The following is a 55,860-nucleotide window of genomic DNA, read 5'->3' on the forward strand; positions in this document are numbered from 1 at the left end:
TGGCATTCGTCTTTTCCTTCCGTGTCCAAAATAACATAGATTTTGGACCACCCAGAAGGGGGCAGATCAACCCGTCGCGTATGTATGCCCTATAAATACTAGCAAGGTGCTCTTTAATCTTCCCTATTGTCTTTCCGTGAGGAAATTTTCTGATTTTTTCGAGCCGAACTTCGGTATAATGGCTATTCTCCGCAGCCTCGATTGATACTACATCAAGTTCTTCGATGCTATCCGTTACAATCTTGTCAATGTCAAAGAAGACCGTCCGCTCTACGCGCTCTCCCAACGCGGTAGATCTTACGCTCCAAGTGGGGGCGAACCAGCAAGCAGCACTTTTCATGCCCATGCCAAATTCGGACAAGCCAGACGCATCTGGTGGTATTTCTGCTGGACGGAAGGCTCGTTGGTAATCAGAAGATGCTATTCCAGCAGCATTGTCGCGGATAGTGATGCGAGAGTCGGCAAGATCGAAATCAATGTCAACTCGTAGACTATATCCCTGGCCATCGGCAGCAATCAGTTGTTTCTTCCGAGCAACACTGCTTTGGATAGCATTATCTACGAACTCTGCGAGCGCAAACCAGGCTTTATAGTTTAAATGGGGCAGAACAGACAGAACGTTTACGCCAGGCCGGATATTTACCGAGTCAATTCTAGCCATCGTTATGCTGCACTCTTCAGTAATTGAACTTCATCTTTATCTCGGGATACTAGAGCGTCGAATATCGCACGGACGACGTCTACATTAACCGCGTTACCAAAAGCTTTGTATGCGCTACCTTTTGTACTTGGTAAGTGACGCAATTGTCCCATGCTCTGCAACCTGCTACATTCTCGGGGAGTCATAAATCGCTTTTCCCACGCGATAACTGGGACTTGGCTTTGAGTCATAGCTACTAGAGAAGGAGCGGTGTCAGGCTTTTTGACCCTGACCCCACTTGCACGAAATTGTATTACATGGTTCCAAATATTCCGTTCACTACCTTTACAATTCCACTCTAATTTCTGAAAACTTGGGGCGAATTTTTTAACTTTGTGAAGCCAAGGATCGATGATTGATTTATGTTTTTTGTAAAATTCCCTATTTTTTTCTATAAAATCTATTTTCCAACCTGGGAACTCTTTTAACTGCGTTCTCGCATAATTAGGAAGGCTCTCCTTGACTTCCTCAGGAGTTAGGCCCTGCAATTTTACGCCAAAAGCTCCCTTATATTGGCTAAAGCCTTTGTATCCTCGAGCATTAGGAGATTGACCGCGTATCGGATAGTTCGCGCCAAACTCCATCGCCCAAATAGGGAACGACGGCAGTTCCAGTTCCAAAGGGAAGACGTCAATAAGTTCCTGCCAGGTTGACAAATAAAGTAGATGCCTTTCGCTTAGAGGTATCGCGTCAATAGGTGAATTGTCTAATATGTTTTTGATAGAAAGTGCTTGAGTGGCGGTTGGCTTCGGCCATTCGAACCCCTTGAGACCGTTGAGATCGCCAACGATGAAGGCTCTTTCGCGCTTCTGTGGGATACCAAACATATGTGGGGACAATCGTTCAAAGGAAATTTCATATCCCAGTCCCATGAGTTGGCTACAAATGATGGACCAAGTCATCCCGCCATTATGCCGAATAAGATTGGGCACATTCTCGATTATAAAAAAACGAGGTCTTTTGATGCGGAGGATTTCAACTACATAGTCAAACAAGTTCCCCCATTGCGGACATTCTAACCCTCTTTGCTCGCCCGCCTTAGAGAAGGGTTGGCAGGGAAATCCTGCGCAGAGTACGTCGTGTGCGGCAATTGACCCAAGGTTTACCTTCGTGATGTCGCCAACTGGACGCAAACCAAAGTTTTTTTCATAAAGGTCAATTAGATTGAGGTCTAATTCTGAAGCGAAGACGCACTCAGCTCCTCTCGAAGCTAAGGCTTGATGAAATCCCCCTAAGCCAGCAAAAAGGTCAATAAAGCGAAGTCGCTGCATCTGATACCTCTCACTTTTTGTAGCCTTTACCGAGGCCAACGCTAGCTACTGCTGAGTTGCAAGGCTCCACCTAGAATGAAGAACGAGCCAGAAAGGATAGTTCCTTGATGCACCTAGCAACTACAAGATAAAAACAGTAGATGTTAGTAAAAGTAAATCATTATTCGTGGCTCGCGGCCCAAATTTCTATTATCTGCTGTCAAATACGGATTTAAGACTAAGGGTTCGCGCGCCCGCCCTTTTAAGGGCATCCGCAATTCCGTCGTAGTGTTGGCAACTTCGAGTTGGATCAGTTTTGGAACCTTGTGGAACCCAAATGATGCTGCCTAGCCTCGCCCTAGTAAGCAGCACTCGATATTTGTTTAAGGCCCAAGTTCGGCCGGCATGTTGGTTTATCGACTGCCACTTTGCGCCATTTAAACGGCGTGGCGCCCAGCATTCGAGCTTTGCATCCCATAGCAAATCGCCGTCCCAGCACACACCGACATAATCGAGTTCTAAACCTTGGCAGCCATATTCATTCGCAGTTACTTCCAACGCATATGACGATCGAATATCTTCCCGTCCCCTTAAAAACCAATGCGCAAGATCATCTAACTGAGCAGCTCCTAAGCTGACGCCGAGACCATCAGCGCGAATTCGTCGAGCGCCTGAACTTGCGACCAAACCACATCTACGATTTCCTCGAGCTGATCGGGTCAGCCATTCTTTGGCTTCGTTCAGGCTACGAGTTAGGTAAACTGGAAAGTCGGGCTCGACCTGCGAAATGCGAGCAGCTTCTCTGAGGTTACCTGCCAGAAGAGAATTTACCCAAGGGGGAACGGAGGGACTTCCATAAGATCGGATTGACGAATTGAGGTGAAGGCTTGGTTCGCGTTCAGCCCACGCTGCGGGTGGGCCATCGAAGAGCGTTTGCCACGCTGTTGCCTCTCCACCATCAAGCACTTCAGGTGATGCCACAGCGAACCAATGAGGCGTGTTTGGATTATCATTTTCAACTGCCAACGCTCGGCCCCACTCTGAGAGCCCAAGTTCCCCTTTGTTTATCTCCTGGCCACCCCCCACAAGCGCGATAATCACCGCCCAGTCATCATGCCTACCCATGATTTCAAGGAACAAAGAGGCTTCGGATTTCGGCCGATCAAACTTTTGCTTCCCGTAGGCGGCATCCCATGCTCGCTGTGCCTCATCAAAAACCACCACATGATCTGCTGGAGCGTTATCCGGACGTGCGTTTAGATATTCTCTCAAGAAGTTCATTAGAGTTTGTACAGAAGCGTTAATCCGCCGTTTGGCCTCTTTGGCATCTATGCCTTCCCGCTTTCTGGCATCCAGGGCTAATGCTTCCTGAAGCACTTTCACAAGAGGTGTATTGCCTGAGAGATATGCGCCGGGATTTTGACCGGCGTTACTAAATCGCTTATCGTGCACGGCATTTAAGCCAACTAGGGTTTTTCCTGATCCGGGAACGCCAGTTACAAATATGACCAGGTGCTGTTTTCGATTTCTCGCACGTTCAATCAAATAAATCAGAGCGTCTGTAGTTTCCCCTAAGTTTCGGCGATCGGCTGCCGCTGCCGCGATTTCAGTCACGTCATGCCCAGCGAATAAATCCTCAGCAGCTTGCACGATAGTAGGTACCGGACGATAGGCACCAGCGTTCCAAATCTTAACGTCGATTTGCTTTCTGCCGTCTTGGTAAGCTGCATTGGACAGAGTTGAAAGCACCTCGTTCAAGCCCTCAGCGTTAGATGTCGCCACCTCACCCACACCTTGATCAATAGCGGAAAGCTTGCCTGGCGGACCTTCGGTCACGCAGAGTAATGGCCATATCCGCAAACCGTGGCTACTTTCATGAAAATCACGCAGCCCCAACGCATAGTCCTCTACCTGCCGTTTATCGATTGAATTGTAACCACCATCACCGACCTTGAACTCAATAACTGTGACGATGTCCCCAGCGAGTACAATTACGTCGAGCCGACGCTGTAAACGAAGCAGAGGATACTCGATAATTATACCCCAATCGGCGGCATTCGGGTCCGTTTTAATGTGCTTCTGTAGTTTGGCCTGAAGAATGCGAACTTGTTCACGCCACGCATAAAGTTGACGTTCGTGATCGCCTTGAAAATGCTCGATCAGGCGCGTCGCGAGTTGATTAACGATGGTTTCCGGTAATGCTGAGGTAAATTCATCAGCTTTTGAAACGTAATATCCAGCCAAACTCTCTCCAATCGATGCCATTGAACGGGGCGAACTACCTTCAAGCGTCTATGCGGGTTCCAGAGGCGCTATCGATGTTAATGCATGATGTGCAGCGACGCGCAAACATCAATATTTCGGTTAAGTTTGTTTCAATGTAATTTGGAAGAGGCAACTGTTTTGCTCATGTGACGCTCAGTATTGCAGTTCGAACGCGTGAAATCATATGCAAACTAAAAGGAACTGTGTCCTAAATATAGAAATCAGGGGTGATTAAACGTGGTGGCATTAGGCTTTCAAAGGCTGACTCGGGATAGAAATCCCCAACACGGCAGAAACGCAAAGGAGGGATGAGATGATTTTCAACTTATTTGCCGCATACTTGGTATTGGGAGGTCAGGAACCACAGCATTCTGAAGCCGACTTTGCGCGCATTGCTGCGGAAGTTGCGGCGAAAACTGTGAGCGCGCAGCCCGAAATTTCTTCAACCCAACCTGCTTGGGCTGACAATTTGGAGAAACGGCGAGAGATCCAGCAGGGATACAGATTGGAGCTAACAAAAAAATTTGAAGGTTCTGATGCGTCGATTGGCAAGTCTGTGGAATTTATAGCGCTAGTGGACAAAGAGTACGAAACAGCTTTCACGAACTGGATCGCTTGTGGACAAAAAGTATCGAGATCATTTGCAAAATCTAATGGAGCGGCGGGTGATGTGGCGATGGCAGCGGCAGTGCACTGCCGCAACTGGCGACAAGAAGTAGGAGCGTGGCAAAATTTTCGCTTAAAGCTTCAAGGAGCGCAGAATAACTCGAATAAGATTGATAACCAAATGCAGGAAGCGGAGACAGAGTTGATCAAATCGAACACATATCTTATCGTAAAAGAGAGGTTGGATCGTTTGCACCAATAGCCAACGAAGACGCCGAAATCTCGCAAACTGTTAAAGGTTTACAATCAGATAAGTTTCGCCTGTACGCGGCAAGCGGAAGAGAATTTCGGTCACACGATCGAGAAACTCAAGCCTATCAAACGACAACTTGTTAAAGAAAACAAGCTGCATGTTCACTTGCATTCGAACAAAAACTTTCAAACCGTTCGTTTGAACAAAATTGTAAGATAAACGACGATATGGGTCCCATCTCCCGAATTGGGGGGGGCAGGGGTGGTAGGGTTGAAAATTCAGCGAAATACAAAGGGGGGGGCTGGGTGTCACGAACTTAACTGCTTTGCTATGCATTCGTGATATGCCAAGTTGTCCGTCAAATGTCCGACCAGTGCTGGATGTAGCCAATAATTCGCTTTTGTAATATATTGAAAAAACGGTGAGAAATGGTAGACGCTGAGGGGTTCGAACCCACGACCCGCTGATTAAGAGTCAGCTGCTCTACCAACTGAGCTAAGCGTCCCCATTTCTGGCGCGTGGCAAATTCCAACGCACCGTTCGGAGGCGCGCCAATGGCGGGATTCGGGGTAAATGTCAAGCCTTGCTGCGACCAAATGTTGGCCTCAGCTGAAGGCCCTTCTGCCCGGATGGCGTTCGATCGACATGATGATGCCGACGCAGATCATCATGGTCAGCATTGATGAGCCGCCATGGCTGATAAAGGGCAGGGGAAGGCCGGCCACGGGGGCGAAACCGACCACCATCAGCAGGTTGACCATGATGTAGAAAAAAATCGTGCAGGTCAGCCCGCCTGCAACCAACTGGCCATAGCGATTGGTGCTTTCCATCGCGACCTTCAGGCCCCAGCGCATCAACAAAACATAAAAGCCAATGATGATGAGGCCGCCGAGCAGGCCCCATTCCTCTGCCATGGTCGCAAAGATGAAGTCGGTATGGCCTTCGGGCAGATAATCGAGGTGGCTCTGCGTGCCATTGCCAAAGCCTTTGCCGAACACGCCGCCTGATCCGATCGCGATTTTGGACTGGGTGATGTGATAGCCAGCACCCAGTGGGTCTTTTTCCGGGTTGAGGAAGATTAGGACGCGGTCCTGCTGGTAAGGCCTCAAACCGAAGAAGAAGACCAATGGTGCAAGCACGGCCACCGCGACGCCGCCACCGATGAAATAGATCAACGGCCAGCCAGCGAGGAAGCCAACCACGGCTGCGCAGAAGATATAGGCCAGCGCCGCGTCGAAATCTGGCTGGATGATCACAAGGATGCTTGGCACCACCAGCATGATCGCAACCGGCCAGATTGCATCCCAGCCCGTGATCTTTGATGGTGGCAGGCGATCAAAGAACCAGGCGGTGACGAGCACCACAGTGGGCTTCATCAATTCCGAAGGCTGGAAGGTGATGATGCCGAGATTGATCCATCGCTGGCTGCCGCCGCCGGCGAAACCGATCAGTTCCACAGCGACCAGCATCACCAGCAGGATGAGATAGAGCGGGAAGGTGATCTTCTTCCAGAAATCGAGCGGCAGGCGCGACATCGCGACCGCCATCGTCATCAGCACGCAAAAACGCAGGAAATGATTGCCTGCCCATGGGCTGAGGCTGCCCCCGGCCGCCGAATAGAGTACCAGCGTTCCGAACGTGGCAAGGCCAAAGAGCACGAAAATGACACGCCAGGGAAGCGCGGCGATCGGGGCCGGAACGATGCCGTTCACATCTCGCTCCGTTCATCCGCTGGGACGCCCTGGCCAGCCTGGAAGGCAGCATATTGGCGCGCCATGCGTTCGTCGATACCACCGCCCCAACCAGCCTCTAGCGCTTCGAGCGAAGCCATCGCCTTTTCGCGATCATACAGGAAAGTCAGCACGTCCTTCGCGACTGGCGCTGCCGCACGGGCGCCACCCATGCCATGTTCGATAACAACTGCCGCTGCATAGCGCGGCTGCGCGACCGGTGCGAAGCAGACGAACAGGCCATGGTCGCGGTAACGCCGCGCGCCGCCTTGCCCGCGCTGGCCGCCTTTGATCGCGCGTACCTGCGCGGTGCCAGTCTTGCCGCCCATAGTGATGCCCGGGATTTCCAGCCGGCTGCGCACGGCGGTACCCGCGCCGTTGACGACAAGATCCATCCCGTCGCGCACCACCTGCAGATGCTCGTCAGGGAAAGGCAGGTGCGCACCTGGCTTGCGGTTCTTCAAAAGGATTTCGGGTTCGAGCATGCGACCCGAAGCGATGCGCGACGCCATGACGGCGAGCTGGAAGGGGCTGGCAATCACATAGCCTTGGCCGATGACCGCGTTGAGCGAATCCGACCGGCTCCATTCCTGATTGTATTTTTTCATCTTCCAGGCGCTGTCGGGAACGGTGCCGTAACGCTGCGACTGGAAAGGCAGTGGGAATTCCTGCCCAAGGCCCAATTGGCGCGCAATCGGGGCGATGGCATCATAACCCACCCGGTTCGCCATCGCATAGAAATAGGTGTTGCAGCTCTTCATGATCGCAGAGCGCATATCCATCGGACCATGGCGGCCTAGGCATTTGAACACGCGATTGCCGAGCCGGTAACCGCCGCCACAGACGACCTTTTCCTCGGGATCAATGCCATGCTTCAGGAAGGCAAGGCCCGCCATCGGCTTCAGCGTCGATCCAGGCGGGTAAAGCCCCTGAAGCGACTTGTTGAGCATCGGGATGCGGTCGTCCGAATTGAGCATCTTCCATTCGAGGCGGCCAATGCCTTCGGAAAAGCTGTTGGGATCGAAGCAGGGCATCGAGACCAGCGCGAGGATATCTCCTGTCAGGCAATCGATGACCACGACCGAACCCGATTCGATGCCAAGACGACGCGCGGCATAATTATGCAGGTCGATATCGATGGTGAGTTGTACAGGTTTGCCCGGCGTATCCGGCCTGCTCGAAAGTTCGCGCACAATCTTGCCGCGCGCGGTGACCTCGGTGCGTTTGGCACCCGGCTTTCCGCGCAGCCGCATTTCCATGGTCTTTTCAAGACCCTGCTTGCCGACCTTGAAGCCAGGCGTGATGAGCAGCGGGTTCTTGTCGAGGCGATATTCCTCTGCCGAGACTGTACCGACATAGCCGAGCAAGTGGCCAACGGCTGCGCCGCTGGGATAGAAACGCGAAAATCCCTGCCGTGGGCTTACGCCGGGCAGGTCGGGCAAGCGCACGCTGACGCGGGCGAAGCTTTCATAGTCGAGTCCCGCTGCAACCTGCACCGGCTGGAAGCCTTGTGCTTCCTTCAACTCCTTTTCGATGCGCTCGACATCTTCCTGCTTCAGGTCGAGCAGCTTGGTCAGCGTGCCCAGCGTTTCTTCGCGGTTCTGCAGCCGATCGGGAATGATATCGACGCGAAAGTCGGCGCGGTTGGTGGCGATGGGCTTGCCGATACGATCGATAAACCAGCCGCGCCGGGGCGGGATAAGCGTCAGGTTGATACGGTTGCTTTCGGAAGCGAGCTTGTATTTCTCATTCTCGGCCACCGCGATATAGGCCATGCGCGTGGCCACAACGCCCCCCACCAATGCCTGCACGCCGCCGATGAATAGCGCGCGCCGAGAGAAGGTGAATTCCAGTTGCCCCGAAGTCGGCCCGCGCTTCTCGTTCATGTGGCCAGTCGCCAGCCATCAAGCCGAGCGCAGAGCCTTACCGCGAGCGGATAGAAAAGGATCGAGACGACAATCTGCGGCAAGATGATGCGAACCTCCGGCGCTGGCTGGGCCAGCCCCGATATGCCAAGCCCTGCAAGCAGCGCGAGCATAATCAGCACCGATGCGATTAGCCAGTCCCGCATATAATCACGCCAGACCCCGCGCAGGTCGAGCAACTCGATCGCGATCATGCACAGCGACCACACCAATGCCGAGCTGCCAAAGGGTTGGCCGTTGTAGAGATCGTCAAACAGGCCGAGCGGCAAGCCGATCCAGGCGGGCCACATTCCAGGGCGCATCAACCGCCATGCGAGCAAGATAAGGAGGCCAAAGGGCGGAAGCAGCGGCGATCCGGCAACCAAGGGCAGGGTCGATGTCGCCATTGATCCCGCCATCACCGACAAGATCGGAACGAGCAGCATGCGCGCTGGAGACTGCTCCCGATCGATCCGGCTTTCATATTCGCGGCTCGGGCCAAGCAGCTTGCGCCCAGTCGCAAGCAACTGGTTCATTCGTCTGCCCCGCTTTCCGGGAGCGCTTTCAGCGTTTCATCAAGAACCTTCTTCGCCGCTTCCTGATAGGGTCGCAGGACCATGACATGCTCGCTCGAGGCGGGGCTGGCGATCGGGCGGGCAAGCGCGCCGTCGCTGGTTTTGCGAACGATGGTCGCAAACGGAATGTTGGGCGGATAAAGGCCGCCGCTGCCTGAGGTTGCGACCAGTTGGCCGCGCTTGAAATTGTTGATGCCAAGGTCAACCGGGCGGATTAGGATCGTGCCATCGCCAAGCCCGCTGGCAAGCGCGGGCAGGCCATCGGGCACGCGGATCACCGGGATCACATTTTCAGCATCTGAAAGCAGCAACACCTTGGCGGTATTCGGGCTCGTCTCGATCACCCGGCCAATCAAGCCGCGTGCTGCGCGCACAGGGTAGCCGACGGCAACGCCGGCATTGCTGCCAGCCGAAAGGATTGCGATGCGGCGGCTGCTCGACGCGGTGCTGCTGACAAGGTTCCCCGTGGTTACCACCTGGTCGCCCAATTCCTTTTGCAGGTTGAGCAGCGTCTTGAGCTGCGCATTTTCGGCGCGCAGTGCATCTGCCTCGATCAGCTTGGTGCGATTGGCGGCAACCTGCCTTTTCAGTTCGGCATTTTGCGAAGCCGCATCGAAATAGGCCGAGGTGTTCTCACCAATGTCGGCGATGCTACGGCGGAGCGCGTGGAAACCACGCGCCACCGGCGCAGTCACCTCTGCCGCACCGGCGCGCAGTGCCGCAAAGCCGGTCGGGTCTGCAATCGAGATGAGCAGCAACACCCCGCCAACTATCGCGCCGGCAATCGCCAGCAGATAGGTAACGAACAGGCTATACTGCGCTCTTCGGGAGAAACCCGGGCGCCGATGCCGTGGCGGCGCCATCCCCTAATCCCTGCGTTATGCGGTCAGGAGGACGCCGCGGAAGACGGGGTCTTCCATCGCACGCCCGGTGCCGATGGCAACGCAGGTCAGCGGATCTTCGGCAACGGTAACCGGCAGGCCGGTTTCGTCGCGCAGATGCTCATCGAGACCCTGCATCAACGCACCACCACCGGTGAGCACGATGCCCTGGTCGACAATATCCGCCGCGAGTTCGGGTGCAGTGTTTTCCAGCGCAATGCGCACACCTTCGACGATCGTGCCGATGGGTTCGGAGAGCGCTTCGGCAATCTGGCCCTGGTTGATCGAGATTTCCTTGGGAACGCCGTTCACAAGGTCACGACCCTTGATGTGGATTGTGTGGCCGATGCCATCGGCAGGTGCGCGGGCAGTGCCGAAATCCTTCTTGATGCGTTCAGCCGTGGCTTCACCGATCAGCAGGTTGTGGTGTCGGCGGACATAGGAAACGATCGCTTCGTCCATCTTGTCGCCGCCGGTGCGCACCGACGTGGTATAAGCAAGGCCGCGCAACGAGAGGACGGCAACTTCGGTGGTACCACCACCAATGTCGACGACCATCGAACCGATGGGTTCGGTTACCGGCATGTCGGCGCCGATTGCGGCAGCCATCGGCTCTTCAATCAGATATACCGCGCTTGCACCGGCGTTCGATGCTGCGTCGCGGATCGCGCGGCGCTCGACCGAGGTCGAACCCGAAGGCACGCAGATCACGATTTCAGGATAGCTGAACATGCGGGGTTTGCCGTGCACTTTATGGATGAAGTGCTTGATCATCTGCTCTGCGACATCGATGTCAGCGATCACGCCGTCGCGCAGCGGGCGGATCGCCTCGATGCTGTCAGGCGTCTTACCCATCATCAGCTTCGCATCGTCGCCTACGGCCTTGACGCGTTTGATGCCATTGATTGTTTCGATGGCAACCACCGAAGGTTCGTTGAGGACAATACCCTGGCCGCGCACATAAACGACAGTGTTGGCGGTGCCGAGGTCGATTGCCATGTCCTGCGAGGCAAATCGGAAAAATCGGTTCAACATTCTCTAGTCTTCCACCCAGAAAGAGGTCTTGAAGGATTGCGGGCTGAAATGCCTTTGATGATGGCGCGGCGCAATCGCGTCGCACTACAGGAATTTGCTGCCTTTCAAAACAGCAAAATACCAGTTTTCCACTATGAAAGGATTCGCTTGGAGGCGGCGCTTGGGCTAGGTGCGCCCAGATGTCAATAAGAAGGCTCCCCGAAACACTGATCAACCGGATCGCAGCCGGTGAAGTGGTCGAAAGACCGGCCAGTGCGTTGAAGGAACTGGTCGAAAACGCCATCGATGCCGGCGCGCAGAATATCTCCATCCGGCTGGGTGCGGGCGGGCTCGACCTCGTTGAAGTAACCGATGATGGTTGCGGCATGACCGCGGATGAAATCGCGTTGGCGCTGGAGCGGCATGCGACCTCCAAACTGCCTGATGACAATATCGACCAGGTGATGACGATGGGCTTTCGCGGAGAGGCTTTGCCGTCGATCGCAAGCGTATCGAAATTCTCGGTCGAAAGCCGGGTGCGGGGTGGAGAAGGCTGGAGCAGGGTGGTCGACCATGGACGATTGCTGTCCGAGGGCCCGGCGGCAATCCCCCCCGGTACCAGGGTTCGAGTCGAAAACCTGTTCGCCAATATTCCGGCGCGGCGCAAATTCCTGCGCAGCCCGCGCGCCGAATATGCGGCTGCGCTCGACGCGGTCCGGCGGCTGGCGATGGCTCGCCCCGATATCGGCTTCACGCTCGAACATGACGGGCGGCGCACCTTGGCGGTGCAACCGGGGATGGACCGGCCCGGGCGCGTCGCCGCGCTGACCGCGCCTGAGCTTGCCGAAAACAGCGTTGCCCTCGATTTCCAGCGCGAAGGGATCAGCCTTGGCGGCATCGCCTCGCTGCCCACTTACAATCGTGGGGTTGCCGATCACCAATATCTGTTTGTGAACGGACGCCCGGTGAAGGACCGGTTGCTGGTCGGCGCGGTGCGCGGGGCCTATGCCGAAATGCTGGCGCGTGACCGCCATGCCGTGGTTGCGCTGTTCCTCGATCTTCCGCCGAGCGAGGTGGACGTCAACGTCCATCCGGCGAAGACCGAGGTGCGCTTCCGCGATCCGGCGCTGGTGCGCGGGATGATCGTATCGGGCCTTCGCCACGCCATCGATCAAGCCGGATTTCGTAGCGTGCAACGCCCGGCAGAGGCGGCACTCGCCAACTGGCAGCAAGAGCCGGTGCGGACGGTGCAAGGCGATATCTTCGCTGCCCCATCGGCAGCCTATCAGGGCGATTATTCGCGTCGGCCATCTTATCCTTCGATCACGGAATCACGCTCCAGCTTTGCCGACCTTGCTGGCATAGCAGGCGAGGATCTGGCGCCATTAATGGGCCGCGCCGAACCTTCGACCGCAGAAGTGCCCGAGGCCGTGCGCCATCCTTTGGGCGTGGCGCGCGGGCAAGTGGCGGCGACCTATATCGTCGCCGAGGCGGAGGACGGGCTTGTCATTGTTGACCAGCATGCGGCGCACGAACGGCTGGTGCTCGAACGGATGCGCGCGGCGACGGCGCAGGGCAGGGTAGCAACCCAGGGGCTGCTGGTGCCCGAAGTGGTTGAGCTGGAAGAAACAGCTTGCGACCGCCTGGAAGCGCAGCTGGGTGAATTCGCCGACTTGGGCCTCGAAATCGAACGTTTCGGCCCCGCTGCAATGCTGGTGCGCAGCGTGCCGGCCTTGCTCGGTACCAAGGATGTGCAGGCGTTGGTTCGCGATCTCGCCGATGACCTTACTGCTTATGACGAAGCCATCAGCCTGAAGGAACGGCTCGACCATGTTGCCGCGACCATGGCCTGCCACGGCTCGGTCCGCGCAGGCCGTGTGCTCAGTGTTGCCGAAATGAATGCGCTGCTCCGCGAGATGGAGGTCACCCCGCGATCAGGCCAATGCAATCATGGCCGACCCACCTGGGTGAAATTGGCGCTGGGGGATGTCGAGAAGCTGTTCGGGCGGAAGTGATCAGTCTTCGGCAGCTTCCGGATTGCGCACCCGGATCAGCCCAGTCGAAACCATGGTCATCACCGCAACATCATGTTGGTTGAACACCGTCGTGCGACCTTGGAACATGCCCATTTCGGGCCGGGATTTTGATCGGCGTTTGGACAACACTTCGCTTTCGATGCGGAGCGTATCGCCGGGATAAACCGGTTTCAACCAGCGCAACTCATCAATGCCCGGCGAACCAAGCCCGGCCTGCTGGTTGACCTTCATATTGTCTACCATCATCCGCATCGCCATCGATCCGGTGTGCCAACCACTGGCGGAAAGACGGCCAAAATAGGTTTGCGCTGCGGCTTCATCGTCGAGGTGAAAGGGTTGCGGATCATATTTGCTGGCGAATTCGATCACCTCTTCGCGGGTGACTTCATAGCACCCATAGCTCGATTTCGATCCTACGACGATGTCTTCATAATGCAGCATAAAGTGCCTGTTCCTATTCAATAATCGGAATTTGCGGTGCGGCCTCGCGCGGCAAGTGACCGGTCAGGCGCGGGTCGGGGAAAGTTTCGAGTTGTCGCTGGTAGGGCCGGAATCCGCTCTTGATGTAAAAGCCCAAAGCACCGGGGGCATCGAGCGTGCAGGTGTGGACCCAAAGCCGCTCCACGCCTTTGCGTGCCCACGCCGCCTGCAACGCCATCGCCATCAGCCAGCGGCCATGACCCTTGCCGTTGAGCGCGGGGATCAGCCCGAAAAAGGCAAGTTCGCATTGCCCCGCTTCGCGAAAATCGAGTTCCAATATGCCGACCTCGATCCCGCGCCGGTCGCTGACCGCCCAGATCATAACATCGGGATGATGGATGATCGCCGCCAGTTCATCATCAGGCATCACCAACCGCGAAAACCAAAGCCACGGCTCGCCGACACGGCGATAGAGCAAGCGGTATTTTTCGAGGGCAGGCGCCTCCCACCTCTCCAGCCGCAACTCGCCCGCTGGCATTGGGCGCAGGGGCGGCCGCTCGGTCATTTCGAGCGAGGTGACTACAGCGGCGATATGGCCGTCTGGAATTGGGGAGTAGGCCAAGACTTATTCCCAAACCACCTCGGGCGGCAGGCTCATCAATATGGCATCGACATTGCCGCCGGTCTTGAGGCCAAAAGTGGTGCCGCGGTCATAGACGAGGTTAAACTCGGCGTAGCGCCCGCGCCAGATGCGCTGCGCCTGCTTTTCGGTTTCGCTATATTCCATGCCCATCCGCTTGCGCACGATCTTGGGAAAGATGTCGAGAAATGCCTCGCCCACATCACGGGTGAAGGCGAAATTGCGATCGAACATCGTGTCATTTTCGCATTCGAGATGGTCATAGAAAATCCCGCCCACCCCGCGATGCACCTGACGGTGGGGGATCCAGAAATAATCATCGGCCCATTTTTTGTAGCGTTCGTATACGTCGGGGCCATATGGCGCGCAGGCTGCGCGCAGCCGGGCGTGAAATTCCTCGGTATCCTCATCATAAACAATGGGCGGATTGAGGTCAGCGCCGCCGCCGAACCAACGTTTGGTAGTGGCGAGGAAACGTGTGTTCATGTGCACGGCGGGAACATGCGGATTCGCCATGTGCGCGACAAGGCTGATTCCGGTGGCAAAGAAACTGGGGTCTTCGGCCGCGCCATGAATCGTTTGCGCAAAATCGGGGTTGAATGCGCCGCCAACGGTCGAGACGTTGACCCCGACCTTTTCGAATACCTTACCTTTCATCACCCCGCGCACCCCGCCGCCGCCGGGCGAGCCATCATGGTCAGTCCGGTCCCAAGCGAGATAATCGAATGAAGCATCCGAACCAGCCTCGCGCTCGATCGCTTCGAATTCGGCGCAGATACGGTCACGAAGTGCTTCGAACCATTCGCGGGCTGCGGCTTGCTGGACGTCGAGCGTCAACGTCATCGGGTTTTCTCCAAAGGCAATTGCCCCGTTTGGCGCAGGGCTTCGGAAAGTGCGATGCCAGCCGAAACGGCAACATTCAAGGAGCGAAATCCCGGCTGCATCGGAATCCGGATGCGCAGATCGCATGCCGCATGGACATCGTCAGGCACGCCCGCACTTTCAGAGCCAAAGAGCAGGATATCATCGCTCTCAAACTGGGTTTCATAGAGCGAGGTCGCCCCTTTGCTGGAAAGCAGCGCAATCCGCCGACCTTCGGCCTTGGCTTTTGCGTGGAAGCTTTGCCAGTCGGCAATGCGTTGGATTTCAACCGCTTCGGCATAATCCATCCCCGCCCGTTTCAATGCTTTGTCGGAGAATGGGAAGCCGCAAGGCTCTATGATATCGCATGCCACGCCAAGGCACGCGCCGAGGCGCAAAATCGTGCCGACATTGCCAGCGATATCCGGTTGGTAGAGTGCGATTTTCAAGGCCGATTCCGTTTTTTGCAACTTATGCACAGTTCAATGTCACATATTGGCCAATTTCCCGGTTGGCAAATCGTGCGCAACGCGTCTATGAGGCCGCGGAATCATAACAGGCAGCACCCTGCCTGCTGTGCAATAACAGAAAAAGTTACGGGGGATTGCCGCATCGCTGGACAGGCAAAAGTGCGGATTATAAGGGCTAAACATGGCTACGGTCGAACAGGCGGAAAGCATGACAGAAACAAGCAAGGTGGAAACGCTGGGTGAAGAAGGCGTTCGTCGCCGGGATTTCATTCATATTGCTGCAGTTAGCTGGGCGGGCGTAGGTGCCGCTGCAGTTGCACTGCCGCTCGTCAACCAGATGAACCCGAGCGCCGATGTGCGCGCGCTGGCGTCAATCGAAGTCGACGTTTCGGCGATCGAGCCGGGGCAGGCGATCAAAACCAGCTGGCGCAAGCAGCCGGTTTTCGTCCGCAACCTGACGCCGGCCGAAGTTGCTGAAGCCAACAAGGTGGCCATCGGTTCGCTGCGCGATCCGCAGACGCTCGCCGAACGCACCAAGCCGGGCAAGGAAAACTGGCTCGTCACGCTTGGCGTTTGTACCCACCTCGGTTGCGTCCCGCTGGGCGCTGCTGCCGGTGAAGTGAAGGGCGAATTTGGGGGCTATTTCTGCCCCTGCCACGGTTCGCACTATGATACCGCCGGTCGTATCCGCAAAGGTCCGGCTCCGCTGAACCTCGAGGTTCCGGAATTTGCATTCATTTCCGACACTGTCGTGAAAATCGGTTGAGGAGCTAGAAAGACATGAGCTTCCCTTGGGCCAACGAGTATAAGCCGCAGCATCCGGTGATGCAGTGGGTTGACGAGCGTCTTCCGCTCCCCCGCTTCGTTTACAACGCCATTGGCGGTGGATATCCGGTTCCGCGCAACCTCAATTATTTCTGGAACTTCGGCGTCCTTGCGGGCGTTGCACTGGTTATCCAGATCATCACCGGCATCATCCTTGCCATGCATTATTATGCAAGCGTCGATGGCGCGTTCAACAGCGTCGAGCACATCATGCGCGACGTGAATGGCGGCTGGTTCCTCCGCTATGCGCACATGAATGGCGCAAGCTTCTTCTTCATCGTCGTCTACATCCACATCTTCCGCGGGTTGTACTTCGGTTCCTACAAGGCACCGCGCGAGATGATCTGGTTGCTTGGTGTCGTGATCTTCCTGCTCATGATGGCAACCGCATTCATGGGCTACGTGCTTCCTTGGGGCCAGATGAGCTTCTGGGGTGCGCAGGTGATTACCGGCTTCTTCTCGGCCATTCCGGTCGTAGGTGAGCCGCTTCGCCAGTGGCTGCTCGGCGGTTTCGCGCCTGATCAGGCTGCGCTCAACCGTTTCTTCTCGCTCCACTATCTGCTTCCCTTCGTGATCCTGGGTGTTGTCATCCTGCACGTTTGGGCACTGCACATCCCGGGTTCGTCAAACCCGACCGGTGTGGAAGTGAAGACCGAGAGCGACACGGTTCCGTTCCACCCATATTACACCGCGAAAGACGGGTTCGGCCTTGGCATGTTCCTGATCTTCTTCACGCTGGTAACCTTCTTCGCTCCGAACATGCTGGGTCACCCGGATAACTATATCCCGGCCAACCCGCTTTCGACGCCGGCGCACATCGTTCCTGAATGGTATTTCTGGCCGTTCTACGCGATCCTGCGTGCCTTCACCGTCGACTTCCTGTTCATCCCTGCGAAGTTGCTGGGCGTGATCGCGATGTTCGGTTCGATTGCACTGCTGTTCTTCCTGCCTTGGCTGGATACCTCGCCGGTGCGTTCGGGCAACTATCGCCCGCTGTTCAAGAAGTTTTTCTGGTTCGGCCTGATCCCGTGCATCATCATCCTTGCAATCTGCGGCGTGAAGCCGGCGGAAGGCAAGTGGATCCTGCTCGGTCAGCTCGCCGGTGCCTATTACTTCGCACACTTCCTGATCATTTTGCCGATCGTTTCGCGTATCGAAAAGACTGAGGCTCTGCCCAATTCGATTACCGAAGCTGTCACCGGCCAGCCTGCCGCTGCCTAACAGGGGAAAGAAAGCATCATGGTTCGTCTTATCGCTTTTCTCGCCGGCCTGTTCTTCAGCGGCTGGCTCATCGTTTCGGCAGGTTTCACCACCTACGAAATGATCACCGAACCGGCCCAGCCGACGGTGGAATCGAAGTTCCACAAATATCCCAAGGCTGTGTCGTTCGCGCATGATGGCCCGTTCGGCAGCTTTGACAAAGCCCAGCTGCAACGCGGTCTCAAGGTGTATTCGGAAGTCTGCGCCGCATGTCACAGCATGAAGCTGGTCGCATTCCGCGACTTCGAGGCTCTTGGTTACAATGAAGACGAGATCAAGGCTATTGCCAAGGGCTGGAAGACCGAGGTTCCCTCGATCAATCCGGAAACCGGTGAAGCTGCGACCCGTCCGGCAATCGCTTCGGACAAGATTCCTTCACCCTATCCGAACGATGTTGCTGCCCGTGCTGCGAACAACAATGCCTTGCCGCCTGATCTTTCGCTGATCGTCAAGGCGCGTGAGGGTGGTGCTCCGTACATCTACTCGCTGTTGACCGGCTATGCGCCCGTTCCGGCAGCATTGCCCAAGGAAAATCGTCCGGGTGTAGGCCTGCACTACAACCCCTATTTCCACAGCCTCAACATCGCCATGGCGCCGCCACTGACGGCTGACGACCAGGTCACCTATGATGATGGCACCAAGGCAACCAAGGATCAGATGGCCAAGGACGTTTCGGCCTTCCTGACCTGGGCTGCAGAACCGAAGATGGAAGCACGCAAGACCGCCGGTTGGTCTGCTCTGATCTTCCTGATCATCTTCACTGCGCTCACCTATCTGTCGTACCGCACCATCTGGGCCGACAAGAAGCACTGAGTTTTGAATTTCACGAAAAGCCCCGCAGCGCGCGATCGCTGCGGGGCTTTTCATTTGCATGGCTATTGACCGAGGCTTGCCGCAATGGCATTAGCGCCGGCACTGGACCGGGCGGGTATAGCATAGTGGTAATGCTCTAGCCTTCCAAGCTAGCTAGACGGGTTCGATTCCCGTTACCCGCTCCAGAATCCCCTCAATTCGACCCCGTAAAGCCGCGTGTGCGGCTGTTACCATTTGCGACAAATCAGCGGGCGCTTCGCACAGTTCTGCGACCTATACTTCCTAAATGACAGGCAACCGGCCATAGCGGCTCTATGGATGTTATGAAGGTCAGAACTCATGAACAAGAAATGGCTTATTAGCGGCGGAGCGGTGCTCACGGCCGCGGTCGCCACTGCGGTGGCTTTTGCTGCTCCCGGCCCGATGGGCAAGGCCGACAGCGATGGAGACGGCGCTGTCAGCAAGGCCGAGGCCGTTGCCATGGCCAACAACCACTTTGCCAGGATGGACGTCAACAAGGACGGTCAGATTAACGCAGCCGATCGCGAAGCGAAGCATAAAGAGCATTTCGCCGCGATGGATACCGACAAGAATGGCAGCATCAGCGAAGCTGAATTCACTGCTGCACACGAAGCCCGCAAGGAAAAGCGCGAAGCAATGCGCGAAGGCCATAAAGGCATGGCCGGCCATGGCGCTGAAGGCCATGCGATGGAAGCTGGTCCGCGCCACAAGGGCGGTCGCGGCCATAAAGGCGGCGGTATGATGATGCTCAAAATGGCGGATGCCAATGGAGACAAAACCATCACCAATGCCGAGATGATGGCTGCGGTCGATGCCCATTTTGCCAAGGCGGACAGCAACAAGGATGGCAAGATTTCAGCCGAGGAACATACTGCCATGCGCAAGGCCATGCGCACGCATATGAAGGCGCAGCCCGCTCAATAACCCTTTGCAAGCGGGGCGCCTGTCTTGATTGCTGCCCCGTTTCCCTTTTCCCGATGGCGCGATAGAATCCCCCATGCCCAAAACCCGCCCGCATATCTTGCTTGTCGACGATGAACTGTCGATCCGGGATCCGCTCGCGCGCTATCTGGAAAAACAGGGGTATCGCGTTACCGAAGCCGGCAATGCCGCCAGCGCAAGGAACGCGCTCAAAGGTTATGATATCGACGTCGTCCTGCTCGATATCATGATGCCGGGTGAGGACGGATTGAGCCTGACGCGGCATGTCGCCGAGGTTGGCGGGCCGCCTGTCATCCTGCTGACTGCACGTTCGGAAGAGGCAGACCGGATACTGGGGTTGGAAATCGGGGCAGACGATTATGTCGTAAAACCCTTTTCCCCGCGCGAACTCGTGGCGCGGATCAAGGTTGCCTTGCGGCGCACCTCGGCAGCCGCGCCTGCAAACGGCAATGGGGGTGCCATTTGGTCGTTCGATGGCTGGCAATTGCGCACAGCAGAACAGCAACTGTTCGATCCGCACGGCGCGCTCGTTCCCTTGTCATCGGGCGAGTATCGCCTGCTTGAGGCGATGGTCGAGCGGGCAGGGCAGGTGCTCAACCGCGATCAGTTGCTCGACCTGACCAAAGGCCGGGTGGCCGGGCCCTTTGACCGGGCGATTGATAACCAGGTGAGCCGGTTGCGGCGCAAGATCGAACCTGATTCCAAAGACCCAAAATATATCAAGACCATCTGGGGTGGCGGCTACCGCTTCTCTGTCGAAGTGCAGCGAAGCTGAGCATGGCAAGGGGGCTGCGCATCTTTCCGAAAACACTGACCGGCAGGATCATGCTGGTGACGGCGCTGGGCATTTTCCTTGTCCAGGGCATCAACAGCTTCATCCGGTACGAAGCGATGAAGGGCCGGGCAGTGGTAGAGGCATCGTCGCTGATCGTCGCCGTGACCGCCAACCGGCTCGATTTCGGCGCGATAGAACCATCGCGTCCGTTGGAAAGACGGCCTGCGGTTCGAACCTTGCGGTCCACTGCACCGCTGGTTGTTGAAGGTTTCACCACAACCGAAGAATTGGCGCAGCGCGTCGCCATGCATCTGCAGTCAGTCTATCCAGAGGTGCAGGCTGTGCGGCTGTCGGTCGGCCCGATCCGGAACTTGCCCGAGCAGCTCAAACCCCGCCCGCGACACATGCACGCCATTCGACGCTCGGACATCATCGAACGATACCGGCGCGGCGAGGCCGCATTGCTCAGCCTGAAGCTCGCCGATGGCAGCTGGCTGCACTCGACCACGAAGATCCGCACGCGCGGCATGCTGCCGCAATGGCCGCTGCTCATAGAGACATTGCTTATTTATATCGGGGTCCTCATCCCGCTTTTGCTTGTCATCCGGCAGATGTCGAAGCCCCTGCAACAGTTGAACAACCGGCTTTCGAATGCGGGGCTCGCCAGTGATGAACCGCCGCTCGAACCGCGCGGTCCCGATGATGTTCGAAGCCTGATCGAAAGCTTCAACGCCGCCGAACAGCGCGTCAACGCCATGCTGACCGAAAAGGATGTGATGCTGGGTGCGATCGGGCACGACCTGAAAACACCACTTGCGTCACTACGCGTGCGGATTGAATCGGTTGAGGATGAAGACGAACGCGCCAAAATGGCAACCACCGTCGAAGAGATGGTTCAGATACTCGACGACATCCTGATCCTTGCCCGTCTGGGTAAATCGTCGGAAACTCCGGTGCTCACCGACTTGTCTGCGCTGGTTGAAATGGTCGCTGACGAATTAGGTCCGGACGATCGGCTTGCTGTCGCGGAAAGCGCGGAGAAATGCCGGGCGATGGTCCGGCCCGTCTTGCTTCGGCGCGCGCTGCGCAACCTGATGGGCAATGCGCTGAAATATGGCGGCAGGGCCGATATTGCCGTGCGCTGCGACGGTACATTTGTGGCAATCACGATTGAAGATGAAGGCCCGGGGGTTGCTGCCGATCAGCTTACAGGGCTATTCGAACCATTCGCCCGCGCCGAGAATTCGCGCAACCGCGCATCGGGTGGAACGGGGCTTGGGCTGACGATAGCACGCGCCATAGCCCGGGCGCATGGCGGCGATGTTATCCTTGAAAATCGCAGCGAAGGCGGGTTGCGCGCAATCCTGCGGGTTCGCCAATAGGAATGCGTTCAGATACCGCTTGGCTGGGCTTTCCAGCTTCCGCTTGCCTGATACTCGCTTTTCACATTGCCGGTGCCAGGAAGGTTTCCGCCGCCATAAACGGCATCCCCACCGCGTGAACGCGCGGCAGCCGAATAATCCGGTGCGGCATAGCCCTGCGTGCTCAGCGCGCGGTAGGGCGTAATGGCGGAATAGGCAGCGGCACCTGTTGCATTTCCGGCGAGGCCTGCCTTGGCAATGGCGTCAGCCTCCGCCTTCATGCGGATCGCAGCAAATTCGCGTTCATATTGCTGCTGCAACTGGATCGGATCGAGCACGGGAAGCTTGTCGGCTGTCCACACACGCGGTTTGGGGCCGGGAATGGGTTCGCGCCCTGCATGGCTGCGGAAAAATGCCGACGGTCTGCCCGCTGCGCCCTTCCAGCGATAGAAACGGTGCGCGCCGATCGTGCCTACGAAATCAAGGCTGGGGGCCCAATAGGGATAGACATAGGTCGCGTGATAATGGGTCGCCATGCCAACGGGCGCATAGACCGATCCGGAAAGCGCCTCCATCGCCACGCGCTGGCCACGCAACCAAGCAGCACGTGCCGGGGTGCGTGCCATCGAGCCATCGCAGCTATAGCTGAATTGGCATCCGGTTGCCCGTTCGGAGCCTTGGTAGATCACCCCGCAAATGCTGTTGGGATAGGTCGGGTGTCGCATCCGGTTGATGATAACCTGGGCAACTGCACGCTGCCCGGCATCAGGCTCGTTCGCTGCTTCATAATAGATTGCGTCGGAAAGGCATTGCAGCGCCCGGGCATATTCGGAAGTGCCGCGCTTCAGGTAAAAGGGTTGGGCCGCCGGGCCAAGTGCGTTGGCGCCCTCGTCCGTTGTGATTGTAGCAGTTACAGGTTGTGCAATTTCCGATTTCAACGCTTCCGCCGCAGGTGCATCCATGTCGGGATCGAGGAAGTAAAAGGCAGAGCCGGAAAAATTCTCGGCAGGTCGTTCAGCCGAATTTGCCAATGGATCGATTTTGCGCTCGTTCGAAGGCAGGCTCCAGGCCCATTGTGCCGAGCTTGGCAACAAAGCGAGCAGCAAAAAGGCGACTGCAACCAGAAACACCTCTCGCCAACCGAGAAAGCGCCGTTTCCTTGGCGTCGGTTTTTGGCGCTTCGCTCGCGCGTTTTTAGGGTCCACTGGCTGGTACAGCATGACTCTTGCAGAAGTTATTGCCCAAACACGAGTCGCCTATAGGCCTAAAGATGTACAATCAGGAGCGCTAAATTGGCGCTGTTCCATCGCGGGACGCCCGGAAACCTTTGAATTAACGCGCTTTGCAAAATGGGCGATTGTAAATTGTTGTGCAGCGCAGCAACAAACTTGCGTTTGAAGCGCGCAAAGGCGCTTTTGCTTGCACCATCGGCTCGAACGGGCCTAGAAGGCCGCCCGCATTTGGCTAAGTGGAGTAAAGTATAATGGCGGCGAAATGGACGCCCGAAAGCTGGCGCAACCATGATGGGAAGCAGATGCCGACCTATCGCGACCAGGCAGCATTGGAAGCAACCGAGGCAACGCTGCGCAATTTCCCGCCGCTGGTTTTTGCCGGTGAGGCGCGCAACCTGACGTCCGAGCTTGCCGATGTGGCAGAGGGCAGGGCCTTCCTGTTGCAGGGCGGCGATTGTGCCGAAAGCTTTGCCGAATTCCACCCGAACAATATCCGCGATACTTTCCGCGTGATCCTGCAAATGGCGGTCGTGCTGACTTTTGCCAGCAAATTGCCGGTCGTGAAGGTTGGCCGCATGGCCGGCCAGTTCGCAAAGCCGCGATCGGCCGATACCGAAGTGATCGGTGATGTCGAACTGCCCAGCTATCGTGGTGACATCATCAACGATATCGCGTTTGAGGCGGCATCGCGTGAACCCGATCCCGAACGCATGGTCAAGGCGTACAGCCAGGCAGCCGCAACGCTGAACCTGCTGCGCGCATTCAGCCAGGGCGGCTATGCAAACCTGCATCAAGTCCATGCATGGACCCACGATTTCATGGGCCGTTCGCCCTGGGCAAAGAAGTTCAAGGACGTGGCCGACCGCATCGGTGAAGCGCTGGCCTTCATGGAAGCCTGCGGCATCACGCCAGAGACTGTCCCGCAGATCAAGGGAACCAGTTTCTACACCAGCCATGAGGCGCTGTTGCTGCCTTATGAGCAGGCGCTGACCCGTCAGGATTCGCTCACCGGCCAATGGTATGACACCTCGGCGCATATGCTGTGGATTGGCGATCGCACCCGCTTCGAGGGTTCGGCGCATGTCGAATTCCTGCGCGGTATCGGCAACCCGATTGGCATGAAATGTGGACCCAGCCTTGAGCCGGACGCGTTGCTACGCATGCTCGACACGCTCAACCCCGGTCGCGTCGCTGGCCGCATGACTCTGATCACCCGTTATGGCCATGACAAGATCGAGGCGGGCCTGCCCAAGCTGGTGCGCGCGGTGCAGCGCGAAGGCCATCCGGTGATCTGGTCATGCGATCCGATGCACGGCAATGTCATCAAATCGGCCAGCGGTTACAAGACCCGCCCGTTCGAACGCATCCTTGCTGAAGTGCGCGGCTTCTTTGCCGTGCACCGTGCCGAGGGAAGCTTCGCCGGCGGCATCCATGCCGAAATGACTGGCCAGAACGTCACCGAATGCACGGGCGGCGCGATTGCCATTACCGATGAGGCGCTGGCCGACCGCTATCACACGCATTGCGACCCGCGCCTCAATGCGGCGCAATCGCTTGAACTCGCTTTCCTGCTGGCAGAGATGCTCAACCAGGAGCTGGCAGAACGTGCGAAGCAGGCCGCCTGATGGCAGGCGAGCGCGTCCGCATCATCCAGCGCGATGTCGTCAAATCCGGCATAGGCTTCGGCAGCGCGCTCGCCATCGTCATCAGCTACACCGCGCACAAATCGGTGCTGTGGGCGATCATCCACGGTTTCTTCAGCTGGTTTTACGTCATCTATTTCCTGCTGACGCGCTAAACCATTGATGCTAAACGCGGCTTATGGGGCCGCGTTTACCTATTCTGTTGTTTCTCGGACTCTCTGCCTGTGCAGGGCCGGTGGAAACACGTGTGGTATCAAGCGGGCAGGGCGTCGATCGTCCCGTCTATATCCTTCAGGAGGAAGCCCCTCAATCAGAGCTGCTATTGCATGCGCATATCGCCGCGATGCACCAATTGGCCGATCGTGGTTTCATGGTATCTGACAAAGCCACGCTGAAATTTGCCATTGCCTTTGCCGAGCGCGATGCATCGATTGCCGTACTGTCCAAATCGGGTGACAAGGTGCAGGCAATCGCACCTGCAAAGCAGAAGAAGCCGCTACAGAATTGCGCTGATCGTGAGATGCGCCTGACGTTGACGCTAACCCGCATCGCCGATGGCGCTGAAATATACCGAGGCAGCGCTTCTGAATATCATTGCAAGGCGCAAGCGGTGGATGTGGTTCCCCAGCTGGTAAAGGCAGCGATCGCCGATTTGGCCAAGCCCAAGGGTGCCTACACGATCAAGCGTCAGGGCCTGGAATAGGTTCCGCAGCCTCGGGCAGGCGCATGCGGAAACATGCGCCGCCCTCTGGCCTGTTTTGCGCCTCCACCGTGCCGCCATGGCGTTGCACAACCGCTTTCACATAGGTCAGCCCCAATCCGCTGCTCTTGATCCGCGCATCGGGTGCGGAATGCGCTGCGAAGCGGGTGAACAGGCGCGGTAACAGATCCGCATCGATACCCGGGCCTTCATCACAGATTTGCAGTTCGATATTCGCATCTCCCATGTCGTGGTGCTTCGAAATGTTGATGTGAATTGTGCCGCCATCCGGGCTGAATTTGACTGCATTGTCCAACAGGTTGGTAAGTGCGCGTCCGAGGCTGTCAGGCTCTGCGCGGACGAATGCGCTGTCACTTTCGTCGGTCACTTCGATGGTCACGCGCCGTTCGTGCGCCAAGGGCCAAAGATTATCTGCGATGTCGCGCGCCAGATCGACCAGGAGCACGTCGGTGCCATCGAGCGGGCTTTCACCCATGCGGGCCACATCGACGAAATCCTGGGCTAGCGCGATGGTGCGGCGGGCATGGCCCTCTATCCTGCTTCGGACATTATCGTCCTTGATCGTCGGGAGCAGCGCGATGATCGCCGACTGGGGTGAACGCATGTCATGCGATAGCAGCTGCAGGGCTTCTTCCCGGTCATTCTCTGCCTGTGCCAGCGCGCTGATATCCGCGAGGTAGTGGATATGGCCGGTCATTGGACCGGCGTCGCTATAAATCGGGGCGCTGCGCATGACAAAATGTCTGCCATCAGGCGAAATGAACCGGACGAAATCCTGCTCTGCATCCAATTCGGTTTGCAAGCATCGCAGATAATCCTCGACGCTGCGCCGGTGTGCCGGTGCGACGATGTCGTCGAGTAGCCGGGACAGTGCGGTTCCGGATGCTATCGGGCCCAGATATTCCTCGATCCGATGGTTGGCCATCGTAACCAAGCCATCCAGATCGGAAATGATCATGGGATCGGGAAGATGCTCCAGCGAATCCGAGACAAAACGGCGCAAGTCGCGAAGCTGGTCAATTGCGGTTCCGAGGGCGAGGCTTTGGCGCCCGACAAGATCCCCGCTTTTGCCAGGTGGAGATGCGAGAGGCACGACCTCCCCCTGCGTTTCAAGATCCCGCAGTTCCTGCTGCATGAAATTGCTGACGGCCTGCAGGCGTCGCCAGCCCCAGAGCGGGTAAACCAGCGCCACGCCCAACAGGGCAGCTCCCGGGGCGAGCCAGATGTTCGCGGTGAGCGCGACTACACTGACGCCCAAAATAGCCACGATACAACCGATTGACACGGCCAACGCGGTTCTGGGTTGCCAGCGCAGGAACCCGGCCATCAGAAGCAGCATCGGCAGCAGCGAGAAGAGCAAAGTCGGCTTCGAACCTGCCGGCTGGATGAAATCGTTGCGGCGCAACGCCCCAATCATATTGGCCATGATTTCAGTGCCCGAAACCACCCCGCCATCCCCGAAAGGCCCGGCGTAATTATCGCCCATGCCCGCTGCAGTTGCGCCGATGATGATATCGCGGGCCCGCACCAACTCGGCCGGTATTTGGCCAGCTATTGCCTCTGCGTAAGAAATTTCCGAATGGCTGTTGCGCGGTGAATAAGGCAGCAAAAGCCGGGCGTTGCAATGCTGCAACCGCTTGAATGCCGGCGATGCTGTGCCTTCGCCTCGATAGACCAGCTCGGCTATGTGCGGCCAGGCACTGCCACCTCCGTCGAAGCACAGGTTCACATGACGCACCAGGCCATCATCGTCAAAATTGATGTTCACATGGCCTACGCCTCGCGCAGCCGCAGCGAATGCCTCCAATGGAAATTCGGTATCAAAGGCACGACCATCGCTGCCCGGGGTCGAGAAATTCAGCGGCAGGTAGACCATGTCCGCCCGACGCATCGATAGCGCTAGCGCTTCGTCACCCGCTGGGCTTCCGTTCTCGCTGAGCAATATGTCGAGCGTGATGCTGCGCGGCTTGGATGCTGCGAGCTTATCGATCAGTTGCGCATGAACCGATCGGTCCCACGGCCATTTTCCGATCGCCTCAAGGCTCGGTTCATCGATGTTGATGAGCAGGATATTGTCGTCGGGTTGCGGCCGCGAGAGTGCCGAAAGCCTGTCATAGACAAGATTGTCGAAAGCTTCGGTTGAACGCCATTGGCTCGCTATGGCGACTGTAGTAATCCCGATCAGCAAAATCAGGCACCATTCGAACAACAGTCGCTGGCGTAGGTTCATGAACCTTGCAATCGCACTGTAGGCCGCTCAATTGGCTGCAACGGTCAGCTTTTCAAAAGCCGTCCAGTTGGCGCTGGCCTCGCCATCGAGATATTGCACCGATCCGACCCGCCAATGATATTCACCATCGGGCAAGTCTGAAAGGATGATTTGCTGCGCTTCCAAACCGGTCTCATCAACCAGTGGAACGCCCTTTATGTCACCGCGGAAGAGCTGGAAATTGTAGCGGATGACGCCCCGGCCTTCACCGCCCCATTTGAAAACCCAACCTTCATCGGCTGCTCCGGCCGACCCGCTGACCGAATTCAGACGGCGCTTGAAAGCATAAGTTGCGGGTAATCCTTCGATGCCGCTGGGCGCAATGGCGCGCGCACGCAGGAAATAATTCCCATCGTCGAGATTGCCGAAATCAACCGCGCCATCGCTTGCGATGCGATCTGCAACCTGTTCTTCGAAGCTAGCATCCTTGGCAATGCTTATGCGTGCATTAGCTGCCGAGGGAAGGGCAAAGCGGACCGTGGCTCCGTTTTGCAACTTACCCGCGCCAGCAATGTCGAGGGGTGGCAGCAGCGCCTCTGTGAAGGACGAGCCATCCGCGGCGACGGCAAGGCCATTACCGGCAGGCAATGCTCGTGTGACACCCTTATCCAACTCTATCGCAAGGCCACCTTCATCGACCTCAGCAAAGTCGCGATTGTTATCGGCATCGAAACGCGTCTGGAAATCCGTCCCCCGAACCGCCGAAACCGCGCGCGGCGTGCGCACCTGGTAACGGTCATTGGCTGATTTCAACGGGGCTACCTTCGATCGGGCACCGCCACGATCGACCTGGAAATCATAATCGAGCGCCGAGCCGAGGAGATAGCGACGCAGGCGGAGGATGCGGATGTCGGTATTGGACGGCACCGAAATGCGTGATCCATCGTCGAGCTGCAGCGACGCAAATGCTCCGCCAGAGGTTTTGAGTGCATTTCCCTCGGATAATGTCTGGCCGGTTCGCGCAGCGCGGGCTTCGCCATCGACAACCGCCATGACATCGCCGCGAACGGCAGAAAGCCGCGCCGATGCCGGTTCATACTTCAAAATCGAACGCGGCACTTTCAGGATTGTCCCAACCGGGATGCGTTTGGGATTGCGGATGCCGTTGCGTTTTTGGACGATGCGATAATCGGCCTGCCGCTTGAGATACTTTCCACCAAGGCCGGTGAGCGTATCACCGGCCACGACCTTGTACGAGATCTCGTCTGCGGCAATCGCAGGGGCACCGATGCACATCGCCATTGCCAGAATGACAACGCTTTGGGCCCAACGCTTCATGCCATTACCGTTTATCGATGGACTCCAGACGATATCCGTAGCCGAACACCGTGAAGATGCGAAAACCGTTATCAGGGCGCAGTTCCAGCTTTGAACGTACGCGCGAAATATGCATGTCGAGCGTTCGCCTTGCCAGCGCCGCGGTGGTGCGCCAGATGGTTTCCATAATGTAATTCCGCGACAGCGTACGGTCACGATTGCGGAAGAACAGGTCCGCCAGTTCGAATTCCTTGGCGGTCATCGCAACCGTCCTTCCGGCCACGGTAACGGTCTGTTCAATGCGGTTGAATTCGTAAATGCCGTAGACCGCTTTGGTTTCGAACGCCCCGCTGCCGGCGCTACGCCGGATGAGAGCGTTGATCCGCGCAGTGATAATCATCGGCCCCGGCATTAAGGGCATCGCTGATATCGCGCTTGGCCGTTCGGTTGGTCAGCATGATTACCGGTGGCTTTTCCTGCAGCGACGTCTGCATCCAGCCCAAGGTCGCCATCCCGTCTTTCTTGGGCATCGACCAATCCATGATTACCAGGTCATAGGTTTCCCGAACTAAAGCTTGCGACAATGTCGCGCCATCGGAAAATGTAGAGGCTGCGTGCCCCATATCTTCAACTATGTTTTTAAGGAAATCGACAACATCACTTTCATCGTCAGCAATAGCAATTCGCATACAACTACCCCATCTACCCCGACGGAACCATTGAATGCTACTTGACTGGTCACGTCGCCCACACACGCTCCAGATAATCCGGATTTACAAACGAGGCTACTGTTTCAATGAAATAGTTACCACCTTTTACAATCCTTTGTTATCTTTCGACTATACCTAACGATATATCCAGTTGGTTCCAAGATGGAACCGATTACAGAAAATGGATTGCCTGTTCGAGGTTGATTTTGAGTCAAAAAGTGCGGATTCTCGCCAATAAAGCTTTGAAATTGCGACTTCGTGTGAATGCACTTTCAACCGTTTTGGAGGCATGTTTGCGCAGCACGAAATGCCTATATACGACTAGTTAGATCGCGTTACATTGCAACCAAAATGGAACCAATTTTTTACCGGATGCCCCCGATTTGACGTCGAATACTCTCACTTTAGGGGTGTTAGCTAACCGTAAATGGATGTAAATTATTATTTCCGGTGGGCGTAAACTCGCTGCAAAAATCACTTTGCACGAATTTGATACGGAATTTGACAAGGGGGCTTTGTGGCTACCAGTTTGCATTCTAGTATCGACGCGCGTGGCGCTGTTGCGTCTGCGAAGCCTGTTGGCTTGCCCATCTCTGATGAGGAGTGGCTGGCCGTGCAAAATGGCCAAAGTGACGATGCTGGCTTTGGCAGCACAATCTTGCGCACCATGACGATGGTATCGGACGCGGCGCTTAACCTAGTCTCTTCCGTAAACCAGATTGTCATCCTGCTCATTGCAGCATTGCTGTGTGTAATCCTCTCTATTCCGGCGCCAAGGCCAGAAGGTGATTCCTCGATCAGCCTGTTCAGGACAGGTGCAGTGCGGATCACCCATACTCCATATTCGGATCGCTGGATGAACGCGCGAAAGCCCATGCCAGCAGGTCGGCGTGCCGTTCTCGCTTCATTGAACAGCGGCGGGGGCAAGCTTGCCCAGATTTCCAATGTCCAAAAAACGGCAAACAAGCTGCTGCGCTATGCCGACGATATTCGCACTTATGGGCGCCCGGATTATTGGGCCTCGCCGGCTGAATCGCTGGCGCTGGGCGCGGGTGACTGCGAAGATTCGGCGATCCTGAAAATGGCCATGCTTGCAGCCTTGGGAATTCCAGAGGACAAGATGTTCCTCACCGTTGGCAACGATCTCGTGTCGCGCAACGCCCATGTTGTTCTGACCGTGGATGTCGATGGTGAACTCTATGTGCTCGATCAGCTTGCGGACGATCTGGTCAAAATGGCCAATTATCGCGACTTCAAGCCCATCATGACCTTATCCGGTAACCGTTCTTGGTTGCACGGCGAAAAAATCTAAGGACAGCTTCGTGAATATCCATGCTTTTATCGACAATACAGTCGCGTCCAGTTTCTACCTGGTTTACGTCGCCTGGTTCTTCGTCAAGCTATTCCTCTACGTCATCCCGCTGGCCAACATCATGTTGTTGTCGAGCGAGAACAAGCGTTTGAACCTGTTCGTCCTATGCCTGTACATGGTTCCCGTGGTGGAGATTGTGGCCTATTTCTACATAGTCACCATATCGCTGCCGCGCATCTTTCAGGATTACGAGAACAAGCATCTGTCGAGCCGGTGCCTGGAATATGGCCTGGCAGCAGGGATTGTGAACATCGTCATCCTGACGCGGCTGACAGACTCTTTTGAGAGCTACCTGACCTTTTACAACTATCGCGATGGACTGGTTACTTCGATCATGAATGGCAGCCTGCTATCGGTGTGGCTTGTTCTCGCCATTACGCACCTGAAGCTGCTCCACGATGTGAAGATCACCTATATCCGGGGAAGAATTTCGGAGTGAGTTTGCGCGGCTTAAGCAATTTGTTTTGTATCAGCCGCGGTCAGCTTGATCTGCGAGTAGCGCTACGAGCTGTCGCACATGTTCGCGCAGTTCCTCAACGCCTTCAGGTGAACGCCCCTGCGCAATGGTTTCGGGCACATGCATTGCCTTGTCGCGTAGCGCGCTTCCCTTGCCGGTCAGGGCGATCATCACGCGGCGTTCATCTTCGGGGTCGCGGGTGCGGCTGACCAGCCCGGCTGCCTCCATCCGCTTGAGAAGAGGGGTAAGTGTGCCGCTATCGAGATATAGCCGCGCACCCAATGCGCCCACAGTTTGCGGCTGCTCTTCCCAAAGCACGAGCATGACCAGATATTGCGGATAGGTGAGCCCCAGCTCGCGCAGCACCGGCCCATAAAGCCGGTTGAGCAGGTTGGTGGCAGCGTAAAGTGGGAAGCAGACCTGCAGGTCTAGCAGCAGGGGATTGTCGTCCTTTTTCTTCGCTGCCACCTTGGTACCTCACCTGGTTGTCACGTTGAGCGCAACATCGACATTGCCCTTGATCGCGTTCGAATAGGGGCAAACCGCATGTGCCGCCTGCACAATCACTTCGGCTTTCGCCTGTTCGAGGCCGGCAATCACGACATCGAGCGTCACCGCAAGATTGAAACCGCCGCCGCCATTGGGCAGCAGGCCAACTTCACCGGTGACTTCGATATCGTTGTCGCGCACCTTGTCAACCATCGCACGGGAAACGTGGATGACGGCATTTTCGAAGCAGGCGGCATAGCCGGCGGCGAAAAGTTGTTCGGGATTGGTGGCGCCGCCTTTGCCACCAAGTTCCTTGGGCATGGCAAGCGGCAGGTCCAATATGCCGTCTTCGCTTTTGATGCTGCCGCTGCGGCCGCCTACGGCGGTCACTTTCGTAGTGTAGAGATGGTTCATGGCTGGCTCCTTGAAATGAGAATCAAGCAAATATATTTCTCACAATATAATAGCAAGCAATTAATAAGGACGCATTTAGGCTGGTGCCGTTCCAGTTTCGCAGTTTTGCGGGAAAATGGCTGGGGTGGCAGGATTCGAACCTGCGAATGCCGGTACCAAAAACCGGTGCCTTACCACTTGGCGACACCCCAGCAGACCAAGCAACACGGGCTTGGGAGAGCGGCCTTATAGCGTCCTAAAAACGCTTGGCAACACGTGCTGTCGCTTAATTTATGCGATCGACCCAACCATGTGGATCAGGCGCGGTTCCGCGCTGGATATCGACCAGTTTTGCGCGCAGTTTTTGCGTAAGCTGGCCGGGTCCGCCGCTGCCAATCGTGAAGCTGCCTTGCACGCCATGCACGCTGCCGACCGGGGTAACGACCGCGGCCGTGCCGCAGGCAAAGCTTTCGACCAGTTTGCCGCTCTCGGCGTCAGCGCGCCATTGATCGATGGCATAATTTTCTTCGCGAACCGTCAGGCCTTCCTCGCGCGCCAGTTCGATCAGCGAGGCGCGGGTGATGCCTTCCAATATCGTTCCACCGGTGGGCGGGGTGATGATCGATCCATCATCAAAGACGAAAAACATGTTCATTCCGCCCAGTTCTTCGACCCAGCGATGTTCGGCTGCGTCGAGGAAAACGACTTGGTCGCAGCCATTGGCGGTTGCTTCCTGCTGCGCAATCAGGCTGGCCGCATAATTGCCGCCGCATTTCGCCGCGCCCGTGCCGCCTGGGGCAGCGCGGGTATAGCTTTCCGAAATCCAGATCTTGATCGCGGGTGCGCCGCTCTTGAAATAATTGCCCGCCGCCGAACAGATAATCATGAACAGATATTCGGAAGAGGGCTTTACGCCCAGGAATACCTCGCTCGCGATCATAAAGGGGCGGATATAGATCGAGCCACCCTCGACCGGCGGAAACCAGCCCTTGTCAGCCTCGATCAATGCCTTGATCGAATCGATGAACAGGCTTTCGGGCAATTCGGGCATCGCCAACCGCCGCGCTGACTGGTTGAAACGGCGCGCATTCGCATCCGGGCGGAAAAGCGCCATGCTGCCATCGGCAAGGCGATACGCCTTGAGGCCTTCAAAAATCTCCTGCGCATAGTGCAGCACGGCAGTGGCGGGATCGAGCGTCAAAGGACCGCGCGGACCAAGCGTGGCGCTGTGCCATCCTTGCCCTTCGCTATATTTGATCGTGACCATATGGTCGGTGAAAACCCGCCCGAAGCCCGGATCGGCGATCAGCCCCGCGCGCACATCATCCGCGACCGGCGATGGGTGCGGAAGCCGTTCGAGTTTGGGCAGGGCGGACTGGGACATGCGGAAATCCATTTTGAAATAAAATTACGAAATTGGCGGCGTTCAGGAAATGCTTGCACTTAGTTATGGGCTGCGTCAAGATACGTCAACATGGCTGTCCCATCTTCTTCGAACGAGCTGTTCACGCCCGCTGCCTCGCCGCTCTTCCTGCGCGAAGACGAAGTGCGGCGTGGCGTTGAGCTCCTGTATTTCGGCTATACGCGCCTTACGCGCTCGGTCGATGAGCTGCTCGTAGAGCATGGCTTTGGCAGGGCGCACCATCGCGCGCTCTATTTCATTGCGCGCCAGCCCGATTTGCCGGTGAACGCGCTGTTGAAGATATTATCGATCACCAAGCAGTCGCTCGGCCGCGTGCTCAATGATCTTTCCGCCAAGGGCCTTGTCGAAACCCGCGCGGGCGAACAGGATCGGCGGCAGAAATTGCTGCGGCTGACCGAGAGCGGACTAGCGTTTGAGGCGCAGCTTTTCGAAACCTTGCGCACCGGGCTCTCCGCGGCCTATGCGGCTGCCGGGCAGGAATCGGTCACCGGTTTCTGGCGGGTGCTGGAAGGGCTGATCCCCGAGGATGAAAAGCCGATGGTCATGAAATTGCAGGGCAGGGGGCGCTGATGGACCCGCGTATCGAACGGTTGGAAGCGGTCATCAAGGCGCGCAAGGGCGCGGATCCGTCGTCAAGCTATGTCGCCTCGCTTTTCGCCAAGGGCACGGCCAAGATTGCGCAAAAAGTGGGCGAAGAAGCCACTGAAACCATCATCGCCGCGCTGCATGAAGGTCCGGAAAAGCTGACCAGCGAGGCCGCCGACCTGCTCTTCCATCTCAGCATTTTGCTCGCCGACGCAGGGCTCAGCATGGACGATGTGCTTAGCGAGCTCGAACGCCGCGAAGGCGTTTCGGGGATAGAGGAAAAAGCCAGCAGGAAAGGATGAAGCGTGCCCGTTGATGCCACCTTGCCGTATGACGACCAGAATATCTTCGCAAAAATCCTGCGCGGGGAAATTCCCAATCGCACGGTGTATGAGGATGAATGGGCGCTCGCCTTTCACGATATCAACCCGCAGGCGCCGATCCATATCCTTGTGATTCCCAAGGGCGCCTATGTCAGTTGGGATGATTTCAGCGCCAAAGCCAGCGAGGCAGAGATTGCCGGTTTTATCCGTGCTGTTGGCCATGTCGCGCGCGAACAGGGTCTGGTGGCACCGGGTTACCGCCTGCTCGCCAATGCAGGGATCAACAGCCATCAGGAAGTTCCGCACCTGCACGTCCACCTTTTTGGTGGAAAAGCCTTGGGTCCCATGCTGTTGCGGTGAAATTTTGTTGCGCAAGCTCAATTAGGCACTAGGTTCGGCCCCAGATATAAATATTGGGGAGAATCTTATGATTTTCGGGCGCGTAAAACCGCTTGATGCGATTTTGGCAACTGCCGAGAAGAAATCGCTCACGCGTACGCTTGGAGCCTTGCAGCTAACCATGCTCGGCATTGGTGCCATTATCGGCACCGGCATTTTCGTTTTGACTGCCGAAGCCGCCAATAAGGCCGGTCCCGCGATGATGATCAGCTTTGTCATCGCCGCCGTGGTCTGCGCGCTGGCGGCACTCTGCTATTCGGAACTGGCCTCGATGGTGCCGGTCTCGGGCTCTGCCTATACTTACAGCTATGCGACTTTCGGCGAGATTGTCGCCTGGATCGTCGGTTGGGCGCTGGTGCTGGAATATGCCATTGCTGCCTCTGCGGTTTCGGTCGGTTGGTCCGGCTACATGGTCAAACTGGCGGAGGAGATATTCAGTATCACCATCCCCAATACCTTCGTCAAAGGCCCGTTCGATGATGATCCGGGCCTGATCAACATTCCGGCGATGCTGATCGGTCTGGTCTGCATGGCCTTGCTGATTGTGGGCACCAAGGAAAGCGCGCGTTTCAACGCGGTGCTTGTTGCGATCAAGGTATCGGCGCTGGCGCTGTTCCTTGTCCTCGCCCTTCCGGCAATCGACGCGGCCAATTTCGAACCGTTCAGCCCCAATGGCTTCTTTGCCAAGGAAGTCATCGATCCCATCACCAACAATATGGTGACGGTGGGTGTGGCGGCAGCCGCGGCATCGATATTCTTCGCCTATGTCGGGTTTGACGCGGTCTCCACTGCGGCGGAAGAAACCATCAACCCGCAGCGGAACATCCCCATCGGCCTCATCGGCTCGCTGGGTTTCTGCACCATCATCTACCTGCTCGTCGCGGCTGGTGCCATTGGTACCATCGGGGCGCAGCCGGGCGGATCGCTCGCGCAGTCGGATGACGCGCTGGCCTTCGTGCTTCGCGAAATCGGCCAGGGCTGGGCTGGTGACCTTGTGGCGATTGCCGCCGGTATCGCACTGCCATCGGTGATCCTGATGATGATGTTCGGCCAGACCCGCATCTTCTTCGTGATGGCACGCGATGGCCTGCTGCCCGACGTGTTCTCGCGCCTGCATCCCAAATATGGCACGCCGCACGTCGTGACCATGTGCACGGGTGTATTCGTCGCGCTGTTCGCCGCCTTGTTCCCCGTGGGCAAGCTGGCTGACATCTCGAATTCGGGTACGCTGTTCGCATTCTTCACCGTCGCAGTTGGCGTGATGATTTTGCGTCGCACCGATCCGACCCGCCATCGTCCGTTCCGTACGCCGATGGTGTGGCTGATCTGCCCGCTGGCAGCGGCTGGATGCGTCTTCCTGTTCTTCCAGCTTTCGGGATACACCGAACTGATGTTCCTCGGCTGGACAGTAATCGGGCTCGTTGTCTACTTCAGCTACAGCCGTTCGCGCAGCCATGTTGGCCGCGGTTCGATCGAAGTACACGAACTCGATCCCGACGTTCCGCCGACTTCGGTTCCGCCGATCAACTGATCGGACCAACAGTGAAAAGGAAAGGGAGGCTGCGGCCTCCCTTTTTTTATAGCGGAATGTGCCGGGTCGTTCCCGGGCGGGTGAATAGCTGCCCGCGCTCGCCAAACAGGATCAGCGCCAGCGCCAGCAATCCGCAGCCGAGAAAGCCCAAGGCAACCGGCGTAACCGCACCGTTGAACTGCTGGCCGATTACGGCGCCGATCAACGCTGCCCAGATCGTACGCACAAAATTCTGGAAGGATGACGCCGACCCGGCAATCGCCCCAAAGGGCTGCATCGCGATGGACGAGAAGTTCGAGCCGACAAAACCGATCATCGCCATGTTGAGCGTGATGAGGGCAAGGAAAAGCGGCATCGAGTGCGGAACAAAGGTTGCCGCCAGTGCCTGTGCGACAGCCAGTGTGATAAAGGCAAAGAGCGCCGTCTGCGAGACACGCCGCGCGCCGAAACGCTCGACAATGCGGGCATTGGTGAAATTGGCGCAGGCAATCCCTATGGCGATGATGCCAAAGCCGATGGGGAAGAAATCGGGAGCTGCAAAGGTCCGGTCGAAAATCTGCTGCGAGCTGTTGAGATAGCCAAACAATGCGCCCTGCGTCGTGCCGCCCGCGACCATGTAGCAATTGGCCGCACGATTGGTGACGACCTGTTTCCAAGCCCGGCCCAATGCGCGGGGTTCAATCGGAATGGCATTTTCCGGATCAAGCGTTTCGGGCAGGCGCAGCGTTACCCAGGCCAGCACCAGTACGGCCATGATCGCGAAAAGATCAAAGATCGACCGCCATCCGGCAAACAGCAAAACGGCTGAACCAACCAACGGCGCGACAATCGGTACAGCCATGAAGACCAGGAAAATGGTCGACATGCGCCGCGCCATGGCGTCGCCTTCAAACTGGTCGCGGATGATCGAGGTGACCAGTACGCCCAACGCCGCGCCACACAATCCCTGCGCCACCCGCATCACTATCAGCATGTCAAAACTGGTCGCGAAGCTGCAGGCAAGCGCGCACAGGATATAGCCAGCAATCGACGCCAACAGGATCGGGCGGCGCCCGAACCGGTCGGATAGCGGGCCGTGGAGCAGCGAACCCGCCCCCATACCCAGCAAATAGGCGGTAATCACATATTGGATGCGATTGGCATCGACCACGCCAAGGCCAGCGGCCATGCGGGGGAAGGCGGGCAGCATGGCATCGATGGCCAGTGCGTTAAGCGCCATGATCGATGCCATCATCACGATCAACTCGCGATCGCCAAGAACTCTATGTTTACGGGGAGAATGCATGGCCCCGCTTATGGGGAAGCCGCGCTGCTATGGCCAGCCCCGTTTTCGGGTCGCGATGGTGACATTCGAATGTTATGGAAGGGCAATGGGGCGGAATATTTGGATTGCGATGGCATTTCCTGCCTGCCGGAGGCGGCATGACGGATGATGTCGTGCCTGTGCGCAAGATCATCCATGTCGATATGGATGCCTTTTATGCCTCGGTCGAACAACGCGACAATCCGGAGTTGCGCGGAAAGCCCGTGGCGGTTGGCGGCTCCTCCAAGCGTGGGGTGGTGGCTGCCGCAAGCTATGAAGCCCGTGCCTTCGGCGTCAAATCTGCAATGCCGTCAGTCACCGCGCAGCGACGCTGCCCCGATCTGATCTTCGTGAAACCCCGGTTTGAGGTGTACCGCGCGGTTTCGCGGCAAATCCGGGAGATATTTGCGCGCCACACCGATCTGATCGAGCCGCTCGCGCTCGATGAAGCCTATCTCGACGTGACCGAAGACAAGCAGGGTATCGGCTCTGCCGTGAAAATCGCAAAGGCCATTCGCGCGGCCATAAATGAGGAAACCGGGCTCACCGCCAGCGCCGGAGTGAGTTACAACAAATTCATCGCCAAGCTGGCAAGCGACCAAAACAAGCCTGATGGGCTGTGCATCATCCTGCCTCAACAGGGCGAAGCCTTCGTTGCGACCTTACCGGTGCGGCGGTTCCACGGTGTCGGCCCGCGCACAGCGGAAAAGATGGAGCGGCTGGGCATCCGCACCGGTGCCGACCTGCGCGCGATGAGCGAGGAATGGTTGCAACGCAATTTCGGCAGCTCTGCCGGCTATCTGTTCAAGGCTGCGCGCGGGATCGACAACCGACGCGTCAATCCGTCGCGTGAGCGCAAGTCGGTGGGCGGCGAGCTTACCTATTTTAATGACAAGCGCAGCAATGAGGAATTGCGCGCGGCGCTGGATGAGATTGTCGAAATCGTCTGGCGAAGGATTGAAAGCAGTGGCGTGCGGGGCCGGACAGTGGTCATGAAGGCCCGCTATGCAGATTTCCGCACGCTGACCCGTAGCAAGAGCCTCACCCGAAATATTGCCGGCAAGGCCGAATTCGCCGCCATCGGCCATGCCCTGCTCAACCAGATACTGCCCGCGGAAATGGGTATCCGCCTGCTCGGGCTGACGCTTAGTGGAATTGACCAAAACGGCCAAAACCATCGGACTGGCGCTGCTGAAGAACCGCTCATCGGCGTGCAGCCGACCCTGCCTTTCGCCGAGATTGAAAATTGAAGCTTTCATTCACATAATCAGAAAAACGTTTTAACCGGGCAATACAGACCCGGTCATGCAGGGAAATTGCTATGGCGCGTCCGCAAACCGATATTGAAGCCGGTAGGCAGGAATTGCTGGATATTGTCGAGGAGCTTGTGCGCAAGCGTGGTGGAGTAGACCTGTCGATGACCGAGCTGGCCACTGCTGCCGGCATGTCACCTGCCAATGTCTACCGCTTCTTTGAAAACAAGGAAGCGCTGCTCGAGGCCGCAGCTGGCCGGTGGTTTGCGCCCAAGATCGCCATCATGGAAGAAGTGGTGGCCGCCGATCTGCCGTCGCGCGAAAAGATGTTCCAATTCTTTGCGCGCCGTTTCGCCTTGATGAGGGATCAGTTCCACGAAGATCCCGACATGTTCAAAAGTTATCTCGAACTGGGTGACCAGCATTTCGAGGTGGTGCGGGGCTATGTCGACCTGGGCGATCACTATCTATCGGAAATCGTCGTGCAGGCGATGGACGAGGGCTATCTGCCCGACCTGTCAATCGACGATGCCGTTTCGCTGATCAACCAGATGGTGCAGTGCTACTGCAATCCAGAGGCTCTGCTTTACCTCGATCACAAGCTTTCCGAAGAGAAGCTGGGGATGATTGTCGATACGATTTTCATCGGCCTCGGCCGCCGTTTCGACCAGAAATCAAGCGCAGGGCAGCCGCATATCAAGATTGTCACCTGAAGCCGGATAAGCGCTTGCGCGAGGGCAAAAGCTCTGGCAAAGGCGCGCTCCTGTTCAGGCAGAGTGGGCGATTAGCTCAGCGGTAGAGCACACCCTTCACACGGGTGGGGCCACAAGTTCGAACCTTGTATCGCCCACCATTTTTGCCTCGGCACCATGCCTTGCTAGCCCTGATCCCGGCCATTCAAGTCGCCACCTTGCAGACCCTTTCGAAACGCATTGGGTGTTGTGTCGAACCATCTGCGAAAGCTGCGGTAAAAGCTTGAGGGATCGGCAAATCCTAGCCGCTCGGATACTTCAGTCACGTTCAGATTGGGCTGGGAGAGTAATTCGACGCAACGCGTTCGAAGCAAAGCGTCGGTGATCGCCTGGTAGGTTTCGTTTTGTGATCGCAACCTGCGCAACAATGTGCGGCTTGAGATATTCCCTTGCTTGGCCAGTTCATTCAGCCGCGGCGGGCGGCCGTTCTCGGCGAGGAATCTTGCTGCCTGGCTCCGCAGGGTGAGCAAAAAGCCGTCCGAATGCTTCTGCTGCGCCTCTTCTTCGCAACGATAGCAAGCAGTGCGCCACAAATCGGCATCAAATGTCATGCTTTGCCGACGGCACAATTCCTCTGGCAAGGTGATCGCATCACGCTCCGCCTGGTATCGAACTTCGCAGCCGGCAGCATTGCTATATCTGTCGCGATACCCCTTTGGGCTGTGCCGCAACTCGATAACCGCTTCATGCGGCGGTCGACCCAGATAACGTCCGGCCAGCCTTGCAAATACCAGCAACGGAACTTCGCAAATAATGCTTCGGCCGGGGCCCAAATCGCCATTGGCGACCAGTTCGATGCCAACCCTTCCACCATATTCGACCTTTGCATGCCGCAAGAATGGCAAGCGGGGAGATGAGTAGCGATCGACCAATTCAAAGGCAGAGCGCAAATCAGGAGCGGTCTGCATCCCAAGGTCAATTCCGCCTTTGAACAAGGGTACGCCAGCCAGCGCATAATCGATGAAAAAGTCGGGTGTGGCCGCATGTTGGGCAATATTGCCATAGATAATCAGATAGTCACTGGATGAGAATCGAGCTGGAATCTCTCCGCGCTTTTCCATCGATGTGCCCGCGAGGAACCAATCTGGCTCGCCCCAGCTTGCACGCAATTCGGCCAGAAACGCACCTGCGCCGACGGTCGAGTTACCGACGTCCGGTGCTACAACTTGAGCCGGCCTGTTGAATGGCATCGAATGTTTACGCCCTATCGGAACCTGTGAATTCCGACCACCAATTGTCATCAAAAGCCATAGATAATGGCCACATCTGATGTTGACCGTCAATGCGGAAAAATTGCACTTGTATCGCGCCTGTAAATTTCTCTCAAATCAGGCTGTGTGAAACAACAATATAAAAATGAACCGATAGTTGAAAATTTAATACACCAGTGGTGTGTCCACCAAATTGGATCGGAAAAACTGATGCGTAAAAAACTGCTTTCCTGTGCGCTGGCCTTGTCGGCAATCGCCCTGTCCACATCGCTTGTGGCCGCCCCCCGGACGGAACGGGTGGCCTTTGCGAAAGGTGCGTCTTCCAAAGTCATCAAGGGCACTGTGAAGGGCTATGACTATGTCGACTATGTGATCGGCGCCCGTGGCGGCCAGTTGCTCACGGTCAACCTGACGACCAATCGTGGGTCCAATTATTTCAACATCATGGCGAAGGGCAATGAAGCCGCTTATTTCATCGGCTCGGCTGAAGGAAATTCATTCCGCGGCCCCGTTCCCGCGACCGGCGATCAAGTTATCCGCGTTTACCTGATGCGGAATGATGCCCGGCGCGGTGTGGTTGCCAATTACACGCTCAAAATCTCGATAGTGGATTGAGGTTCGGCAAGGCCCTGATTGCTGTCTATGCCACCTTGTGTGCGCTGAGCCTGATCCTGATCCCGGTTAGCGTAAATGGTTGGTTTGGGATTGAAGCAGATCCCTTGGCAGCGGTCTACGCGATATTGCTGGCGATGCCATGGAGCCTGCTCCTCGGCGAGTTGGATGTAAAATCTGAAATCATCTGGATCAACATCGCCTTACTTGCTGGGGGCATGCTGATAAATTTGGTTCTGATGTTTGGAATCTTCCGCCTGCTTAAATCGAAATTTCGGGGCAATTGACCAGTGTGAAATGTTTATGGAGGTGAAAATGAAAGCATTTGTTTCGTCAGCCTTGTCGCTGGCATTGGTTACTACGTCGCTGGCGGGTATCGCGCCTGCAGCCGCTCAAACTGCACCTGGCATGGGCGATCTGATCGGCGTTCGTGGTTCATCGGTTGAAAATGAACTGTCTAACCGTGGGTACAGCTTTGCCAAGAATTGGGGTTCGGCTGCGCTGTGGTGGAATGGCAAATCAAAAAAATGCGTATCAGTTTCAGTCGATAATGGTCGCGTTTCCAGCATCGAATCCGCAACACCCAAGGATTGTGGCCATAGTGGCAATGACGAACTGGCAGGCGTGGTCGCTGGCGCGGCGGCCGTTGGATTGATCGCTGCGCTTTCTGCGCCACCACAAAGACCATGACAATCGCAACAACAATGCCAACTATAATGGCGAATATCAGCGCGGTTATAACGACGCGATGTATGGCGGTCATTATGCCACCAATGATTCAGAGGCTTATCACTCAGGCTACATGGCTGGTGAAGCTGAACGTAACAACCGCCGCCACGCCAATTCGAATGTTGCGCGCAGCTTACCTGCAGAGGCCGGCAATGCCTGCATCAGCAAGGGCGAATATGAATGGGGTGTATATCCTGGCAGCGTCTCTGTCGTAAGCAGCACAAGCTATGCTCCGGGCAATTGGCAAGTCACTCTTGCTACAGGCCATTGGCGCGCAACCTGCAAGGTGACTTCCAGCGGCCAAGTGACAAGCTTCAAGGCCAACTGAATTTAAACGCGGCAAGGGCCACGTTCAGTTATACGGGTCGCAACCTCAACACGGTGCCAGTCGCGTAAAGATGCGCGGCTGGCATCCATGGTTCTTGAATCCACGAACAGATCCGGGGCGCACATGGGCTTTTTCCAGATACTAAGGTCGATTGAAGACCTGCTCTATCAAGTCATGACTTGGCTGGTTTTTTATCCCCGCACGATGTGGCAGGTGATCCGCCACCCGGTTTCGATGATCGATTATTCGGACAAGGAACAGGGTGATACTCCGGAACAGCAATATATCGATACGCTCAGCCCACCCTTGTTCTTGCTCCTCACCATCCTGCTGTCGCATGTGATCGAGTTGGGGTTCCAGACCCGGATTGATACGCCAAAGGAAGGGTTAGGGCGCTATTTGACCAATTCAGAGGAAAACCTCCTCATCCTGCGGTCAGTATTGTTCAGTATTTACCCGTTGGTGTTCGCTGTCGGCATGCTGAAGCGGACGGGCACTGCTTTGGATACGATTTCGCTGCGGGCACCGTTCTTCAGCCAATGCTATGTCGGCGCCGTATTTGCGCTGCTGATGTCGATCGCGACCATCCTTTTCCGTTCCGGTATGGAAACTATGCAATGGGCCAGTCTAGGGCTGCTCCTGCTGACGATCATTTGGTACATTTCAATCCAGACCGAATGGTTCGCCCAGCATTTGACAATTGGCAGGCGCCGCGCAGCGGGTATTGCCACGCTCACCTTCGTCAAAGCATCCGTCATCAACAGCGCGCTCGCATCGCTTGTGCTTGTTTGAACTTCAGGGAAAATCCATCGAATAAATCGGTCCTTGCCATTTTTAATCGTCCGATTAAATCTCTCCCCCAGGCATTGGGAGGAGAGTATCGATGCAAGTGAACAACGCCGTATTTCCGCCGATGGAACAGGCGATGGCATTTTTCGGTTCAGGTGATGACGGAGCGTTCGTCATGGTCAACTTGCTCAAGTTCAAACCGAAGGCCGAATATGAGGATGGCTCGGACGCGCACCTGACTGGTGCCGAAGCCTATGCACGCTATGGCGTTGCGGTGCAGGCTTGCCTCGCCGCTGTTGGAGGCCGCCAGGTCTATGCAGGGCCGGTTACCGGCCTACTGCTGGGTGAGGTTGAGGAATTGTGGGATATGGTCGCGCTCGCCGAATATCCCTCACTCGCCGCCATGCAGCAAATGGTGCAGTCTCCGGAATATCAGGCGATCGAAAAGCATCGCAAGGCAGGGCTTGAGGGCCAGCTCAATATTCGTACCAAGCCGGTTGGCCGCTGACCGGCGGCGACGACTGCGATGGACAATCCCTTCCTCGATGACGGGCCGGACAAGGCAGGCCGCCTTGCCGACGTCGAAGGGATTGCTGCCATCCTGCAACGAGCCGCGCGCGAGCGGCGTGCGATGAGCTATTCGGAAATGCTGATGACATTGGGCTTCCGCTTTACCCGGCCCAAGATGCGTGCGCTTTGCAAGACGCTCGACGCAATCGATACTGCGGCGGAGTTACGCGGCGAACCACCGCTTGCCTGCCTTGTGGTTCGTGAAGGTGATGGTCTGCCGGGGCAGGGCTGGTGGGTCTCACGCCACGATTATGGCGGCGCATGGGAGGGTAGCGAAGCGCGCGCCTATCTTGCGCAGCATCAGCAAAAGGCATTCGACTATTGGAGCAACAAATGAGCTTTCGCTTGCCATGACAGACACTGCGCCTATCAAAAATCCCATGGACGAATTTACCGCCAAACTGGCCGCCGTGATGGACCGCATCGTTGGTGAAAAAGCCGCGATTGAAAATCTTGGTCGCTTGTCGGGCGGCGCCAATATGGAAAGCTGGTCGTTCGACCGAGCCGGTAAGGGCTATGTTCTGCGCCGTGCGCCTTCGGCCGCCTTCATGGAGGGGCGTTCCTTTGGCCATGATGTCGAAGCGGAACTGGTGCGTACCGCGCATCGCGGCGGCGTGCTCGCGCCCGAGGTGGTGGGCGAACTGACTGCCGCCGACGATATGGGCACCGGCTATATCATGTACCGTGTCGAGGCGGAGGTGAACCCGGCGAAGATCCTTGCCGATCCGCCCGCATCATTGGTGCATGATATCGCACGTGAACTGGCGCGTATCCATGCGATCAAGCCGACGCCCGATATTCCGATACCCTATATGGATACGGCTGCGGCACTGGCAGAACTCAAGCGACGCTTCCTGACCTATGGTGGCGACCGGCCGGTGGTCGCACTGGCGATCCGTTGGTGCGAGGATAATCTGCCCCCGCCTGCCGATCCGGTGCTGGTGCATGGCGATTTCCGCATGGGCAATGTGATGGCCGATGCGAATGGCCTCGCTGCGGTGCTCGACTGGGAATTGGCGCATTGGGGCGATGCGCATGAAGATTTGGCTTATGGTTGCATGGCGGTGTGGCGGTTTGGCCATTTCGACAAACCGGCCTTTGGTGCGAGCGACCTCGACACCTTTTTTGCCTCTTACGAAGCATCTGGCGGCGGCAAGGTTGATCGCGCCAGGTTCCGCTTCTGGCTGGTTTATCGCACGCTCTGGTGGGCGCTGGGCTGCATGCAGATGGCCGAAATCTGGCGTTTGGGTGCAGACCGCAATCTTGAACGCGCGGTCATTGGCCGCCGCACCAGCGAGAATGAAGTCGACCTGCTGCTGCTGCTAGAGGATGACGCTTCCGAAGCCGAACGGCAACCGATCGAGTTGCCGGCAGTCGCTGCCCCGCGCCGTGCAGGGGAGCCATCTGCGGTCGAAATGCTCGAGGCTATCCGCGAATGGGTTGATACCGGCGTGAAGGCCAAGTCAGCCGGGCGTGAAAAGTTCATGGCAGCTGTGGCGATGAATGCGCTCGGCATGTTGGTCCGTGAGGCAGAAAATCCCGTCGATCCGCACGATGCTGCACTTTCGGCTGACCTGATGGAGGGCAAGGCTTCCTTGGCCACGCCGGGCCTGCTGCCGCGCTTGCGGGCAACCACGCTCGCCAAACTCTCCAATGACAGCCCCAAATATGCGTCGCTCGCCGCTGCCCGGGCGCGTTGGTTGAAAGGCTGAAATGCAGCAAAGCGCGGGTCAGGCCATTGTCTGTGCCGTCCGCCCGCATGGCGAAGTCGGCGCGATTGTGCGCTGCATGACCGAGGAGCATGGCCTGCTTGCAGGCTATGTCCAAGGCGCGCGTGGGCGGGTGTTGCGGCCCGTGCTGATCCCCGGAAATGTCGTGAAGGGCGAATGGCGCGCGCGTGTCGTTGGCCAACTGGCGTCGCTTTCGGTTGAACCCGTGCATAGCCGCGCGCACCTTTTGGGGGAGCCATTGGCTGCAGCCGCTATCGAATGGGCCTGCACGCTGACCGCCAGTGCCGTACCCGAAGCCTATCCCTATCCACGCCTGTTTTCTGCACTTGATGGTCTTCTGGCCGCAGTTGAACTGGCGCCAGCCGCACGCGGTTGGGCACCCGCCATGGCGCGCTATGAGGCGCTGTTGCTATCCGAGCTCGGCTATGGTGGCGAAGACCTCATGAGCGGCGAAGGAACCGCGGCGGCGCTCAAGGCCATGGCTTCCCAGCGCGAGGCTCTCTTGCTGCATGTACTCGGCGAAAAGCAGGTCGATGTCATGGCTGCCCGCGAAAGGCTGGTCGACCGGCTGAAAAGGGCGGTTGCATAAGGGGCTTTCAGGCGGCAAAGGGCAGCCGTTCCTACTGAAAGACAATCATGCTCATTGCCCTTTTGCCCGGAGACGGGATTGGTCCCGAAGTCATTGCCGAAGCACGTCGCGTTCTCGAGGCGCTGGCGCTACCTGGCATCATATTCGAAGAAGCGCCAGTTGGTGGTGCCGCCTATAAGGCCAGCGGCCATCCGCTCCCGCAAGCCACGCTGGATTTGGCGAAACGCGCCGATGCAATCTTGTTTGGTGCCGTGGGTGATCCCGATTGTGACGCGTTGGAGCGCCATCTGCGCCCCGAGCAGGCGATCCTAGGCCTGCGCAAAGAGCTGGAGCTTTTCGCCAACCTTCGTCCGGCGACGCTGTTTCCCGAACTGGCCGATGCCTCTGCGCTGCGCCCTGAAGTTGCACGTCAGATCGACATGGTGATTGTCCGCGAATTGAACGGTGACGTCTATTTCGGTGAAAAGGGCATGCGCCAGACCGTTGATGGCAAGCGGGAAGGCTATGACATCATGTCGTATAATGAGGATGAAGTCCGCCGCATTGCGCGCGTCGGTTTCGAAACCGCAATGGCCCGCAGCAAGAAGCTGTGCTCGGTCGATAAGGCCAATGTCCTTGAAACCAGCCAGTTGTGGCGCGATGTGGTGATCGAAACCGCACAGGAATTCCCCGAAGTCGAACTCAGCCACATGTATGTCGATAATGCCGCGATGCAGCTGGTGCGCAATCCGGGCCAGTTCGATGTGATCGTCACCGGCAATTTGTTTGGCGATATCCTCTCGGATCAGGCATCGATGTGTGTGGGTTCAATCGGCATGCTGCCCAGTGCTTCGCTCGATTCCAACCAGAAGGGCCTGTACGAACCGATCCATGGCAGCGCGCCCGACATAGCCGGGCAGGGCAAGGCAAACCCGCTGGCGACCATCCTGTCCGCCGCGATGATGCTGCGCTATTCGCTCGGCCAAGCCGAAGCTGCAGATCGCATCGAAGCTGCTGTTGCGGCAGCACTTGCCGCTGGCGTCCGTTCGCCCGATCTGGGCGGTAGCCATTCAACGCGTGAAATGGGGGATGCCGTTTTGGCGGCATTGACCTGAAGCACGCTTCATCCGAAAAGCGACCCATGAAGAAAACCACCGGCCTCAATCGCGACATCACCTCCAAATGGCGCCCCGCCACGCAGGCGGTGCGTGGGGGCACGTGGCGCAGCGAGCATGGGGAGACGTCCGAGGCATTGTTCCTGACCTCGGGTTTCACGTATGACGATGCCGAAACGGCGGCGGCGCGCTTTACCGGTGAACAGCAGGGCATGACCTATAGCCGCCTGCAAAACCCGACGGTTGCCATGGCGGAAGAACGCATCGCGTTGATGGAAGGGGCCGAGGCGTGCCGGATGCAGGCAACGGGCATGGCGGCGATGACCACTGCCTTGCTTTGCCAGCTAAACCAGGGCGATCACGTCGTCGCGGCCCGCGCAGCATTTGGTTCGTGCCGCTGGCTGACCGACAATCTGCTGCCGCGCTGGGGGATCACCACGACGACGATCGACTCGCGCGATAATGATGCCTGGAAGGCAGCGATCCAGCCCAACACCAAGGTCTTCTTCTTCGAAACCCCGGCCAACCCGACGATGGACATTGTCGACATGGCCTATGTCTGCGGGCTGGCCAAGGAACATGGCATCACTACCGTGGTCGACAATGCGTTTGCCACCAGCGTGCTGCAACGCCCGATGGATTTTGGTGCAGATGTTGTCGCCTATAGCGCGACCAAAATGATGGACGGGCAGGGCAGGGTGCTCGCCGGTGCGGTTTGCGGCACCGAAAAATGGATCAACGACGTGCTGTTGCCATTCCAGCGCAACACCGGCCCCAATTGCGCGCCTTTCAACGCCTGGGTCGTGCACAGGGGCCTCGAAACGCTGGAAATGCGCGCGATGCGCCAGTCGGAAAATGCGCTGTTGGTGGGCAAGTTCCTCGAAACGCGCGTTCCGCGGATCCTGCATCCGGGGCTGCCGAGCCACCCGCAACATAATCTCGCCATGCGCCAGATGAAGGCGTGCGGGCCAATTTTCAGCTTCATCGTGGATGGTGGGCGCAAGCAGGCGATGGACTTCCTCAACGCCTTGGAACTGGTCGATATTTCGAACAATATCGGCGACAGCCGCAGCCTGTGCTGCCACAATGCATCGACCACCCATTACAGCGTTTCGGCGGAACAACGTGCGCTGATGGGGGTTGAAGAAGGCATGTTGCGGATCAATATCGGTCTGGAAGATCCACAGGATGTGATAGAAGATCTGGATCAGGCATTGCGAAAGGTTGGCCTTTGATTCTCGACGCGCTCTTTACCGACCATGCAACGACCGAAGGCGTCGTGGTGCGCGTCGTCAGCAATTTCCTCGAGGACCAGTCGGTCCCCGCTCAGAACCGCTGGTTCTGGTCATACCATATCCGCATCGAAAACCACCGTGACGATCCGGTGCAACTGCTGACCCGCCATTGGAAGATTACCGACGGCCATGGCAGCGTGAACCATGTCGACGGTGACGGTGTGGTGGGGGAACAGCCCTTGCTCAAGCCCGGCGGCAGCCATGATTATGTTTCCGGTTGCCCGCTCTCGACGCCGTCGGGAATCATGGAGGGGCATTACCGCTTCATCCGCGCCGATGGTTCAACCTTCCTGGTCGAAATCCCGCGTTTCAAACTGGTTGCCCCTGCTACCGCCCGATGAAACGCACACACTTACCCCTCAACGGCCTGCGCGTATTCGATGCAGCGGCTCGTCATCTGAGCTTTACCAAAGCGGCGGATGAACTGGCGGTCACGCCGGCGGCTGTCGGGCAGCAGATCCGCGCGCTTGAGGATATGCTTGGCGTTGTGCTGTTCCGGCGTACGCCCAAGGGGCTGGAACTTACACCCGAAGCGGAAAAGGGCCTTGATGCCCTGCGGGCCGGATTCCTGCAGTTTGAGGAATCGGTACGCGCAATGCAATCGGGGCAGACCTCCAACTCGCTCACCATCGCCGCACCGCGTGATTTCACCGCCAAATGGCTGACGGCTAGGCTCGCGCGATATGGTGCGGGAAATCCTGACCTGCAGTTCACACTGATCGCAGCCGATAGCGACATTGATTTCACCGAAGCCAATCTCGACCTAGCCGTACGCCTGACTGACGGGCCAGGTGAACATGAAGGTGTGCAGCTCGCGGCTGGCGCTTTTGTCACCGTCGCCGCGCCCGATGGTGGGGCTGAAACGCCCATTGGCTGGCCCGGATGCCCATTGACGGATGGAACCGCCGCACTTCGTCTTGGCGATGCTGGTTTGGCCATTGATGCCGCGGCCATCGGTCTTGGCAGGGCGTGCGTGCCGCATCTGCTGGCCGAGGCCGATATTGCTAACGGTCGCGTCCGCGCGATCGATAATGCGCAAGAACATGCTCTGTCTTACTGGCTGGTCGCCCCGCTGCCGCAATGGCGGCAGAAAAAGGTCAAGGCGCTGGTCGAAGCGTTGACCGCTTAAGACCCTGCCACGCTGTCCATAAGCCGCGTCATCAACGCGGCGAATGCGTTGTTATCGACTTCCTTGGCTGGATTATTCCAGCTTCCTGAAATCGCATACCATTGCCCTGCCTTCGACTGGGCGAGGAAGCTCATCGAGATGACGCCGGGTTCCGATCCACCCTTATAGCCGAGATAACGCCACTTCGCAGCAGCCGCTGGGCCGATGCCGCTGTTCACCGCCATGATGTCGCGGGCGGTTTGATTGTCCAGCCGGCGCAAATTGTTGAGCAGCAGCGCGGTATCCTTTGGAGACGCAAACCATTCGATGGTTTCGATGGCGTTGGGGCCAGATCCCATGTGCGACATATCTATCGCCGCAAAGGACAGCGCCGCGCGCTCTGCCGCCAGCAGATCGCGCTGCCCCGCTTCGCTCGCTTTCTCGAACCGCTGCCGAAGCGCCGGATTGCTCTTCAACGCAAAAGCTTCGACCGTAGTCAGCATCGGCAACGCCTTGTCGGGCGCGCTATGGCCTATCGATGCGAGTTTGCCCTCAATCGCCTCGCGCCCCAATTCGCGCATCAAGGCATCGGTGGCGGCATTATCGCTGACTGAAATCATCCATGTCGCCAGCGTCTGCAGGGTGACAGGCGTATCGAGCGGCCAGTTCTGCGTTGCGGACGAGCTGAAATTACGAACGCCAATCGGTACGACGTCTGACCAGCGCCGTTCGCCAGCGGCCACCTGGCTTGCGAGCTCGGCAAGGACATATAGCTTGAAGGTCGATCCCGTCGCGAATTGGCTCTCCGCATTGGCGCTATGGGTCGTCACGACCCCATCATCGCCCAGTTTCTGGACAACGAAACCGCTTTTGCCGGGCAGTGCCGCGAAGTCGGCCTTGATCTTTTCGATGCTGTCGCCCTTCAAGGCAAAGCCCTTGGCCAGCAAACCAGCCACTTTGCCGGGTGCAACAGATTCAACGGTAATTTCGAAAGTTGCTATTGCCTTTTCATACTCAACCTGAAGTACGGCGCTGTTGGGTCCGTATTTCTGAACCGCGCTGATGGCGACCGCAGAGCCATATTGCCGCGTGAAGCTGTCCGAAATCGCCTTGAACTGCGCAGGCGGCACTGCAGTCAGGAAGCTGGGCGTGAAAAACTCCTCTAGCGGAGCTTTGCCGTTGAGAACCGGTACCAGTTGCGCAATCCGCAGGTCGAGCGGTGTTGTCGGCGTCGCTTGCGCAGCAGCGGCAGGTTCATTCGCATGCGCAGTGGAAAAGACAGGAACCGAAATGAGCGTGAGCAGCAGCGGGGCGAAACGGATATTGCGCATGGAAATCCTCCTGCTCAGGCGTCGATAGCTTCCTCGTCCAAGGTAGTCGCATGTTCCTGGATGAAACGGAAACGGGCTTCGGGGCTTTTACCCATCAACTGTTCGACGCGTTCCTTCACCGCAACCTGTTTCTGATATTCGTGCGGCAAAGTGATGCGGATCAACGATCGGGTGGCCGGGTCCATCGTGGTTTCGCGCAGCTGGCTCGGGTTCATCTCGCCGAGGCCCTTGAACCTGCCGACCTCCACCTTCTTGCCTTTGAACATCGTCGCTTCCAGCTCGGCGCGGTGGGCATCATCCTGCGCATAGGCGCTGAGGCTACCCGCGGTCAGGCGATAAAGCGGCGGGCGCGCGAGGTAGAGATGGCCACGCTCAACGATAGCGGGCATTTCCTGGAAAAAGAATGTCATCAACAGCGTTGCGATGTGCGCGCCATCGACATCGGCATCGGTCATTATGATGATGCGGTCGTACCGCAGATTATCCGGGTCGCAATCCTTGCGCGTGCCGCAACCGAGGGCGAGGCCGAGATCGGCGATTTCCTGGTTCGCACGGATCTTGTCGGCGGTTGCCGAGGCGACGTTCAAAATCTTGCCGCGAATGGGAAGGATCGCCTGCGTCTTGCGGTCGCGCGCCTGCTTGGCACTGCCACCCGCGCTGTCGCCTTCGACGATGAAGAGTTCGGTGCCATTGGGGTCGTCCGACGCACAATCGGTGAGCTTGCCGGGAAGGCGCACCTTTTTGCCGCTGGTTGCGGTCTTGCGCTTCACCTCGCGCTCGGCCTTGCGCTTCAGCCGGTCCTCTACCTTTTCGAGGATGAAACCCAGCATCGCCTTGCCGCGTTCCATATTGTCGGTGAGGAAGTGGTCGAAATGGTCGCGCACCGCATTTTCAACGAGGCGCGCGGCCTCCGGGCTGGTCAACCGGTCCTTGGTCTGGCTCTGGAATTGCGGGTTGCGGATGAAGACCGAAAGCATCAGCTCGGCTTCGTTGAAGATATCATCGGCGGTGATCTGCGCCGCCTTCTTATTCCCCACCAACTCGCCAAAGGCACGCAACCCCTTGGTCAGCGCGGCGCGCACGCCCGCCTCATGGGTGCCGCCATCGGGGGTCGGGATGGTGTTGCAATACCAGCTATAGCTGCCATCCGAATAGAGCGGCCAAGCCACCGCCCATTCGACACGGCCCTGATCGTCGGGGAAGGCCTGGTTGCCGTGGAAGAATTCGCTGGTGACGCAGTTGCGGCTGCCAAGCTGTTCCTTCAGGTGATCGGCAAGCCCGCCGGGGAACTGGAAAACCGCCTCTTGCGGCACATCCTCGCTCGCCAGTTCTGGATCGCATTTCCAGCGGATTTCGACGCCAGCGAAAAGATAGGCCTTTGAACGGGCAAGGCGGAACAAGCGCGCGGGTTTGAACTTCGCATCCGCCCCGAAAATTTCAGGATCGGGCGTGAAGGCGATGGTGGTGCCACGCCGGTTGGGGGTAGGGCCAAGCTCTTCAAGGCCGCCCAGGGCTGCCCCGCAAGAGAAACGCTGGCGGTAAAGCTGCTTGTTGCGCGCAACCTCGACGACCGTGTCGGTAGACAGCGCGTTCACGACCGAGACGCCGACACCGTGCAAACCGCCCGAGGTGGCATAGGCCTTGCCCTCGAACTTGCCGCCCGAATGCAGCGTGGTCATGATGACTTCGAGTGCCGATTTGCCGGGGAATTTGGGATGTGGATCCACGGGAATGCCGCGGCCATTGTCGGTGATGGTCAGCCGGTTGCCGACGCCAAGCACGATTTCGATGCGTGTGGCGTGGCCCGCAACTGCCTCGTCCATGCTGTTGTCGAGAACCTCGGCCGCGAGGTGGTGCAGCGCCCGTTCGTCGGTGCCGCCGATATACATGCCCGGCCGACGCCGGACAGGCTCCAGCCCCTCGAGGACCTCGATCGCCGAAGCATCATAACCGCCAGATTCAGAACCGGCGGGAAGGTTGCCGCCGAACAGGTCTTCACTCATGCCAGCCGCTATAGGCGCTCGGGAGTCAGCGGTGCAACCGCCGAACGTACGTCTGTTGTGGAAATGTTCCCCGTCGAGCGCAGAGCGTCGCTCGTCGAAGGCAAATTTGCTTTGAAAGCAGGGGCTTTACTGTCATAGTCGGGCAATACAGGAGGGTAAGTCATGCTCGAAATCACCGGTGTCAGCCATGTCTATGCAAACGGAACACGCGCGCTTGATGATGTGAATCTGTCGATCCCGCGCGGAATGTACGGGCTGCTTGGGCCAAATGGCGCTGGCAAATCGACTTTGATGCGCACCATTGCGACGCTGCAAACGCCGACAGATGGCGCGATCAGGTTCGGCGATCTCGATATACTTGCCCAACCGGAGGAGCTGCGGAAACGGCTCGGCTATCTGCCGCAGGATTTCGGCGTTTATCCGCGCGTCACCGCGATGGATATGCTCGACCATATGGCCGTGCTGAAGGGCGTTGCCGACAAGGGAGAGCGCAAGACACTGGTCGAAACCCTCCTCAACCAGACCAATTTGTGGAACCATCGCAGCCATTTCATTGCCGGTTTCTCGGGCGGTATGCGCCAACGCTTCGGCATCGCGCAGGCGCTGATCGGCAATCCTGAACTGATCATCGTAGACGAGCCGACTGCAGGCCTTGATCCGGAAGAACGCAACCGCTTCCTCAACCTGCTTGCAGGGATCAGTGACAATGTCGTTATCATCCTTTCGACCCATATCGTCGACGATGTCGCCGACCTGTGCCCACGCATGGCGGTGCTGGCAGGCGGCAAGGTGCAGCTCGAAGGTGCGCCGCTCGACCTGATAGCGCAGACCAAGGGCCGCATCTGGAAAAAGACCATCGGCCGGGACGAGCTGGAAGCGCATCAGGAACAATATCAGGTGATTTCGACCCGTTTGTTTGCAGGCCGCACGATCATCCATATCCTCGCCGACAGCCAGCCGACCGGTTTCGAGCCGGTAGAGGCCGGGCTGGAGGACGTCTATTTCACCACGCTCGCCGACCTGCGCCGCGCAGCCTGAGAAGGGTAGGACCATGCTCCTGAACGTCGCTCGGTTTGAGCTGAAATACCAGCTCCGCAACCCGGTTTTCTGGGTGTCGCTGTTCCTGTTTTTCCTTTTGGGCTTTGGCGTAACCGCCAGCGAGAATGTCAGTATCGGTACGCCGGGAACGGTGAATGAAAATTCGCCCTTTGCGATCGCGTCGATGATGGCGCTGACATCGCTGTTCTACCTGTTTGTGATAACGTCCTTCGTCGCTAACGCCGTCGTGCGTGATGATACAACCGGCTATGGCCCGATTATCAAGGCAACCTCCATCGGCAAGCGCAATTACGTGCTAGGCCGTTTCTTAGGCGGATTGGGCATTGCCTTGCTCGGCTATTTTGCCGTGCCAATCGGAATGCTCGTCGGTGTGTCGATGCCTTGGGTTGATCCAGAAACCGTCGGGCCCAACAACCCGGCTTATTATCTCTGGCCCTATCTTCTGCTCGCTGTTCCCAATATCCTGCTGATGAGCAGCCTGCTTTTCGGTCTCGCGACAATCACGCGATCGATGCTGTGGAGCTATGTGGGCGTAGTCATCTTCTTCATGGGTTATCTGATCGTCACGACTTTGCTGGCGAACAAGATCGAATATCAGCAAATGATGGCGATGTTTGAGCCGCTGGGTTTTGGCGCATTGTCGGAATCGACGCGCTATTGGACCGCAGCGGATATGAACAGCAAGCTGCTGCCGCTCGATTCCAACATGCTGATCAACCGTGGCTTGGTCATTGGCCTTTCCATTGTGCTGCTCGGCGCGACCTATTGGCGCTTTTCAATGGCGGAACGGGCGCCTTCCAAGCGCAAGCTCAAGAAGCTGGCAAGCGAACGGTCGAGCGAGAATGCGCCTGTTGCCACCAATCGGATTGTGACGGCTCCAGTAACGCAGCGTTTCGACGCCAGCTCGGTCCGCGCGCAGTTCCTCGTCCGCCTCAAGACCGAAATCATGCAGGTGCTGCGCAGCCCGGGGCTGATTGTGTTGCTGCTGCTGGCCGTCATCAACACGGGCGCAGGGCTGTTCCTGACGCAAACCATGTTCGGGACGCCGTCTTATCCGCAAACCGCCAACATCATCACCAACGTCCAACAGGGCTTTGCGATCTTCCTTTTGATCATCGCGGTCTTTTACGGGGGCGAGCTGGTCTGGCGTGAACGCGACGCAAAGATCGGCGAAATCATCGATTCCACCCCCACGCCTAATTGGGCGATCACATTGCCCAAAGTGCTGGCGATCCTCTTGGTGCTGATGCTTCTCAACCTTGTCGCAATGGCGACGGGGCTGCTTTTCCAACTGATAAAGGGTGCGCCGGAATTTGGCCTGAGTAGCTATTTTGCCTGGTTCCTGGTGCCGATGACTGTCGACATGCTGCTGGTCGCCATCCTCGCCGTGTTCTTCCAGGCGTTGAGCCCGAACAAATATGTCGGCTGGGGCATTTTCCTCGTCTGGTTCATTGCAGGCATCTTTCTGGTCAACATGGGCTACACCAACGCGCTTTACCGCTATGGTTCCAATCCCGCCGAACCGTTGAGCGACATGAACGGCTCGGGCGGATTTGCTTATGGTGCATGGGTGCTGCGCGCCTATTGGCTCTCCTTTGCCGTCATCCTGATGGTTGTTGCCCATATCGTTTGGCCACGCGGGACGGACACACGCTGGCGCAGCCGGCTGAAACGCGTCCGCCATGGCCTGAAAGGTGC

The 55,860-nt window shown here is 57.5% G+C and carries 58 protein-coding genes and 4 tRNA genes (1 of these 62 only partly in view); 36 read left to right on the plus strand and 26 right to left on the minus strand.

From position 1 onward, the window contains the following. The 3 genes from ACFSAG_RS00430 to ACFSAG_RS00440 form a co-directional block, all read right to left on the minus strand. Positions 1-661 (minus strand): ATP-binding protein (locus tag ACFSAG_RS00430; protein WP_381510501.1); only part of this gene is annotated, 661 nt, incomplete at its 3' end. Positions 662-663: 2 nt separating this feature from the next. Next, entirely contained in the window at positions 664-1,971 is a 1,308-nt protein-coding gene (dcm, locus tag ACFSAG_RS00435) for a DNA cytosine methyltransferase (RefSeq protein WP_381510503.1), read from the minus strand. A gap of 189 nt (positions 1,972-2,160) precedes the next feature. Beyond that, positions 2,161-4,215 (minus strand): DNA/RNA helicase domain-containing protein, encoded by a 2,055-nt coding sequence (locus tag ACFSAG_RS00440; protein ID WP_381510505.1) that lies wholly within the window; start codon positions 4,213-4,215, stop codon positions 2,161-2,163. A gap of 313 nt (positions 4,216-4,528) precedes the next feature. On the opposite strand from ACFSAG_RS00440, the gene ACFSAG_RS00445 reads away from it, so the two are divergent. Beyond that, positions 4,529-5,083 carry a hypothetical protein gene (locus ACFSAG_RS00445; protein ID WP_381510507.1) on the plus strand — a complete coding sequence of 185 codons (555 nt, stop codon included), beginning with the start codon at positions 4,529-4,531 and terminating at the stop codon, positions 5,081-5,083. A 420-nt stretch (positions 5,084-5,503) separates the two neighbouring features. Here the strand turns inward: ACFSAG_RS00445 and ACFSAG_RS00450 are convergent. From ACFSAG_RS00450 to ACFSAG_RS00475, 6 genes are all read right to left on the minus strand, one after another. After that, positions 5,504-5,579 (minus strand) — tRNA-Lys (locus ACFSAG_RS00450). Between the two features lie 100 nt (positions 5,580-5,679). Then, positions 5,680-6,786 carry a rod shape-determining protein RodA gene (rodA, locus tag ACFSAG_RS00455; protein WP_381510509.1) on the minus strand — a complete coding sequence of 369 codons (1,107 nt, stop codon included), beginning with the start codon at positions 6,784-6,786 and terminating at the stop codon, positions 5,680-5,682. Continuing rightward, on the minus strand, positions 6,783-8,690 hold the full coding sequence (gene mrdA, locus ACFSAG_RS00460; protein WP_381510511.1) for a penicillin-binding protein 2: 1,908 nt from the start codon (positions 8,688-8,690) through the stop codon (positions 6,783-6,785). The genes rodA and mrdA overlap by 4 nt, the downstream gene beginning before the upstream one ends. Beyond that, positions 8,687-9,244 carry a rod shape-determining protein MreD gene (mreD, locus tag ACFSAG_RS00465; RefSeq protein ID WP_374614388.1) on the minus strand — a complete coding sequence of 186 codons (558 nt, stop codon included), beginning with the start codon at positions 9,242-9,244 and terminating at the stop codon, positions 8,687-8,689. The genes mrdA and mreD overlap by 4 nt, the downstream gene beginning before the upstream one ends. Beyond that, positions 9,241-10,146 carry a rod shape-determining protein MreC gene (locus ACFSAG_RS00470; protein ID WP_381510513.1) on the minus strand — a complete coding sequence of 302 codons (906 nt, stop codon included), beginning with the start codon at positions 10,144-10,146 and terminating at the stop codon, positions 9,241-9,243. Before ACFSAG_RS00470 ends, mreD begins: the two co-directional genes overlap by 4 nt. Before the next feature lie 15 nt (positions 10,147-10,161). Next, positions 10,162-11,199 carry a rod shape-determining protein gene (locus ACFSAG_RS00475; protein WP_374541413.1) on the minus strand — a complete coding sequence of 346 codons (1,038 nt, stop codon included), beginning with the start codon at positions 11,197-11,199 and terminating at the stop codon, positions 10,162-10,164. A 179-nt stretch (positions 11,200-11,378) separates the two neighbouring features. Between ACFSAG_RS00475 and mutL the strand changes: the two genes are divergently transcribed. Further along, positions 11,379-13,193 (plus strand): DNA mismatch repair endonuclease MutL, encoded by a 1,815-nt coding sequence (mutL, locus tag ACFSAG_RS00480; protein WP_381510516.1) that lies wholly within the window; start codon positions 11,379-11,381, stop codon positions 13,191-13,193. Here mutL and ACFSAG_RS00485 read toward each other — a convergent pair whose 3' ends face one another. The 4 genes from ACFSAG_RS00485 to ACFSAG_RS00500 are packed head-to-tail and all read right to left on the minus strand — an operon-like array spanning position 13,194 to position 15,584. Then, the gene (locus ACFSAG_RS00485; RefSeq protein WP_381510518.1) at positions 13,194-13,655 is read right to left on the minus strand and encodes a MaoC family dehydratase; all 462 of its coding nucleotides are present in this window, start codon (positions 13,653-13,655) and stop codon (positions 13,194-13,196) included. Positions 13,656-13,668: 13 nt separating this feature from the next. Further along, positions 13,669-14,256 (minus strand): GNAT family N-acetyltransferase, encoded by a 588-nt coding sequence (locus ACFSAG_RS00490; protein WP_374614396.1) that lies wholly within the window; start codon positions 14,254-14,256, stop codon positions 13,669-13,671. A gap of 3 nt (positions 14,257-14,259) precedes the next feature. Then, the gene (gene hemF / locus ACFSAG_RS00495) at positions 14,260-15,117 is read right to left on the minus strand and encodes an oxygen-dependent coproporphyrinogen oxidase (RefSeq protein WP_374614398.1); all 858 of its coding nucleotides are present in this window, start codon (positions 15,115-15,117) and stop codon (positions 14,260-14,262) included. Beyond that, positions 15,114-15,584: a tRNA (cytidine(34)-2'-O)-methyltransferase gene (locus ACFSAG_RS00500; RefSeq protein ID WP_374614400.1), complete on the minus strand. Its 471-nt coding sequence runs from the start codon at positions 15,582-15,584 to the stop codon at positions 15,114-15,116. Before ACFSAG_RS00500 ends, hemF begins: the two co-directional genes overlap by 4 nt. Positions 15,585-15,786: 202 nt before the next feature. On the opposite strand from ACFSAG_RS00500, the gene petA reads away from it, so the two are divergent. The 7 genes from petA to ACFSAG_RS00535 all read left to right on the plus strand — a co-directional run bounded on the left by petA (position 15,787) and on the right by ACFSAG_RS00535 (position 21,623). Beyond that, positions 15,787-16,371 carry a ubiquinol-cytochrome c reductase iron-sulfur subunit gene (gene petA / locus ACFSAG_RS00505; protein WP_374614402.1) on the plus strand — a complete coding sequence of 195 codons (585 nt, stop codon included), beginning with the start codon at positions 15,787-15,789 and terminating at the stop codon, positions 16,369-16,371. A 14-nt stretch (positions 16,372-16,385) separates the two neighbouring features. Further along, the gene (locus ACFSAG_RS00510) at positions 16,386-17,651 is read left to right on the plus strand and encodes a cytochrome b (RefSeq protein ID WP_374614404.1); all 1,266 of its coding nucleotides are present in this window, start codon (positions 16,386-16,388) and stop codon (positions 17,649-17,651) included. Between the two features lie 18 nt (positions 17,652-17,669). Next, positions 17,670-18,503: a cytochrome c1 gene (locus tag ACFSAG_RS00515; RefSeq protein ID WP_374614406.1), complete on the plus strand. Its 834-nt coding sequence runs from the start codon at positions 17,670-17,672 to the stop codon at positions 18,501-18,503. A gap of 111 nt (positions 18,504-18,614) precedes the next feature. Beyond that, a tRNA-Gly gene (locus tag ACFSAG_RS00520) sits at positions 18,615-18,688 on the plus strand. 154 nt (positions 18,689-18,842) lie between these two features. Further along, positions 18,843-19,448: a calcium-binding protein gene (locus tag ACFSAG_RS00525; protein ID WP_381510523.1), complete on the plus strand. Its 606-nt coding sequence runs from the start codon at positions 18,843-18,845 to the stop codon at positions 19,446-19,448. A 73-nt stretch (positions 19,449-19,521) separates the two neighbouring features. Then, a complete protein-coding gene (locus ACFSAG_RS00530) occupies positions 19,522-20,241 on the plus strand; it encodes a response regulator (protein ID WP_381510525.1) in 720 nt (239 codons plus the stop codon). 2 nt (positions 20,242-20,243) lie between these two features. After that, the gene (locus tag ACFSAG_RS00535; RefSeq protein ID WP_381510527.1) at positions 20,244-21,623 is read left to right on the plus strand and encodes a sensor histidine kinase; all 1,380 of its coding nucleotides are present in this window, start codon (positions 20,244-20,246) and stop codon (positions 21,621-21,623) included. Positions 21,624-21,631: 8 nt separating this feature from the next. On the opposite strand, the gene ACFSAG_RS00540 is transcribed toward ACFSAG_RS00535, so the two are convergent. Further along, on the minus strand, positions 21,632-22,732 hold the full coding sequence (locus tag ACFSAG_RS00540) for a cell wall hydrolase (RefSeq protein ID WP_381510529.1): 1,101 nt from the start codon (positions 22,730-22,732) through the stop codon (positions 21,632-21,634). A 353-nt stretch (positions 22,733-23,085) separates the two neighbouring features. On the opposite strand from ACFSAG_RS00540, the gene ACFSAG_RS00545 reads away from it, so the two are divergent. The 3 genes from ACFSAG_RS00545 to ACFSAG_RS00555 are packed head-to-tail and all read left to right on the plus strand — an operon-like array spanning position 23,086 to position 25,180. Continuing rightward, a complete protein-coding gene (locus ACFSAG_RS00545; RefSeq protein ID WP_374614416.1) occupies positions 23,086-24,459 on the plus strand; it encodes a class II 3-deoxy-7-phosphoheptulonate synthase in 1,374 nt (457 codons plus the stop codon). After that, the gene (locus tag ACFSAG_RS00550) at positions 24,459-24,632 is read left to right on the plus strand and encodes a hypothetical protein (protein WP_381510531.1); all 174 of its coding nucleotides are present in this window, start codon (positions 24,459-24,461) and stop codon (positions 24,630-24,632) included. Before ACFSAG_RS00545 ends, ACFSAG_RS00550 begins: the two co-directional genes overlap by 1 nt. 23 nt (positions 24,633-24,655) lie before the next feature. Further along, entirely contained in the window at positions 24,656-25,180 is a 525-nt protein-coding gene (locus ACFSAG_RS00555; RefSeq protein ID WP_381510532.1) for a hypothetical protein, read from the plus strand. Here ACFSAG_RS00555 and ACFSAG_RS00560 read toward each other — a convergent pair. From ACFSAG_RS00560 to ACFSAG_RS00575, 4 genes are read right to left on the minus strand one after another with little or no spacing between them, the layout of a single operon-like run. Next, positions 25,158-27,428, minus strand: coding sequence for a CHASE2 domain-containing protein (locus ACFSAG_RS00560; protein ID WP_381510534.1), 2,271 nt, complete (start codon positions 27,426-27,428; stop codon positions 25,158-25,160). The genes ACFSAG_RS00555 and ACFSAG_RS00560 overlap by 23 nt on opposite strands. Before the next feature lie 27 nt (positions 27,429-27,455). Beyond that, on the minus strand, positions 27,456-28,745 hold the full coding sequence (locus ACFSAG_RS00565) for a FecR family protein (protein WP_381510536.1): 1,290 nt from the start codon (positions 28,743-28,745) through the stop codon (positions 27,456-27,458). A gap of 4 nt (positions 28,746-28,749) precedes the next feature. Further along, on the minus strand, positions 28,750-29,124 hold the full coding sequence (locus tag ACFSAG_RS00570; RefSeq protein ID WP_381510538.1) for a winged helix-turn-helix domain-containing protein: 375 nt from the start codon (positions 29,122-29,124) through the stop codon (positions 28,750-28,752). After that, entirely contained in the window at positions 29,084-29,413 is a 330-nt protein-coding gene (locus ACFSAG_RS00575) for a response regulator transcription factor (RefSeq protein WP_381510540.1), read from the minus strand. Before ACFSAG_RS00575 ends, ACFSAG_RS00570 begins: the two co-directional genes overlap by 41 nt. A 538-nt stretch (positions 29,414-29,951) precedes the next feature. Here ACFSAG_RS00575 and ACFSAG_RS00580 point away from each other — a divergent pair. Then, positions 29,952-30,746: a transglutaminase-like cysteine peptidase gene (locus ACFSAG_RS00580; protein WP_381510542.1), complete on the plus strand. Its 795-nt coding sequence runs from the start codon at positions 29,952-29,954 to the stop codon at positions 30,744-30,746. A 10-nt stretch (positions 30,747-30,756) separates the two neighbouring features. Then, complete coding sequence (locus tag ACFSAG_RS00585; protein WP_374614430.1) at positions 30,757-31,245, plus strand: hypothetical protein; 489 nt, start codon at positions 30,757-30,759, stop codon at positions 31,243-31,245. A gap of 30 nt (positions 31,246-31,275) precedes the next feature. On the opposite strand, the gene ACFSAG_RS00590 is transcribed toward ACFSAG_RS00585, so the two are convergent. The 4 genes from ACFSAG_RS00590 to ACFSAG_RS00605 all read right to left on the minus strand — a co-directional run bounded on the left by ACFSAG_RS00590 (position 31,276) and on the right by ACFSAG_RS00605 (position 33,529). Further along, positions 31,276-31,731 (minus strand): MarR family winged helix-turn-helix transcriptional regulator, encoded by a 456-nt coding sequence (locus ACFSAG_RS00590; protein ID WP_374614432.1) that lies wholly within the window; start codon positions 31,729-31,731, stop codon positions 31,276-31,278. 9 nt (positions 31,732-31,740) lie between these two features. Further along, positions 31,741-32,166, minus strand: a complete 426-nt coding sequence (locus ACFSAG_RS00595) for an organic hydroperoxide resistance protein (RefSeq protein WP_381510544.1) — start codon at positions 32,164-32,166, stop codon at positions 31,741-31,743. A gap of 116 nt (positions 32,167-32,282) precedes the next feature. Then, positions 32,283-32,357, minus strand: a tRNA-Gln gene (locus ACFSAG_RS00600). A gap of 74 nt (positions 32,358-32,431) precedes the next feature. Further along, positions 32,432-33,529 (minus strand): branched-chain amino acid aminotransferase, encoded by a 1,098-nt coding sequence (locus ACFSAG_RS00605; protein WP_374614437.1) that lies wholly within the window; start codon positions 33,527-33,529, stop codon positions 32,432-32,434. Positions 33,530-33,619: 90 nt separating this feature from the next. On the opposite strand from ACFSAG_RS00605, the gene ACFSAG_RS00610 reads away from it, so the two are divergent. From ACFSAG_RS00610 to ACFSAG_RS00625, 4 genes are all read left to right on the plus strand, one after another. Beyond that, positions 33,620-34,138 carry a MarR family winged helix-turn-helix transcriptional regulator gene (locus ACFSAG_RS00610; protein WP_381510546.1) on the plus strand — a complete coding sequence of 173 codons (519 nt, stop codon included), beginning with the start codon at positions 33,620-33,622 and terminating at the stop codon, positions 34,136-34,138. Then, positions 34,138-34,455, plus strand: coding sequence for a phosphoribosyl-ATP diphosphatase (locus ACFSAG_RS00615; RefSeq protein WP_381510548.1), 318 nt, complete (start codon positions 34,138-34,140; stop codon positions 34,453-34,455). Before ACFSAG_RS00610 ends, ACFSAG_RS00615 begins: the two co-directional genes overlap by 1 nt. Positions 34,456-34,458: 3 nt before the next feature. Next, the gene (locus ACFSAG_RS00620; protein WP_381510550.1) at positions 34,459-34,836 is read left to right on the plus strand and encodes a histidine triad nucleotide-binding protein; all 378 of its coding nucleotides are present in this window, start codon (positions 34,459-34,461) and stop codon (positions 34,834-34,836) included. 67 nt (positions 34,837-34,903) lie between these two features. Further along, positions 34,904-36,406, plus strand: a complete 1,503-nt coding sequence (locus ACFSAG_RS00625) for an amino acid permease (RefSeq protein ID WP_374614445.1) — start codon at positions 34,904-34,906, stop codon at positions 36,404-36,406. Positions 36,407-36,452: 46 nt separating this feature from the next. On the opposite strand, the gene ACFSAG_RS00630 is transcribed toward ACFSAG_RS00625, so the two are convergent. Further along, entirely contained in the window at positions 36,453-37,691 is a 1,239-nt protein-coding gene (locus tag ACFSAG_RS00630; protein WP_374614448.1) for a multidrug effflux MFS transporter, read from the minus strand. Between the two features lie 137 nt (positions 37,692-37,828). Here ACFSAG_RS00630 and dinB point away from each other — a divergent pair, with 137 nt between their 5' ends. From dinB to ACFSAG_RS00645, 3 genes are all read left to right on the plus strand, one after another. Beyond that, positions 37,829-38,959: a DNA polymerase IV gene (gene dinB / locus ACFSAG_RS00635; protein WP_381510553.1), complete on the plus strand. Its 1,131-nt coding sequence runs from the start codon at positions 37,829-37,831 to the stop codon at positions 38,957-38,959. 71 nt (positions 38,960-39,030) lie between these two features. Then, on the plus strand, positions 39,031-39,675 hold the full coding sequence (locus ACFSAG_RS00640) for a TetR/AcrR family transcriptional regulator (RefSeq protein WP_381510555.1): 645 nt from the start codon (positions 39,031-39,033) through the stop codon (positions 39,673-39,675). 65 nt (positions 39,676-39,740) lie between these two features. After that, positions 39,741-39,815 (plus strand) — tRNA-Val (locus tag ACFSAG_RS00645). Positions 39,816-39,839: 24 nt separating this feature from the next. Here the strand turns inward: ACFSAG_RS00645 and ACFSAG_RS00650 are convergent. Next, the gene (locus ACFSAG_RS00650; protein WP_381510557.1) at positions 39,840-40,904 is read right to left on the minus strand and encodes a helix-turn-helix transcriptional regulator; all 1,065 of its coding nucleotides are present in this window, start codon (positions 40,902-40,904) and stop codon (positions 39,840-39,842) included. Between the two features lie 231 nt (positions 40,905-41,135). On the opposite strand from ACFSAG_RS00650, the gene ACFSAG_RS00655 reads away from it, so the two are divergent. From ACFSAG_RS00655 to ACFSAG_RS00715, 13 genes are all read left to right on the plus strand, one after another. Continuing rightward, positions 41,136-41,540, plus strand: coding sequence for a hypothetical protein (locus tag ACFSAG_RS00655; protein WP_381510559.1), 405 nt, complete (start codon positions 41,136-41,138; stop codon positions 41,538-41,540). Continuing rightward, positions 41,537-41,824 carry an SCO4225 family membrane protein gene (locus tag ACFSAG_RS00660; protein ID WP_381510561.1) on the plus strand — a complete coding sequence of 96 codons (288 nt, stop codon included), beginning with the start codon at positions 41,537-41,539 and terminating at the stop codon, positions 41,822-41,824. Before ACFSAG_RS00655 ends, ACFSAG_RS00660 begins: the two co-directional genes overlap by 4 nt. Positions 41,825-41,852: 28 nt before the next feature. Beyond that, positions 41,853-42,227, plus strand: coding sequence for a hypothetical protein (locus ACFSAG_RS00665; RefSeq protein ID WP_381510563.1), 375 nt, complete (start codon positions 41,853-41,855; stop codon positions 42,225-42,227). Between the two features lie 112 nt (positions 42,228-42,339). Further along, positions 42,340-42,594 carry a hypothetical protein gene (locus tag ACFSAG_RS00670; protein ID WP_381510565.1) on the plus strand — a complete coding sequence of 85 codons (255 nt, stop codon included), beginning with the start codon at positions 42,340-42,342 and terminating at the stop codon, positions 42,592-42,594. A gap of 174 nt (positions 42,595-42,768) precedes the next feature. After that, the gene (locus ACFSAG_RS00675; RefSeq protein WP_381510567.1) at positions 42,769-43,386 is read left to right on the plus strand and encodes a hypothetical protein; all 618 of its coding nucleotides are present in this window, start codon (positions 42,769-42,771) and stop codon (positions 43,384-43,386) included. 91 nt (positions 43,387-43,477) lie between these two features. After that, positions 43,478-43,891 (plus strand): DUF1330 domain-containing protein, encoded by a 414-nt coding sequence (locus tag ACFSAG_RS00680; protein ID WP_381510569.1) that lies wholly within the window; start codon positions 43,478-43,480, stop codon positions 43,889-43,891. A gap of 18 nt (positions 43,892-43,909) precedes the next feature. Continuing rightward, positions 43,910-44,290, plus strand: coding sequence for a ribose-phosphate pyrophosphokinase (locus tag ACFSAG_RS00685; RefSeq protein ID WP_381510571.1), 381 nt, complete (start codon positions 43,910-43,912; stop codon positions 44,288-44,290). 43 nt (positions 44,291-44,333) lie between these two features. Next, positions 44,334-45,665, plus strand: a complete 1,332-nt coding sequence (locus tag ACFSAG_RS00690; RefSeq protein WP_381510573.1) for a phosphotransferase — start codon at positions 44,334-44,336, stop codon at positions 45,663-45,665. 1 nt (position 45,666) lies between these two features. Further along, complete coding sequence (gene recO / locus ACFSAG_RS00695; protein ID WP_381510575.1) at positions 45,667-46,272, plus strand: DNA repair protein RecO; 606 nt, start codon at positions 45,667-45,669, stop codon at positions 46,270-46,272. A 47-nt stretch (positions 46,273-46,319) separates the two neighbouring features. Then, entirely contained in the window at positions 46,320-47,366 is a 1,047-nt protein-coding gene (gene leuB / locus ACFSAG_RS00700) for a 3-isopropylmalate dehydrogenase (RefSeq protein ID WP_381510577.1), read from the plus strand. 26 nt (positions 47,367-47,392) lie between these two features. Further along, positions 47,393-48,601, plus strand: a complete 1,209-nt coding sequence (locus ACFSAG_RS00705; protein ID WP_374614471.1) for a trans-sulfuration enzyme family protein — start codon at positions 47,393-47,395, stop codon at positions 48,599-48,601. Continuing rightward, positions 48,601-49,002 (plus strand): Co2+/Mg2+ efflux protein ApaG, encoded by a 402-nt coding sequence (gene apaG, locus ACFSAG_RS00710; protein ID WP_374614561.1) that lies wholly within the window; start codon positions 48,601-48,603, stop codon positions 49,000-49,002. The genes ACFSAG_RS00705 and apaG overlap by 1 nt, the downstream gene beginning before the upstream one ends. Beyond that, the gene (locus tag ACFSAG_RS00715; RefSeq protein WP_381510580.1) at positions 48,999-49,790 is read left to right on the plus strand and encodes a LysR family transcriptional regulator; all 792 of its coding nucleotides are present in this window, start codon (positions 48,999-49,001) and stop codon (positions 49,788-49,790) included. Before apaG ends, ACFSAG_RS00715 begins: the two co-directional genes overlap by 4 nt. Here ACFSAG_RS00715 and ACFSAG_RS00720 read toward each other — a convergent pair. After that, entirely contained in the window at positions 49,787-51,100 is a 1,314-nt protein-coding gene (locus tag ACFSAG_RS00720) for a serine hydrolase (RefSeq protein WP_381510582.1), read from the minus strand. The genes ACFSAG_RS00715 and ACFSAG_RS00720 overlap by 4 nt on opposite strands. 14 nt (positions 51,101-51,114) lie before the next feature. Then, complete coding sequence (parE, locus tag ACFSAG_RS00725) at positions 51,115-53,103, minus strand: DNA topoisomerase IV subunit B (protein WP_374614478.1); 1,989 nt, start codon at positions 53,101-53,103, stop codon at positions 51,115-51,117. Positions 53,104-53,265: 162 nt separating this feature from the next. Between parE and ACFSAG_RS00730 the strand changes: the two genes are divergently transcribed. Together ACFSAG_RS00730 and ACFSAG_RS00735 are read left to right on the plus strand one after the other, a co-directional pair. Continuing rightward, positions 53,266-54,141, plus strand: a complete 876-nt coding sequence (locus ACFSAG_RS00730; protein ID WP_381510585.1) for an ABC transporter ATP-binding protein — start codon at positions 53,266-53,268, stop codon at positions 54,139-54,141. A 13-nt stretch (positions 54,142-54,154) separates the two neighbouring features. Next, positions 54,155-55,860, plus strand: partial view of an ABC transporter permease/M1 family aminopeptidase gene (locus ACFSAG_RS00735; protein ID WP_381510587.1) — the start only. The gene runs 1,888 nt beyond the window's last position; only the first 1,706 of its 3,594 coding nucleotides appear in the window; the start codon lies at positions 54,155-54,157; its stop codon lies beyond the right edge, outside the window.

Source organism: Sphingorhabdus buctiana (assembly GCF_042680825.1).
In the GTDB taxonomy this organism is placed as follows: domain Bacteria; phylum Pseudomonadota; class Alphaproteobacteria; order Sphingomonadales; family Sphingomonadaceae; genus Sphingorhabdus_B; species Sphingorhabdus_B buctiana.

Excerpts from the sequence above, each read along its gene's own strand:
- dcm (WP_381510503.1), bottom strand. The coding sequence starts at position 1,971 with ATGCAGCGACTTCGCTTTATTGACCTTTTTGCTGGCTTAGGGGGATTT.
- ACFSAG_RS00440 (WP_381510505.1), bottom strand. The coding sequence starts at position 4,215 with ATGGCATCGATTGGAGAGAGTTTGGCTGGATATTACGTTTCAAAAGCT.
- ACFSAG_RS00445 (WP_381510507.1), top strand. The coding sequence starts at position 4,529 with ATGATTTTCAACTTATTTGCCGCATACTTGGTATTGGGAGGTCAGGAA.
- mrdA (WP_381510511.1), bottom strand. The coding sequence starts at position 8,690 with ATGAACGAGAAGCGCGGGCCGACTTCGGGGCAACTGGAATTCACCTTC.
- mreD (WP_374614388.1), bottom strand. The coding sequence starts at position 9,244 with ATGAACCAGTTGCTTGCGACTGGGCGCAAGCTGCTTGGCCCGAGCCGC.
- ACFSAG_RS00470 (WP_381510513.1), bottom strand. The coding sequence starts at position 10,146 with ATGGCGCCGCCACGGCATCGGCGCCCGGGTTTCTCCCGAAGAGCGCAG.
- ACFSAG_RS00475 (WP_374541413.1), bottom strand. The coding sequence starts at position 11,199 with ATGTTGAACCGATTTTTCCGATTTGCCTCGCAGGACATGGCAATCGAC.
- mutL (WP_381510516.1), top strand. The coding sequence starts at position 11,379 with ATGTCAATAAGAAGGCTCCCCGAAACACTGATCAACCGGATCGCAGCC.
- ACFSAG_RS00485 (WP_381510518.1), bottom strand. The coding sequence starts at position 13,655 with ATGCTGCATTATGAAGACATCGTCGTAGGATCGAAATCGAGCTATGGG.
- hemF (WP_374614398.1), bottom strand. The coding sequence starts at position 15,117 with ATGACGTTGACGCTCGACGTCCAGCAAGCCGCAGCCCGCGAATGGTTC.
- petA (WP_374614402.1), top strand. The coding sequence starts at position 15,787 with ATGGCTACGGTCGAACAGGCGGAAAGCATGACAGAAACAAGCAAGGTG.
- ACFSAG_RS00510 (WP_374614404.1), top strand. The coding sequence starts at position 16,386 with ATGAGCTTCCCTTGGGCCAACGAGTATAAGCCGCAGCATCCGGTGATG.
- ACFSAG_RS00515 (WP_374614406.1), top strand. The coding sequence starts at position 17,670 with ATGGTTCGTCTTATCGCTTTTCTCGCCGGCCTGTTCTTCAGCGGCTGG.
- ACFSAG_RS00525 (WP_381510523.1), top strand. The coding sequence starts at position 18,843 with ATGAACAAGAAATGGCTTATTAGCGGCGGAGCGGTGCTCACGGCCGCG.
- ACFSAG_RS00530 (WP_381510525.1), top strand. The coding sequence starts at position 19,522 with ATGCCCAAAACCCGCCCGCATATCTTGCTTGTCGACGATGAACTGTCG.
- ACFSAG_RS00535 (WP_381510527.1), top strand. The coding sequence starts at position 20,244 with ATGGCAAGGGGGCTGCGCATCTTTCCGAAAACACTGACCGGCAGGATC.
- ACFSAG_RS00545 (WP_374614416.1), top strand. The coding sequence starts at position 23,086 with ATGGCGGCGAAATGGACGCCCGAAAGCTGGCGCAACCATGATGGGAAG.
- ACFSAG_RS00550 (WP_381510531.1), top strand. The coding sequence starts at position 24,459 with ATGGCAGGCGAGCGCGTCCGCATCATCCAGCGCGATGTCGTCAAATCC.
- ACFSAG_RS00555 (WP_381510532.1), top strand. The coding sequence starts at position 24,656 with ATGGGGCCGCGTTTACCTATTCTGTTGTTTCTCGGACTCTCTGCCTGT.
- ACFSAG_RS00560 (WP_381510534.1), bottom strand. The coding sequence starts at position 27,428 with ATGAACCTACGCCAGCGACTGTTGTTCGAATGGTGCCTGATTTTGCTG.
- ACFSAG_RS00565 (WP_381510536.1), bottom strand. The coding sequence starts at position 28,745 with ATGAAGCGTTGGGCCCAAAGCGTTGTCATTCTGGCAATGGCGATGTGC.
- ACFSAG_RS00570 (WP_381510538.1), bottom strand. The coding sequence starts at position 29,124 with ATGATTATCACTGCGCGGATCAACGCTCTCATCCGGCGTAGCGCCGGC.
- ACFSAG_RS00575 (WP_381510540.1), bottom strand. The coding sequence starts at position 29,413 with ATGCGAATTGCTATTGCTGACGATGAAAGTGATGTTGTCGATTTCCTT.
- ACFSAG_RS00595 (WP_381510544.1), bottom strand. The coding sequence starts at position 32,166 with ATGAACCATCTCTACACTACGAAAGTGACCGCCGTAGGCGGCCGCAGC.
- ACFSAG_RS00605 (WP_374614437.1), bottom strand. The coding sequence starts at position 33,529 with ATGTCCCAGTCCGCCCTGCCCAAACTCGAACGGCTTCCGCACCCATCG.
- ACFSAG_RS00610 (WP_381510546.1), top strand. The coding sequence starts at position 33,620 with ATGGCTGTCCCATCTTCTTCGAACGAGCTGTTCACGCCCGCTGCCTCG.
- ACFSAG_RS00615 (WP_381510548.1), top strand. The coding sequence starts at position 34,138 with ATGGACCCGCGTATCGAACGGTTGGAAGCGGTCATCAAGGCGCGCAAG.
- ACFSAG_RS00625 (WP_374614445.1), top strand. The coding sequence starts at position 34,904 with ATGATTTTCGGGCGCGTAAAACCGCTTGATGCGATTTTGGCAACTGCC.
- ACFSAG_RS00630 (WP_374614448.1), bottom strand. The coding sequence starts at position 37,691 with ATGCATTCTCCCCGTAAACATAGAGTTCTTGGCGATCGCGAGTTGATC.
- dinB (WP_381510553.1), top strand. The coding sequence starts at position 37,829 with ATGACGGATGATGTCGTGCCTGTGCGCAAGATCATCCATGTCGATATG.
- ACFSAG_RS00640 (WP_381510555.1), top strand. The coding sequence starts at position 39,031 with ATGGCGCGTCCGCAAACCGATATTGAAGCCGGTAGGCAGGAATTGCTG.
- ACFSAG_RS00650 (WP_381510557.1), bottom strand. The coding sequence starts at position 40,904 with ATGCCATTCAACAGGCCGGCTCAAGTTGTAGCACCGGACGTCGGTAAC.
- ACFSAG_RS00655 (WP_381510559.1), top strand. The coding sequence starts at position 41,136 with ATGCGTAAAAAACTGCTTTCCTGTGCGCTGGCCTTGTCGGCAATCGCC.
- ACFSAG_RS00665 (WP_381510563.1), top strand. The coding sequence starts at position 41,853 with ATGAAAGCATTTGTTTCGTCAGCCTTGTCGCTGGCATTGGTTACTACG.
- ACFSAG_RS00670 (WP_381510565.1), top strand. The coding sequence starts at position 42,340 with ATGGCTGGTGAAGCTGAACGTAACAACCGCCGCCACGCCAATTCGAAT.
- ACFSAG_RS00675 (WP_381510567.1), top strand. The coding sequence starts at position 42,769 with ATGACTTGGCTGGTTTTTTATCCCCGCACGATGTGGCAGGTGATCCGC.
- ACFSAG_RS00680 (WP_381510569.1), top strand. The coding sequence starts at position 43,478 with ATGCAAGTGAACAACGCCGTATTTCCGCCGATGGAACAGGCGATGGCA.
- ACFSAG_RS00685 (WP_381510571.1), top strand. The coding sequence starts at position 43,910 with ATGGACAATCCCTTCCTCGATGACGGGCCGGACAAGGCAGGCCGCCTT.
- ACFSAG_RS00690 (WP_381510573.1), top strand. The coding sequence starts at position 44,334 with ATGGACGAATTTACCGCCAAACTGGCCGCCGTGATGGACCGCATCGTT.
- recO (WP_381510575.1), top strand. The coding sequence starts at position 45,667 with ATGCAGCAAAGCGCGGGTCAGGCCATTGTCTGTGCCGTCCGCCCGCAT.
- leuB (WP_381510577.1), top strand. The coding sequence starts at position 46,320 with ATGCTCATTGCCCTTTTGCCCGGAGACGGGATTGGTCCCGAAGTCATT.
- ACFSAG_RS00705 (WP_374614471.1), top strand. The coding sequence starts at position 47,393 with ATGAAGAAAACCACCGGCCTCAATCGCGACATCACCTCCAAATGGCGC.
- ACFSAG_RS00715 (WP_381510580.1), top strand. The coding sequence starts at position 48,999 with ATGAAACGCACACACTTACCCCTCAACGGCCTGCGCGTATTCGATGCA.
- ACFSAG_RS00720 (WP_381510582.1), bottom strand. The coding sequence starts at position 51,100 with ATGCGCAATATCCGTTTCGCCCCGCTGCTGCTCACGCTCATTTCGGTT.
- parE (WP_374614478.1), bottom strand. The coding sequence starts at position 53,103 with ATGAGTGAAGACCTGTTCGGCGGCAACCTTCCCGCCGGTTCTGAATCT.
- ACFSAG_RS00730 (WP_381510585.1), top strand. The coding sequence starts at position 53,266 with ATGCTCGAAATCACCGGTGTCAGCCATGTCTATGCAAACGGAACACGC.